Origin of the sequence: Brevibacillus choshinensis, assembly GCF_016811915.1 — a bacterium.
Taxonomy (GTDB): Bacteria; Bacillota; Bacilli; order Brevibacillales; family Brevibacillaceae; genus Brevibacillus; species Brevibacillus choshinensis_A.
Genome location: NZ_CP069127.1, coordinates 4,902,624 through 4,960,294 on the forward strand (window position 1 = coordinate 4,902,624; position 57,671 = coordinate 4,960,294).

54 protein-coding genes, 2 pseudogenes and 1 riboswitch (2 of these 57 cut by a window edge) are annotated in these 57,671 nt (G+C 48.0%); of the genes and pseudogenes, 21 read left to right on the top strand and 35 right to left on the bottom strand.

Features of this window, described 5'->3' with window-relative positions:
- From ehuC to JNE38_RS24560, 3 genes are all read right to left on the bottom strand, one after another.
- Nucleotides 1–377: the 5' portion of an ectoine/hydroxyectoine ABC transporter permease subunit EhuC gene (gene ehuC, locus JNE38_RS24550; RefSeq protein ID WP_203353714.1), read on the bottom strand. Its footprint begins 280 nt before the window's first position; only the first 377 of its 657 coding nucleotides appear in the window; it begins with the start codon at nucleotides 375–377; the stop codon falls past the left edge of the window.
- Nucleotides 378–404: 27 nt separating this feature from the next.
- The gene (gene ehuB, locus JNE38_RS24555; protein ID WP_238933450.1) at nucleotides 405–1,316 is read right to left on the bottom strand and encodes an ectoine/hydroxyectoine ABC transporter substrate-binding protein EhuB; all 912 of its coding nucleotides are present in this window, start codon (nucleotides 1,314–1,316) and stop codon (nucleotides 405–407) included.
- Between the two features lie 214 nt (nucleotides 1,317–1,530).
- A riboswitch (cyclic di-AMP (ydaO/yuaA leader) is annotated at nucleotides 1,531–1,664 on the bottom strand.
- Nucleotides 1,665–1,975: 311 nt separating this feature from the next.
- Nucleotides 1,976–3,031 (bottom strand): CapA family protein, encoded by a 1,056-nt coding sequence (locus JNE38_RS24560; protein ID WP_203353715.1) that lies wholly within the window; start codon nucleotides 3,029–3,031, stop codon nucleotides 1,976–1,978.
- A 204-nt stretch (nucleotides 3,032–3,235) separates the two neighbouring features.
- Between JNE38_RS24560 and JNE38_RS24565 the strand changes: the two genes are divergently transcribed.
- Nucleotides 3,236–5,845, top strand: a complete 2,610-nt coding sequence (locus tag JNE38_RS24565; protein WP_203353716.1) for a winged helix-turn-helix domain-containing protein — start codon at nucleotides 3,236–3,238, stop codon at nucleotides 5,843–5,845.
- Here the strand turns inward: JNE38_RS24565 and JNE38_RS24570 are convergent.
- Nucleotides 5,842–6,798, bottom strand: a complete 957-nt coding sequence (locus JNE38_RS24570) for a threonine ammonia-lyase (protein ID WP_203353717.1) — start codon at nucleotides 6,796–6,798, stop codon at nucleotides 5,842–5,844. The two genes, JNE38_RS24565 and JNE38_RS24570, sit on opposite strands and share 4 nt — an antisense overlap.
- Before the next feature lie 16 nt (nucleotides 6,799–6,814).
- The gene (locus JNE38_RS24575) at nucleotides 6,815–7,273 is read right to left on the bottom strand and encodes a RidA family protein (protein WP_203353718.1); all 459 of its coding nucleotides are present in this window, start codon (nucleotides 7,271–7,273) and stop codon (nucleotides 6,815–6,817) included.
- A gap of 135 nt (nucleotides 7,274–7,408) precedes the next feature.
- On the opposite strand from JNE38_RS24575, the gene JNE38_RS24580 reads away from it, so the two are divergent.
- Nucleotides 7,409–8,218, top strand: a complete 810-nt coding sequence (locus JNE38_RS24580; protein WP_203353719.1) for a DUF2935 domain-containing protein — start codon at nucleotides 7,409–7,411, stop codon at nucleotides 8,216–8,218.
- Between the two features lie 406 nt (nucleotides 8,219–8,624).
- Here the strand turns inward: JNE38_RS24580 and JNE38_RS24585 are convergent, their stop codons facing one another.
- From JNE38_RS24585 to JNE38_RS24595, 3 genes are all read right to left on the bottom strand, one after another.
- A complete protein-coding gene (locus JNE38_RS24585) occupies nucleotides 8,625–8,981 on the bottom strand; it encodes a hypothetical protein (RefSeq protein WP_203353720.1) in 357 nt (118 codons plus the stop codon).
- 495 nt (nucleotides 8,982–9,476) lie between these two features.
- Nucleotides 9,477–9,932 carry a GNAT family N-acetyltransferase gene (locus JNE38_RS24590; protein ID WP_203353721.1) on the bottom strand — a complete coding sequence of 152 codons (456 nt, stop codon included), beginning with the start codon at nucleotides 9,930–9,932 and terminating at the stop codon, nucleotides 9,477–9,479.
- Nucleotides 9,933–10,501: 569 nt separating this feature from the next.
- Nucleotides 10,502–11,380: a helix-turn-helix transcriptional regulator gene (locus JNE38_RS24595; protein ID WP_203353722.1), complete on the bottom strand. Its 879-nt coding sequence runs from the start codon at nucleotides 11,378–11,380 to the stop codon at nucleotides 10,502–10,504.
- Between the two features lie 195 nt (nucleotides 11,381–11,575).
- Between JNE38_RS24595 and JNE38_RS24600 the strand changes: the two genes are divergently transcribed.
- The 3 genes and pseudogenes from JNE38_RS24600 to JNE38_RS31105 all read left to right on the top strand — a co-directional run.
- Complete coding sequence (locus JNE38_RS24600) at nucleotides 11,576–12,145, top strand: NADPH-dependent FMN reductase (protein WP_203353723.1); 570 nt, start codon at nucleotides 11,576–11,578, stop codon at nucleotides 12,143–12,145.
- Between the two features lie 23 nt (nucleotides 12,146–12,168).
- Nucleotides 12,169–12,471, top strand: coding sequence for a Dabb family protein (locus tag JNE38_RS24605; RefSeq protein WP_203353724.1), 303 nt, complete (start codon nucleotides 12,169–12,171; stop codon nucleotides 12,469–12,471).
- Between the two features lie 135 nt (nucleotides 12,472–12,606).
- A pseudogene (locus JNE38_RS31105) lies at nucleotides 12,607–12,882 on the top strand (SDR family oxidoreductase); the annotation flags it as partial.
- Between the two features lie 223 nt (nucleotides 12,883–13,105).
- Here JNE38_RS31105 and JNE38_RS24615 read toward each other — a convergent pair.
- From JNE38_RS24615 to JNE38_RS24635, 5 genes are all read right to left on the bottom strand, one after another.
- Nucleotides 13,106–14,293, bottom strand: a complete 1,188-nt coding sequence (locus tag JNE38_RS24615; RefSeq protein ID WP_203353725.1) for an MFS transporter — start codon at nucleotides 14,291–14,293, stop codon at nucleotides 13,106–13,108.
- A gap of 67 nt (nucleotides 14,294–14,360) precedes the next feature.
- A complete protein-coding gene (locus JNE38_RS24620) occupies nucleotides 14,361–15,410 on the bottom strand; it encodes an LLM class flavin-dependent oxidoreductase (RefSeq protein WP_203357731.1) in 1,050 nt (349 codons plus the stop codon).
- A 61-nt stretch (nucleotides 15,411–15,471) separates the two neighbouring features.
- Nucleotides 15,472–15,753, bottom strand: a complete 282-nt coding sequence (locus JNE38_RS24625; RefSeq protein ID WP_203353726.1) for an ArsR/SmtB family transcription factor — start codon at nucleotides 15,751–15,753, stop codon at nucleotides 15,472–15,474.
- Between the two features lie 721 nt (nucleotides 15,754–16,474).
- Nucleotides 16,475–16,963, bottom strand: a complete 489-nt coding sequence (locus tag JNE38_RS24630) for a hypothetical protein (RefSeq protein WP_203353727.1) — start codon at nucleotides 16,961–16,963, stop codon at nucleotides 16,475–16,477.
- Between the two features lie 252 nt (nucleotides 16,964–17,215).
- A complete protein-coding gene (locus tag JNE38_RS24635; protein WP_203353728.1) occupies nucleotides 17,216–18,337 on the bottom strand; it encodes an NAD(P)/FAD-dependent oxidoreductase in 1,122 nt (373 codons plus the stop codon).
- Nucleotides 18,338–18,642: 305 nt separating this feature from the next.
- Between JNE38_RS24635 and JNE38_RS24640 the strand changes: the two genes are divergently transcribed.
- Complete coding sequence (locus JNE38_RS24640; RefSeq protein ID WP_203353729.1) at nucleotides 18,643–19,884, top strand: DUF4073 domain-containing protein; 1,242 nt, start codon at nucleotides 18,643–18,645, stop codon at nucleotides 19,882–19,884.
- A 255-nt stretch (nucleotides 19,885–20,139) separates the two neighbouring features.
- On the opposite strand, the gene JNE38_RS24645 is transcribed toward JNE38_RS24640, so the two are convergent.
- Nucleotides 20,140–21,714, bottom strand: a complete 1,575-nt coding sequence (locus tag JNE38_RS24645; RefSeq protein WP_203353730.1) for a glutathione ABC transporter substrate-binding protein — start codon at nucleotides 21,712–21,714, stop codon at nucleotides 20,140–20,142.
- 82 nt (nucleotides 21,715–21,796) lie between these two features.
- Nucleotides 21,797–23,371: a glutathione ABC transporter substrate-binding protein gene (locus JNE38_RS24650; RefSeq protein WP_203353731.1), complete on the bottom strand. Its 1,575-nt coding sequence runs from the start codon at nucleotides 23,369–23,371 to the stop codon at nucleotides 21,797–21,799.
- Nucleotides 23,372–24,174: 803 nt separating this feature from the next.
- Between JNE38_RS24650 and JNE38_RS24655 the strand changes: the two genes are divergently transcribed.
- Nucleotides 24,175–24,459: a hypothetical protein gene (locus JNE38_RS24655; protein ID WP_203353732.1), complete on the top strand. Its 285-nt coding sequence runs from the start codon at nucleotides 24,175–24,177 to the stop codon at nucleotides 24,457–24,459.
- Nucleotides 24,460–24,494: 35 nt separating this feature from the next.
- On the top strand, nucleotides 24,495–25,349 hold the full coding sequence (locus JNE38_RS24660; RefSeq protein ID WP_203353733.1) for a carboxypeptidase-like regulatory domain-containing protein: 855 nt from the start codon (nucleotides 24,495–24,497) through the stop codon (nucleotides 25,347–25,349).
- Between the two features lie 202 nt (nucleotides 25,350–25,551).
- Here JNE38_RS24660 and JNE38_RS24665 read toward each other — a convergent pair whose 3' ends face one another.
- Nucleotides 25,552–26,421 (bottom strand): LysR family transcriptional regulator, encoded by an 870-nt coding sequence (locus JNE38_RS24665; RefSeq protein WP_203357732.1) that lies wholly within the window; start codon nucleotides 26,419–26,421, stop codon nucleotides 25,552–25,554.
- Nucleotides 26,422–26,587: 166 nt separating this feature from the next.
- On the opposite strand from JNE38_RS24665, the gene JNE38_RS24670 reads away from it, so the two are divergent.
- Nucleotides 26,588–27,565, top strand: a complete 978-nt coding sequence (locus JNE38_RS24670; RefSeq protein ID WP_203353734.1) for a DMT family transporter — start codon at nucleotides 26,588–26,590, stop codon at nucleotides 27,563–27,565.
- Nucleotides 27,566–27,825: 260 nt separating this feature from the next.
- Here the strand turns inward: JNE38_RS24670 and JNE38_RS24675 are convergent, their stop codons facing one another.
- Entirely contained in the window at nucleotides 27,826–28,233 is a 408-nt protein-coding gene (locus tag JNE38_RS24675) for a hypothetical protein (protein ID WP_203353735.1), read from the bottom strand.
- A gap of 248 nt (nucleotides 28,234–28,481) precedes the next feature.
- Between JNE38_RS24675 and JNE38_RS24680 the strand changes: the two genes are divergently transcribed.
- Entirely contained in the window at nucleotides 28,482–29,063 is a 582-nt protein-coding gene (locus JNE38_RS24680; protein ID WP_203353736.1) for a hypothetical protein, read from the top strand.
- A 143-nt stretch (nucleotides 29,064–29,206) separates the two neighbouring features.
- On the opposite strand, the gene JNE38_RS24685 is transcribed toward JNE38_RS24680, so the two are convergent.
- From JNE38_RS24685 to JNE38_RS24695, 3 genes and pseudogenes are all read right to left on the bottom strand, one after another.
- Nucleotides 29,207–29,938, bottom strand: coding sequence for an NADPH-dependent F420 reductase (locus JNE38_RS24685; RefSeq protein ID WP_428993738.1), 732 nt, complete (start codon nucleotides 29,936–29,938; stop codon nucleotides 29,207–29,209).
- Nucleotides 29,883–30,278 carry a MerR family transcriptional regulator gene (locus JNE38_RS24690; protein WP_203353738.1) on the bottom strand — a complete coding sequence of 132 codons (396 nt, stop codon included), beginning with the start codon at nucleotides 30,276–30,278 and terminating at the stop codon, nucleotides 29,883–29,885. Before JNE38_RS24690 ends, JNE38_RS24685 begins: the two co-directional genes overlap by 56 nt.
- Before the next feature lie 369 nt (nucleotides 30,279–30,647).
- Nucleotides 30,648–30,857, bottom strand: a pseudogene (locus tag JNE38_RS24695) (stalk domain-containing protein); the annotation flags it as partial.
- A gap of 347 nt (nucleotides 30,858–31,204) precedes the next feature.
- Between JNE38_RS24695 and JNE38_RS24700 the strand changes: the two are divergent.
- Nucleotides 31,205–32,542, top strand: a complete 1,338-nt coding sequence (locus JNE38_RS24700) for an amidohydrolase (RefSeq protein WP_203353739.1) — start codon at nucleotides 31,205–31,207, stop codon at nucleotides 32,540–32,542.
- 522 nt (nucleotides 32,543–33,064) lie between these two features.
- Here JNE38_RS24700 and JNE38_RS24705 read toward each other — a convergent pair.
- Complete coding sequence (locus JNE38_RS24705) at nucleotides 33,065–33,529, bottom strand: hypothetical protein (protein WP_203353740.1); 465 nt, start codon at nucleotides 33,527–33,529, stop codon at nucleotides 33,065–33,067.
- Nucleotides 33,530–33,875: 346 nt separating this feature from the next.
- Between JNE38_RS24705 and JNE38_RS24710 the strand changes: the two genes are divergently transcribed.
- Nucleotides 33,876–34,301 (top strand): hypothetical protein, encoded by a 426-nt coding sequence (locus tag JNE38_RS24710; RefSeq protein ID WP_203353741.1) that lies wholly within the window; start codon nucleotides 33,876–33,878, stop codon nucleotides 34,299–34,301.
- A 108-nt stretch (nucleotides 34,302–34,409) separates the two neighbouring features.
- On the opposite strand, the gene JNE38_RS24715 is transcribed toward JNE38_RS24710, so the two are convergent.
- From JNE38_RS24715 to JNE38_RS24730, 4 genes are all read right to left on the bottom strand, one after another.
- On the bottom strand, nucleotides 34,410–34,706 hold the full coding sequence (locus JNE38_RS24715) for a hypothetical protein (RefSeq protein ID WP_203353742.1): 297 nt from the start codon (nucleotides 34,704–34,706) through the stop codon (nucleotides 34,410–34,412).
- A 275-nt stretch (nucleotides 34,707–34,981) separates the two neighbouring features.
- A complete protein-coding gene (locus JNE38_RS24720) occupies nucleotides 34,982–35,605 on the bottom strand; it encodes a hypothetical protein (protein ID WP_203353743.1) in 624 nt (207 codons plus the stop codon).
- Between the two features lie 207 nt (nucleotides 35,606–35,812).
- Nucleotides 35,813–36,673 (bottom strand): IS3 family transposase, encoded by an 861-nt coding sequence (locus JNE38_RS24725; RefSeq protein ID WP_238933452.1) that lies wholly within the window; start codon nucleotides 36,671–36,673, stop codon nucleotides 35,813–35,815.
- A gap of 14 nt (nucleotides 36,674–36,687) precedes the next feature.
- Nucleotides 36,688–37,365 carry a helix-turn-helix domain-containing protein gene (locus JNE38_RS24730; protein WP_203353744.1) on the bottom strand — a complete coding sequence of 226 codons (678 nt, stop codon included), beginning with the start codon at nucleotides 37,363–37,365 and terminating at the stop codon, nucleotides 36,688–36,690.
- A 609-nt stretch (nucleotides 37,366–37,974) separates the two neighbouring features.
- Here JNE38_RS24730 and JNE38_RS24735 point away from each other — a divergent pair.
- A complete protein-coding gene (locus JNE38_RS24735) occupies nucleotides 37,975–39,765 on the top strand; it encodes an LTA synthase family protein (RefSeq protein ID WP_203353745.1) in 1,791 nt (596 codons plus the stop codon).
- Nucleotides 39,766–40,342: 577 nt separating this feature from the next.
- On the opposite strand, the gene JNE38_RS24740 is transcribed toward JNE38_RS24735, so the two are convergent.
- Entirely contained in the window at nucleotides 40,343–40,759 is a 417-nt protein-coding gene (locus JNE38_RS24740) for a VOC family protein (protein WP_007729208.1), read from the bottom strand.
- A gap of 473 nt (nucleotides 40,760–41,232) precedes the next feature.
- Here JNE38_RS24740 and JNE38_RS24745 point away from each other — a divergent pair, with 473 nt between their 5' ends.
- The 5 genes from JNE38_RS24745 (at nucleotide 41,233) to JNE38_RS24765 (ending at nucleotide 44,879) form a co-directional block, all read left to right on the top strand.
- Complete coding sequence (locus JNE38_RS24745; RefSeq protein WP_203353746.1) at nucleotides 41,233–41,877, top strand: hypothetical protein; 645 nt, start codon at nucleotides 41,233–41,235, stop codon at nucleotides 41,875–41,877.
- Nucleotides 41,878–41,982: 105 nt separating this feature from the next.
- A complete protein-coding gene (locus tag JNE38_RS24750; protein ID WP_203353747.1) occupies nucleotides 41,983–42,336 on the top strand; it encodes an ASCH domain-containing protein in 354 nt (117 codons plus the stop codon).
- Between the two features lie 2 nt (nucleotides 42,337–42,338).
- Nucleotides 42,339–42,782, top strand: a complete 444-nt coding sequence (locus JNE38_RS24755; RefSeq protein ID WP_203353748.1) for a DUF2269 family protein — start codon at nucleotides 42,339–42,341, stop codon at nucleotides 42,780–42,782.
- A 371-nt stretch (nucleotides 42,783–43,153) separates the two neighbouring features.
- Nucleotides 43,154–44,086, top strand: a complete 933-nt coding sequence (locus JNE38_RS24760) for an aldo/keto reductase (RefSeq protein WP_203353749.1) — start codon at nucleotides 43,154–43,156, stop codon at nucleotides 44,084–44,086.
- 241 nt (nucleotides 44,087–44,327) lie between these two features.
- Nucleotides 44,328–44,879, top strand: coding sequence for a DUF3231 family protein (locus tag JNE38_RS24765; protein ID WP_203353750.1), 552 nt, complete (start codon nucleotides 44,328–44,330; stop codon nucleotides 44,877–44,879).
- A 120-nt stretch (nucleotides 44,880–44,999) separates the two neighbouring features.
- On the opposite strand, the gene JNE38_RS24770 is transcribed toward JNE38_RS24765, so the two are convergent.
- A complete protein-coding gene (locus JNE38_RS24770; protein WP_203353751.1) occupies nucleotides 45,000–45,770 on the bottom strand; it encodes a 3-hydroxyacyl-CoA dehydrogenase in 771 nt (256 codons plus the stop codon).
- A 231-nt stretch (nucleotides 45,771–46,001) separates the two neighbouring features.
- On the bottom strand, nucleotides 46,002–46,751 hold the full coding sequence (locus JNE38_RS24775) for an SAM-dependent methyltransferase (RefSeq protein ID WP_203353752.1): 750 nt from the start codon (nucleotides 46,749–46,751) through the stop codon (nucleotides 46,002–46,004).
- Nucleotides 46,752–47,036: 285 nt separating this feature from the next.
- Between JNE38_RS24775 and JNE38_RS24780 the strand changes: the two genes are divergently transcribed.
- Nucleotides 47,037–47,519, top strand: a complete 483-nt coding sequence (locus JNE38_RS24780) for a hypothetical protein (protein ID WP_203353753.1) — start codon at nucleotides 47,037–47,039, stop codon at nucleotides 47,517–47,519.
- 88 nt (nucleotides 47,520–47,607) lie between these two features.
- On the opposite strand, the gene JNE38_RS24785 is transcribed toward JNE38_RS24780, so the two are convergent.
- The 7 genes from JNE38_RS24785 to JNE38_RS24815 form a co-directional block, all read right to left on the bottom strand.
- Nucleotides 47,608–48,582, bottom strand: coding sequence for an ABC transporter ATP-binding protein (locus JNE38_RS24785; protein ID WP_203353754.1), 975 nt, complete (start codon nucleotides 48,580–48,582; stop codon nucleotides 47,608–47,610).
- The gene (locus JNE38_RS24790; RefSeq protein WP_203353755.1) at nucleotides 48,579–49,562 is read right to left on the bottom strand and encodes an ABC transporter ATP-binding protein; all 984 of its coding nucleotides are present in this window, start codon (nucleotides 49,560–49,562) and stop codon (nucleotides 48,579–48,581) included. Before JNE38_RS24790 ends, JNE38_RS24785 begins: the two co-directional genes overlap by 4 nt.
- A gap of 17 nt (nucleotides 49,563–49,579) precedes the next feature.
- Nucleotides 49,580–50,446 (bottom strand): ABC transporter permease, encoded by an 867-nt coding sequence (locus JNE38_RS24795; RefSeq protein ID WP_203353756.1) that lies wholly within the window; start codon nucleotides 50,444–50,446, stop codon nucleotides 49,580–49,582.
- A 9-nt stretch (nucleotides 50,447–50,455) separates the two neighbouring features.
- On the bottom strand, nucleotides 50,456–51,400 hold the full coding sequence (locus tag JNE38_RS24800; protein WP_203353757.1) for an ABC transporter permease: 945 nt from the start codon (nucleotides 51,398–51,400) through the stop codon (nucleotides 50,456–50,458).
- Between the two features lie 12 nt (nucleotides 51,401–51,412).
- Nucleotides 51,413–53,050 (bottom strand): ABC transporter substrate-binding protein, encoded by a 1,638-nt coding sequence (locus tag JNE38_RS24805; RefSeq protein WP_203353758.1) that lies wholly within the window; start codon nucleotides 53,048–53,050, stop codon nucleotides 51,413–51,415.
- Between the two features lie 191 nt (nucleotides 53,051–53,241).
- Nucleotides 53,242–53,967, bottom strand: a complete 726-nt coding sequence (locus JNE38_RS24810) for an exonuclease/endonuclease/phosphatase family protein (RefSeq protein WP_203353759.1) — start codon at nucleotides 53,965–53,967, stop codon at nucleotides 53,242–53,244.
- A gap of 17 nt (nucleotides 53,968–53,984) precedes the next feature.
- Complete coding sequence (locus JNE38_RS24815; protein WP_238933453.1) at nucleotides 53,985–55,697, bottom strand: sigma 54-interacting transcriptional regulator; 1,713 nt, start codon at nucleotides 55,695–55,697, stop codon at nucleotides 53,985–53,987.
- 199 nt (nucleotides 55,698–55,896) lie between these two features.
- On the opposite strand from JNE38_RS24815, the gene JNE38_RS24820 reads away from it, so the two are divergent.
- Nucleotides 55,897–57,414 (top strand): alpha/beta hydrolase domain-containing protein, encoded by a 1,518-nt coding sequence (locus JNE38_RS24820; RefSeq protein WP_203353761.1) that lies wholly within the window; start codon nucleotides 55,897–55,899, stop codon nucleotides 57,412–57,414.
- Between the two features lie 147 nt (nucleotides 57,415–57,561).
- Nucleotides 57,562–57,671: the 5' portion of a hypothetical protein gene (locus JNE38_RS24825; protein WP_203353762.1), read on the top strand. It continues 481 nt past the right edge of the window; 110 of the gene's 591 nt are visible here — the first part of the coding sequence; the start codon lies at nucleotides 57,562–57,564; its stop codon lies beyond the right edge, outside the window.

Genomic DNA, 57,671 nt, shown 5'->3' on the forward strand with positions numbered 1-57,671 from the left:
GACATGTTCAAGGCAATCGATGCTTCCATCTGTCCCTTTGGAACGGCAAGAATGGCGCTTCTGACCACTTCCGAACCGTAGGCTCCATAGTTGAGACCTAGTGCAATCACTCCCGCAAGGATCGGGGAAAGCTCTATGCCCAGCAGGGGCAGCGCGAAAAACAGCCAAAACATCTGTACCAAGAGAGACGTCCCCCGGAAGATTTCCACATAAGCGCTGATGATCCCGCGAACCCAAAACCATTTGGAAAGCCTGCAAAAGCCGGCTGCAAATGAGACGGTGAAGGCGACCAGCACCGAGAGTGCCGTCACTTGCAAGGTCGTCGCCGCTCCTTTGAGCAAAAAAGGAATCAGCTGCATAGTCTCACTCATGTTCATCCCTTCCTTTCGTCGAAGCAGCGCCCATCATTGCTTTGACAGCCCTTCAGCCGTCATCTCGGCAGGCAGCTCCTGCTCGGTAAAGCCAAACGGCTCCAGGACCTTCAGCAGCTCTCCCGATTCTTTGAGCTTTTGCAGCTCCTCATTGAACGCTTTGACAAACGCTTCATCTTCTTTGCGGAAGGCTGCCGCTCCGTAGCCGCGAATGCTTTTCCCGTCAATCTCGGGCTGGGTGAAATCCATGACCCTCTCCACATTGCTGTCATTGGCACTCTCCAGAACTGCTTGCAGGGACGGGCCCGTCATCGTGATGGCATCTGCACGTCCCGCTTGCAGCGCTGCTATCGCCGATGGCTGATCTGGCACCAGGACCAGCTGCTCTTGCTTCACTCCCGATTTCTCCAGGTACTCCATCTCGATCGCGCCGCTCATGACCGCGATTCTAGCATTTGGGTTCAAGGCGATGTCCTTGTAGCTGCGCAATTGGAGCGGGTTTCCTTTCTTCACCGCGAGCGCTTCCCCGATGCTGTATTCCGGATTGGCAAACGCCACTTCCTTGGCGCGGGCCGGTGTGATGTACATGCCTGCCGTAATGATGTCAAAGCGCTTTGCTTTCAGCCCTGGGATCAGGGACCCGAACTCAGTCAGTACGCCGTTCATTTCGTTTATCCCCATTTTGGAGAGGACGACGCGTGCGACCTCTACCGCTTCTCCGGTCAATTTTCCGTCCGGAGTGGCATAGGCGTACGGTTTTTCGTTGGCGAAGCCCACCGTGACAAAGCCTTGTTTCTTCACTTTTTCCAATGTGCTCTCCGCTGATTGGGTCTGCTCATTGCCCGCGACGGACCGGGCTTGCTGTCCAAAGCCGCATCCTGCGACAAGCAAAAGGCACGACAGTACGGCTGTCCATCCCCATCTCATGAAGCTTTTCTTGTTCATGCTTCCTTCCCCTTTCACATCCCATGTATAGAAAAAGCCAGCGCAACACCTTCCATGATACGGGAGGGCCATCCCCACATGGAAAAGCAAATGCGCCGGCTGTTTTCTCGCTGGAAGGCATGTCAAACAAGCTGTGCACAAGGGATTTTTCCCAATAGGAACTACGCGCTCCCAGTGTGTACAAGACATGCGCTCTCTAGCAATTGAGGTTTTGGAATAATCTGCTTTAGCCGACGAGGTTAGCTGACGGGTAGGATGGCAGTGTGCATCCCTTCTGTGCATCACAGAATTAACCCCTAACGTGGTTCCCCCGCTTCCGTAAAAGACGGAACTAGGCCCCTATTTGATTGGGAGGTGTTCGTTGATCTCCTCTCATGATTCCGTTATGGTTAACACGCGTTTCATGTTATCATGCCTCTCCTTTTGACACATCCTTGATAATTCCGTATATTCGCTCTTCTGGTCCACTCAGGCTCTGTTAACCGTAATTACCAGACATCTCCAAAAAATTCCGTCCATATCCTACCATGTCCACTCTGACTAAAAAGGTTCACGCTATGTCGGTTCACCAGAAAATTTGGCGACGCAAAGCCTTTTGCAGTACAAAAAAAGATCATCTGGCCGCGGTGTCGACCGGATGATCCTGCTCGCTATGTTTTCTATTTGGTTGGGGAAGCGACCGTTTTGACTGCATTTCCTTCTTCATCAAACTTCATTTGATAGGATAACTGGTTCAATTTGCCGATCATCCGTTTCCGGTTCGCCGCATCCATCGGGACCGGCTGTCCGTTCACGATTTTGACCGGGATCACTTTGGAGGTGGTTTCCTTTTCCCCAAAGGTCAGCTCCACCATCATTGCTTCTCTTCCTTTGGGATTGTAAGAGGTGGTAAAGACGAAGTTGCCTACGCTGTAGTAGATCGGCACCCCTTTGTAGAGCTCCATTCCCATCACCGAATGGCTATGGGAGCCGACCACCGCATCTACCCCGCTGTCAATGAGCTTCCGAGCCATTTCCCGCGCATACGGCTCCGGATTATCCTTGTATTCGAGATTCCAGTGCATCACGGCGATGGTAATATCAGACTGTGCCACTGCTTTTTTGACGTAGGTGAGCATCGGCTCATACGAATAAGCATGGGCGAGTCCTGGCTTGTTTTTTCCAGCAAACCATTGCCGATTGGGCAGTACATGGCTCAACCCTATGACGGCAACACGCTTTCCGTTGATGGTTCGGATGTCCGGGGCGAATGCCTCCTCCTCGTTTTTCCCTGCACCTACATAGCCAAGCTGAACCTTTTTCAAATGGTCCATGGTATCGAATAACGCGTCCATGCCGTAGTCCAAGGAATGGTTATTGGCCAGATTGACGACATCAAAGCCGGCGTTCACCAATCCTTGCAGAGTTTGGGGCTTGGATCGGTATGTATATTCCTTTTTCGCTGCCTGGCCGCGGGTGCTGACAGACGTCTCCAGATTGCCGATGGTCAGATCCGCCTGCTTCAGAAAGTCTACCGTCTTTTGAAACGGGTAATCCACGCCATGGAGCCCGATTTGGTTTCCGACGCTCTTGTCCAGCATGATATCTCCCACAAAAGCGATACGAATCCTGCTTTCCTCTGCCGCAGATACGCCATGCGATCCCGCCGCACTGCCTGCGATCAATAGCATCGCAGCGGCTATTGCCGTCCCAATCTTCCACCGTCCGATTTTCATGCACCTCTCTCCTCACGCTTCTACGCCCATTCTAGTTGCTGCTGGGTGTGAAGCCTGTTGAAGCCTGTCCGGAGCAGAGGAACATTTCCCGTGAAAAATCGACGTTTTGTGATTTCCCGGTTTTCAAATGTCGAATTAGACGTGAAACAAGTATAATGGTGAAAATGTGATTTCAATTTCGTAGGCGTCGTGAAAGGAGGAACCATGGTACATCAGCCGCGTTCCGTCATACTCAAAACCAAAACCACCTTGCCTGGTGCGAGGCCTGGAAGTGTACGGAGAAATCACTTGCTGAACAGACTGGACGAAGGCCTCTTTTGCAAGCTGACCATTCTTTGCGCACCTGCCGGCTACGGCAAGACGACCTTGCTCACGCAGTGGGCCCATCAGCAGTCCGCCAAGCCGGCTTGGCTCTCGCTCGACGAAATGGACAATGATCTCATCCGCTTCTGGAAATACGTCGTACATACGATCGCGGACTCCCGTCTGCCTGAACTCGCAGAAAGACTCGAGCCATTGATGGGAGCCGTTTCCCATACATCGATTTTCACCTTTATTGACTCGCTTCTGTATGAACTGGATAGCATCGAACAGCCCGTCATTCTTCTCTTGGACGACTACCATGCCATCTTCGAGGAGCAGATTCATCTCAGCCTGTCGTACTTCATCGACTACTTGCCTGGCCATGTTCATCTGTTCATCGCCAGTCGTAACGCACTGCCTTTTTCCACCGCCAAATGGACCTTGCGTGGACAGGCTTGCCACATTTCGTTGGAGCAGCTGCGCTTTACCCACCAGGAGACGGCCAGCTTTTACCATGATTCACACGGCATCTCGCTTCACCCACAGCAAATCGAACGCATCCTGGAAAGGACTGAAGGATGGGTGGCTGGGCTTCAGCTGGCTGCGATCTCCCTCACGAATCCAGTCCACCATGACCGCTTTTTTGACGGGTTCAACGGTTCCCATCACAATATCACCGAGTATTTGCTGCACGAGGTATGGCTCCGCCTTCCCGCTGATCTCCAGGATTTTTTGCTTGCCACCTGCATCTTGAAGCGTATGGACGCCCCCCTCTGCAATCGCTTGACGAATCAGACGCAGAGCCACCAGATTCTTACTTTTCTGCACAGGCAAAATATTTTTCTCATTCCCTTGGATGATTATCACAGCTGGTATCGGTATCATCACCTGTTTGGCGACTTCCTCGAAGGGCAGCTGCAGAGGCGGGATCCCCAAAAAGCAGTCGACCTGCATCGCATCGCTAGTGCAGCCTTTGCCGAACGGGGGCTGTACGATGAGGCGATTGATCATGCTTTTGCCGCTTTTGACTTTTCTGTCGCTGCCCAGCTCCTGGAAAAGCACTTTCCCCAAATGATTGCGCGAGGAGAGCTATCTACGCTGCTGCATTGGCTGACCCGATTTCCACAACCTGCGGAGATGCTGCCCCCTTCCATGCGCCTGCTCTCTGCCTTCATCCAAATTCTATGCGGTCAAGCCGAGCAAGCCCAAAAGGAACTACCTTCCCTGGAAGCGACATGTGCCGCCATCGAAGATCCTGTGGAGCAGGAGCAGTTTGTAAGCGGGTTATTTTTTGTTCGGGCCAATCTCATCTTTGCTCTCGGCCAGTTCGAGACGTTGATCTCTGGCGCAGATACCTTTTACAAAGCATTGCCCGAGAATCCATTATTTTTTTCTTTCAATTACAATGCGACAGAGCCGTTTATCAGACGGACCACCCTGGGCCTCAAGGGAATGCTTTCTCCGCAGACGGAATTCGTCGGAAACATGTTCTCCGGCATTCTCGCCGCACATGGCTGGCAGGACTCCCTGTTCAATATGTACGTCATGATGGCGCTCGCCGAAGGGTATTACGAATGGAACCGCTTAGAAGAAAGTGCTGCGCTGCTGGAGCAGATCGAACCGATTGCACGCCGCCGAAAAATTCCTGGGCTGCTCGTTCCTTGCTTGTTAACAAAGGCAAAAATTGCACTCGCAACAGGCGCATCCATTCAGGCGAGAGGGATTGTTGAGGAAGCGCTGGAGACGATCCACATGTGGTCCGAGGATTATTGGGCCAATCCGTTGCGTGCTTTTCTCGCCCGTGTGCATTTGGCAGATGGACATATCTCCCTGGCAATGGAACAGCTGGACAAGCTTCCCTCCTTTATTCGCGAAAAACCCATGCTTCAACGAGAGCTGGAGCTTTTGACCCTGGTTCGCTCCTTACTCGCCAAGCAGGAGGGAGAAGACGTATTTTGGATCTTGGACACCTTGAAGATGGCGAGTAAGAGAGAAGGCTTGCTCACCAGCCAAGTAGACATCGCCATTCTGCAGGCATTGGCCAAGCAGCAGCTCGGTCAAATCGAGGAAGCGAAGGCATATTTGCAGGAGGCTCTCGTCATTGGCGAAGCGAACGGGTATGTGCGCAGCTTCCTCGACGATGGCCCGGCCCTGTACCCGCTGCTTGCGGCCTGCAGGGCAAACAAAGGGAAGCAGCCGCATCACAAGGCGGCCTCCCCTTCCTATGTCATGCAGCTGCTAGATCTCCTTTCGAAAACGGACACGAAAAGAAAAACAGACCATTCCTCTCCCCTGCTTGAACCACTGACGGGAAAAGAAATGATCCTGTTATCCATGCTGAGCCAGGGTGCTTCCAACAAAGAAATCGCGGAGCAGCTCGGAAACACGGTCGGGACAGTCAAAGTGTATCTTCATCGCATTTACGGCAAGCTTGGTGTGACCAATCGCACACAAGCATTGCTGAAGGCACAGGAATTATCTCTTCAAGAAACGGATCCTGCCCCTCATTAATCGCTTTTTGAAACCAGCCCTGCCAGCTGATCGAGATCGACATTCCCACCCGAAACGAGGGTGACGATCCGTTTGTTGCGCAGGGCTGTTTTTTCGAACATAGCCGCCGCGATCACGGTGGCGCTGGAAGGCTCGATCACCTGCTTCATCCGTTCGAGCACAAAGCAAAACGCTTGGCGAATCTCCTCTTCCGTGACCAGCACGACGTCATCTATATATTTGCGTAAAACGGGAAAGGTGAGCTCTCCTGGCTCGCTGGTCCGCAAGCCGTCCGCAATGGTGGTCGAGCCTGCTATAGAGATGCGCTGATTTTGCTTGAGCGATAAATACGTGTCATTCGCGAGCTGCGGTTCTACGCCGATGACTTGAACAGAAGGCTTTGTCTCCTTGATGGCTGTCAGAACACCCGAAATCAATCCTCCCCCGCCGATGGGCACGAAAACCGCATCGACATCGTCCAGTTGTTCCAAAATTTCCAGCCCGACCGTACCTTGCCCCGCCATAATATAGGGATCATCATACGGAGGTATGTAGACACCGTTTTGCTGTTTGGCGAGCTCCATGGCTCTCGGGAGACGTTCCGCTGAGGTCAGCCCGCACTTCTCCACTTCGCCTTGGTATGCCTGGATCGCTTCGAGCTTGCATGCAGCCACATCCTCTGGAACGACGATCGTCGCTCCGATGCCGAGCTTGCTTGCAATGTAGGCGACCGCCTGCCCGTGATTGCCGGAGGAGGCGGCTGTGACTGACACGGCCCCTTCGCGCACTGCCTGTTTCACTTTATGGGTCGCTCCCCTGATTTTAAAGGAGCCTGTCTTTTGAAGATGTTCGGCTTTCAGATACATTTCATTTCCACAAAGCAAAGAAAGCTGTTTTGAAGTGAGCAAGGGTGTCTGGTGAATCGTATCCGCGATCTGTTCCCGCGCATGGGCGATATCCGCGATCCCTATCATGGCTATTCCATCCTCCCTATCGCTTTACTGCAATAATAAAATCTATTTCTACCGGCGTATTCCCTGGCAGCTCGGCTGCGCCGACTGCTGTCCGCGCGTGACGCCCTCGCTCTCCAAAAATCCGTTCCAACAGCTCCGAAGCAGCATCAATGACATTTGGCTGCTGTGAAAATCCGTCGTCTGACTGGACATACCCAGTCACTTTCAGGATACGCTCTACCTGATCCAGACTCCCGATCTCCGCTTCCAGGCTGGCGAGTCCTTTCAGAACGCAGATTTCCGCCAGCTCTCTCGCCTGTTCGATGGTCACATCTTTTCCCACTTTCCCGACAAAAGGAAGCTTGCCGTCTACACGCGGTACTTGTCCACTGATGTAAGCTACTCCCTCATGGACGACGACTGGCACGTATTGATAAAGCGACGGTGCAGGCTTTGGCAATTCCAGCCCCAGTTGTTGCAAACGATCTCGAATCATAGCAGCCTCCTTGGATGGCACAAATGTCAGAATGTTCGCGAATCCTCTCTTATTATAACAGATGTCTCCTCTTTGCTCTCGTTCACTCATCTGGGCGAATGTGCATAGGATGAATCGTTGTGAGGAGGGAAAAAGATGAGTCGCTATGATGATCAGGATCTCATCCTGTTCGAGCATCGTTTTTGGCTGCAAATCTTGGGAGATCATTCCCGTTTTATTACGGATTCACTTGCTCCCAAAGAACAAGAAGAAATACAGAGAGCCCAATATTTCATCGAGTCCTATGACACCTTGCTGGAGTACGCCCGGCACGATTTGGAGCCAAAGGAAATCACGGCCTTAAATGAGCAGGCCAGCATTTTGACCGCGCATTTGCGGGAATTCAAGCTGCACCTATTGGAGAGACATCTGATCGGGAAAATTTCCATCAGTCTCAGCCCGACCTTTCTCAATCATATGGTCAATGAGCTGGAAGAATATCAACGGCTTCTGGATGCGTTCGTTGCGGGAAAACAGCCGGCCGCCACAACCCCTGTTGATTTGCATCTGCTTTGGCTCTCCGATGCCGTCGGTCATGCCGCCACCATTACTTGCCTTCTGGATATGGTCGAGCATGACTTCAAACAAAAGAGCCAGACCTTCACCAAGCAATTTGAACATTACTATCAAAAGGCAATCGAGCTGGCAGGATATTTACGCACGAATCTAGAGAGCTTCCCTGCCTTAAAACGCTTCAATCATCAGGCCGAGATGGAAATGAAGCTCTTCCAAATCTTTTTGCACGAGCTGGAAGAATTGCGGATGAGTAACGAGCTATTGGGAGTCCTGTCTCCGCTCATGGCAGACCACATGTCTCGGGAAGAGTGCTATTATTTGATGAAGCTCTCACAGGTTTCCGACGTCAAGGCACCGGACTGTTTTCCAACCAAACCGCGGGTTGAATAGACATGACCCAAGTCCGTTTTAACGCTAATGCGCGCATAATTGCGCGTATTTTTTTCAACCTGGGTTCCACTTGCCAAGCCACGCATGTCGCGCATGGATAGAGCTACCTCGTCTTCCCTCGCCTGGCCCCCCACAGAGTGCGTTCGTTTTGTCTACAAGTAACAAGCACGAGACACGGTAGTGCGGTTCGGCTTCCTGTATCTATCAACGAAAAAGCAGGGCGATTAACCCTGCTGTAGATTGTTAAGAAATCGTCTTTGTAGAATTCTTCTTTGTAAATTCCGTCTTTTTCTATTTTGATTTTGTAGATTTCTTCTCTTTAGATTTCGTCTTTGTAGATTTCGTTTTTTCAGTTTGCGTCTTCTCTTTGTGGCTGCTCGATTATTCGCGCAGTTACACCGCCCATTTAGACGCGCAGCCATTCCTTGTGGTCCATATGCTCCATATGGTCCATATGCTCCTTGTGGCCCATATGCTCCATGTGGCCCATATGCTCCTTGTGGCCCATATGCTCCTTGTGGCCCATGTGCTCCTTGTTGTCCATATGGTCCTTGTCCTCCATATGGTCTTTGCCCTCCATATGCTCCTTGTGGTCCACCATATGCCCCTTGTTGTCCATATGCTCCCTGTTGTCCATATGCTCCTTGTGGCCCATGTGCTCCTTGAGCTCCATATTGTCTTTGTCCTCCACATGGGCCTTGTCCTCCATATGCTCCTTGTCCTCCGTGTGGTCCTTGTCCTCCATATGACCCTTGTTGTCCATATTGCCCCGCATATCCACCTACACTCTTATTGGCATATTGTGACGAGCCACTATATCCTTGGTTGTATCCCTGATTTTTCTTATTCAAGAAATACTCCCCCTTTTCTTTTATGTAGACAGGTTATGAGAAGAAGTTTCCCACCGCTTGGACGTGTATAGGGAAGCGAGAAAAATGTGCGACACAATGGAGACAGCAATTATTTACCGGGCAATAATCGGGCGAGCGTTACAAATAAGCTTCTGGAAATGCTATCGGCCCTTTTTCTTTTGTCTGTATAGCAAAACCTTACAACGTGTTGTTCTCCCGTTAGTAGTAGCGAAAAGAGAGTCCCCTCTTTAGGATGATGAGCAGTGAAAATAAAGCATTAGACCGGAACCCTTTATGGTACGAGGAGTTCCGGTCTTCTTAATCACTAGAATTTGAGTGTTCGTTTTAAACTCAACGTCAGAATGAAGCAACTGTTTCATTGAACTCTCGATCCCATAGTCCAACAACTAATCACTGAGTAAAAGTTTCATTCCATCATGACTTGCAACAAATCCAAGTCTTTCATAGAACCGATGTGCTTCTTTTCGTTGTTTATCCGTTGTCAATTGAATCATCCCACAACCATTTGCTTTCGCTACGTCCATTGCATAACGAAATAATGCTTCTCCCACACCTTTACTGCGATAACTACGGACAACACGAACACCCTCAATTTGAGCGCGTGTCATTCCTAATCGTGCGATACCTGGAATTAACGTAAGCTGAAGACAACCAATTACCTCTTCGTTATCCAAAGCAACAATGATTGAATTTCCGACCTGCTGCATGATTTTTTCAAAAGCCTCAATATACTGTAGAGGAAGTGGCTCTTCAAAACGCTCTCGCGTAGCCCCCAATTCATCGTCGGCTAATAAACGGACAATTGCGGGAAGATGGTCGATAGTAGCTGTTTTAAACTCCATTGTGCACCTCCAGTATTTCAGTCGTTATTTCCATAACAAATTCTTCATGTCCACGAAACAACCTTCTTCCTTTTCACTCCATAACAAAAAGGAGCAGCGAAACACTGCTCCTCAACAATCGGACTACTTTCTCCTCCCAAATTTCAATCCATCTACCTTCTGGATCAGAATGCCTATTACGAAGGATTCCTTTTTTCCACCTGCTCTTTTCAAATGAAATCATTTGTTAACCTACTGAACCTGTGAAATGATGATGTTGATGATGCATCATCCAATCTGCCATCGTACAATTTTCGCTTCACTTATGGTACGGCTCACCGTGGTTGACTTGAACAATTCTACCCTTTCGTTTTAGCAAAAGCTGCCGAATTATCACCTGCAGCCCTTTTTTGCGTTTGTTCAGCTATCGATCCCCGTTAGCGGAATGAGCTGTCTGTAAACTATGGTACATTTCAGCTTAATGGGTCTCTCGGCGAAAGGTTGGCCGTGTCCTCTATTGAAATCGTAAAGGCCCCTTTTGGTTGCCCTTTTACTCTATTCCAACAAGAACATACGGTAACTTCTCCACTCTAGACTCTTTGGAAAGATTCAAAAAGTCCCGAATGCTGGCTCTGATAGTCACTTAACAGCCGCTGCATTTTTTCCACCGTGCAGTCTTGATGGGGAACATGGATGGACACGATTAAGTTTGCATCGTTCAAATACAGAAACGAGACAAGATCGAAATTCAACATTCCGAGTTTCGGGCAATGCAACGTCTTGGGGGCATCAATGGCATCGAGAACCTCATGGGAGTCCCAAAATTCACGAAACTCACTGCTAGCATGGGACAGGGCTTCGAACTGCTCAGACCACCAAGGGTCGTCGCCGTGACGCGCATACCCGGCATGGAAATTAGCGACGATCCGTCGCGCATGCAGTTCCCATTGGTCTCCCTTGACATAGCGGAAACGGGGAGAAGTGAACGTCATCCAGACAAAATTGCGCTCTCTATCCGACATGGCCGCGGGATCCCCATTCAATGCGCAGTAAGCTTCATTCCAGGCCAGGATGTTCATGCGCGAATCCATGACATTCGACGGGGACAGGTTTTGGCTATCCAAAAAACGTTGAAGTTCGGGTGTTACCTTCGAGGGCTGCTTCGTATCGATCAAGGGATATTGCTTACGCGCAAGATGGTACAGGTGCCTTCGTTCCGATTCGTCTAACCGAAGCACTTCAGCTATTCGATCAAGGACCTCGGCGGATACGTTGATATGACGTCCTTGTTCCAAGTAGGTATACCAATCCACTCCCACGCCTGCCAGCAGAGCGACCTCGCTGCGGCGAAGCCCGGGTGTTCGTCTGCGTCCGGACTCCGGCAATCCTGCTTGCTTTGGGGTCATTCGTTCACGGCGTGTGCGCAGAAAACGAGACAATTCCTCATAACGGTCCAATCTGTACACCATGATCTCCATGCCTCCTATCTATTCACTAACGTAGGATTCTTAATCCTACGATAACCAGATCTCTCCCTAGCCTCGTCAGGTCCATATACACTAGTCTATGTTCTCCTTAGGAAGAATAGCAAGAATGGATGAGACAGCGATCATCGGTCGAACCTGTCCAACTCCATTCGGATCAATATCATTGAGGTGATGAGAATGAAAGTAGCTGCGGTCGTCGGGAGCATTCGCAAAGAATCGTATAACTTGAAGCTAGCACGCTATATCCAAAACCGTTATCAGCATCTTTTTCAGTTGGATGTGCTGAACATTCGGGATCTCCCTTTTTACGATCAGGATATCGAGTCTGCTCCACCACAGCCGGTTATTGATTTTAAGGCGAGGGTCGCTGCAGCCGACGCGGTGTTATGGGTCACTCCGGAGTATAATTCGACCATTCCCGGCGCCATGGCGAACGCGATTGACTGGTTATCCCGTGTGGATCGAGTCATGATCGGGAAGCCCTCCTGGATCGTAGGGTCATCCATGGGATTGTTGGGATCGGTCAAATCGCAGGGCCATCTGCGAGACATTCTGTTCTCTTCCGGCATTTCCTCGCCGCTTTTGCCTGGAAATGAAGTGTACATCGGCCTGGTCCATGAAAAAATCAATGAGAAGGGGGAACTGACGGACAAACCTACGATAAAGCAGCTTGATCTCGTAGCCGAAAACTTTGTGAAATGGATGAAGGAACTTTCCCAATTGAAGCAGTTGCAAAGTAAAACCTAAACAGAAGCCTGGGAGGGAGTAAGATGTTTGAGCATGTGGTGCTATTGAAATTTAAGCCCAATGTTGTCATTGCAGAGCAAGAAGATACGGTAAAGCGCGTGTATGACTTTAAAGGGAAAATTCCGGGTATCGTCGATCTTAGCGCCGGAATTAACATCACGGAGGAAGTAGAACATACGCAGGGCTATACGTTGGGCATTCGAGTCACTTTTGAGAATCAACAGGCTTGCCGGGATTATATTCAGCATCCCCTGCATCAAAATTTATTGCAATCCATCGGCTCATTTGTCGAAGGGATCGTCGTAATGGATTACCCGTTTGCTTAACGCCCCAGATATGGAGATAGCAGATATGGATAAGAAGCTTGCAGGTAAAATGGCCTTAATCACCGGAGCGTCCCGAGGAATCGGCAGGATGATAGCCGGAGCGTTCGGAGCAGACGGCAGAGGTCGTACAGGATGACCTACTTTTCATGCCAGCTTGCGGCTAAGCATCAAATCCCAATGGCCGCATCATCAACTTCTCCACTTCGGTAACGAGTCAGATGTTCCCGTCCTACAGCCTGTGCGCTGGCTCTAAAGGAGCCGTCGAACAATTCACGCGTCAATTAGCCAAAGAGCTTGAACATGAACGCTTTCGGGCGTCTCGGGGAAACCAAAGACCTCGCAGCTGTCGTCCTCTTTCTTGCGAGCGAAGAATCACAGTGGGTGACGGGGCAAGCTCTCCGCGCCAATGGTAAGGTTCTCCGCGCTGTCAGTAACGAAGTTTTAGAGCCATCCTTACGGGATGGCTCTTTCTTTGTCTATCTTTGTTCAACTATCAAAACTGTTTGGTTAACACTTTTCAATTTACACTAACTTAATCACGTCTATCGATGAATTGGGAAAATACACTTCCCCCCTTAACTAAGATATAAATCACAAGATAATTGCTTATAACAGTAATCTCATCACCAGTGTATCAAACTTTTGTCTCAGACAGTTCTTGTGCTCTACTATCAGATTGGCTCCGCATGGATAAAGATACCACTGCTGGGAGGAGTGCAATCGCTACACCGATTGCGCCAATCCAACCGACGGCTTGAAGCGATATGTTTTCTACAACCATGCCCCCAATTACGGCTCCAACGGCCATGCCCAATTGTACGATGGAAGTGTTCAAGCTCAGAATGATTCCCGAGGCTTTGGGTGCCATGCCAATCAGATAAACTTGTTGGACCGGACCAGTCGACCAGGCAAAAAAAGACCACAACATCAGTAAAGGCAGCACGAATACGAAAGAATGGGAGAATGCTGTAATTAGTAACAAGATCCCGGAGTGGAGAAGCAAGCCCCCAATCATAGTACGGGGAATCCCCCATTTATCTGCGCCATAGCCGCCAACCTGAGAACCAAGAAGACTGGCTATACCGAATGCAAATAGCCCGATACTGACCATCTGGTCACTCATTCCAGTAATGGTCAGGAGGAACGGAGAAATATAAGTATAAATGATCGTATAACCCAGAATCCAGAAAAAGCTAATGGACAAGGCAATAGAGATTCGAGGCGTTTTGAGCAAGGAAAGCTGCTCCCGTATGGGAACTGGAATCTCGCCCTTAGACTTGGGAATGGTCAGCAGAAGGACAAACATAGCAATCAGGCTGAGCACTCCGATACCCGTAAAGATGATCTTCCAATCATAGGAGCTAGCAATAACTCTCCCCAGAGGAACACCTAGAATAAGCGCGAGATTAAAGCCTAAGAGAACCGTAGCAATCGCACCGCCTTGCTTGCCCGGCTGAGCAATCTTAGAGGCAACGGTTAGGGCGACCACCATAAAAACACCGGTTCCAATCGCCAAAATAATTCTAGCTCCAAACAACATGGCGAAGCCAGTCGTTGTAATCGTGACTAGATTTCCTAAAAGAAATAGCGCCAAAGCAGCCAACATGAGTTTTCTTCGGTCCATTTTTGCGGTGATTGCAATCAGAATTGGAGTGCCGATCGCGTATGCAAGCGAGTAGACAGTGATGAGCTGCCCGGCTGCTGCTAGCGTCACGCCGACATCACTTGCGACCCTATCCAATATTCCAGCGATAACAAATTCAGAAGTCCCTACCAAAAAACTGACGATGGCCAGTATGTAAATTTTCCATGAGTTTAGCATGTCGATCCCTCTCATTCTATTTTCGCAATTTTAGAAACGTGCGAATCATACCTAAATAAAAATCCTCTTATTGCTTGGCAAGCTCCTTACGGACAATAGGTGCAACCTTAGTACCGAGAAGCTCGATCGTCCGTAGCAATTCGCGATGCGGAAGTGAGCTGAAATCGACGTACATAAGGAAACGGGTCAAGCTTAAATTCTGCTGTGCAAGCAGAATCTTCTCCGCCACATATTCTGGATCTCCAACATATAAGGCACCACGAAGGTCGCAAGCCTTTTCGAACGAGTCACGAGTGTAATGTGGCCACCCTCGTTCCCGTCCAATCTGGTTCATCTGCTCTGCCATCACGGGAAAGTACCGTTCCGCGGCAGCTTCAAACGAATCCGCAATGAAACCATGGGAATGCGTTGCAATCTGCAAATTGCCGGAATCGTGCCCTGCCTTCTCGGCGGCTTCCTTATATAGTTTCACCAAAGGGGCAAACCGTTCCGGCATCCCACCGATAATCGAGAAGATCACAGGAAGTCCAAGCGTGCCGGCTCGAACCGCTGATTCCGGACTGCCACCTGTGCCAATCCATACGGGCAGCGGATCCTGCTGTGCACGGGGATATACGCCCATATTGTTAATTGCCGGGCGATGCCCTCCACCCCAGGTCACCTTCTCCGCAGTTCGTATTTTCAATAAAAGTTCAAGCTTCTCTTCGAACAACTCTTCGTAATCGTTCAGGTTATACCCGAACAACGGAAACGACTCAACGAAAGAGCCGCGTCCGGCCATGATCTCGGCCCGCCCTTTTGATAGGCAGTCCAGCGTTGCGAAGTCCTGATATACACGGACCGGATCATCCGAAGAGAGCACCGTTACGGCGCTAGATAGCCGAATCCGCTTGGTTGTGGATGCTGCAGCTGCAAGAATGATAGCCGGAGACGAGCTTGTATAGTCGCTCCGGTGATGCTCGCCAATAGCATACACATCGAGCCCAACTTGATCAGCCAATTGAATCTCCTCGATCGCTTGACGCAGCCTCTCTGCCGGCCAGACACGTCCAAGATCAGGCCTTGTGTGGAGAAAAGTGGTAATTCCCAACTCCATGATCTTTGACTTTTCTTCCATCATAGTTTCCTCCCTAAACAATTCGTCACTTCTAGAAATGTAGAAATGCGTTTCAAAAAAATTACGCCAGCAAATAAGGCGCAAATTTCTCTGCAACTTCTTGATTAACACTATAGTGAATATACGATCCATTCTTACGCGAATTGATTAAGCCAGAGTCGGTTAATTGCTTCAGATGATGCGACAACGTTGAGCCAGCCACCGTTTCGAGTCTTTCGCCAATAGCAGTAAAGCATTGATTACTCTCCTTTGCTAGCAGCAAAGCGATTTTTAAACGCGTGGGTTCACCTAAAGCTTTGTATACTTTGACCGCCTGCCCCATTTCTTCTTCGTTTTCAGCCATGATGATCTCCTTCCAAAGTGTTACTCTACATTTCTATAAGTGTCGAACTGATCTTAGCACCTCATTGTTGAAATGTAAAGGGCTACATTATTGCTTGCCTGCTTAGGAAAGCCTAGATAGTAGCAACCGCCATGCTAAACTGCCCGTAGCGTAAAGCCCCATCATTAGTCTAATACACTATATGTTCTCAGTCTAAAACATTATTTTCACAGTCTCATACTTTATTTTCTTTGGACAGCTCAAGGTATAAGCAAGTAATCCTACATATCTGATATTCCTGGTTTCCATCCTACTTCTTGCGACCAAGTACGAGCTTTCCGTAAAATATTCCAAACAATCGGTCCTTTTCCTTCAACATATTTAACACGTTCGTTCCTGTAAAGTTCCATTAATCGATGTTTTTCTTGAGCGTACCATTAAACAATCTGTAGGATTGTTCAGAAAAACTACCGCGGTACAATACGAATAGCCAAATGTCCCAAAGAAGTTCTTAATTTTGAAGCGATATCATTGAACAGACTTTTCCTTTCAGGGTCATGTTTAGATATCCTCCATTGATCATCCATAGTAATCTCCTTTGATTGTAGTGGTTTTTAGAAACGCATATCAATATTACCATAATTTAGTTGGCGTTATTAAGCATAACTGCCCGTTAGCATAATGAAGTGGCGGCAGTCCAATACTTTTGGCCAGCCCAAAACCAATAAATAGAGGTGCGATCTTATACTTGTGCTTGATTAATCTTATACAAGCTGATGGCAAGTTCTAAGGATCGGTTTATCTCAGATACAACCTGCAGGGCAGGAGCCAGAGAGTCTTCAATGCCATCCACGAAGAGATCTAGGTGGAACTTCAACGTATGACCCAGCTGTCTGCCATACGGCGTCACAGGCGGCAGCGCAAACGGCCGCAGCTGCATCTTGTGGCCGCCTCTTGCACAATCGCGGACAAACCAGCCGAGAAACTCAAGTGCATGCCAACCTTCCTGTGACGGCTGCAGCACAAGCTCAAATTGAATCAGAACCTCATTGTCCAGCCCTCCCCCGGTACGCAGCAGAGCGGCATGTGGCAGATGAGCATACTCGGTTACGAAAAGCAGCTCCGCATCCACAGATGACAAATCATCCACACCGCTAATGGCAGAATCGACACCGGCTAGGCTGCACAAGGTTTGGTGAAATTGTTCAATTTCAGGGGGATACCCGCTCATTGTTCTTCCTCTTTTCTTTTGGTATGTTCTTCATCTGTGATTAATCCGCCAAGCAGAACTGGCTCCGATGATCCCGGTAGCCTGTAAAATTGCTTACTATATTCTGGAGATAACCACCTCACTAATAATAATACCACTTATTGGAACTATATTACCGTTAGCTTAAAGCAACTCCCAGACTACAACTTTATTCCAGAAATTCGACCTCTTTGTAATTCGTGTATTTCAGCTTGTACTACCGGGGATGAGGCTTTAATCCCCGATTGCACCAGCCACATCGTAATTTTCCAAATGAATATCGATTTCCAGTCCAAGAGCAAGTTTTGCCAGTTGTAGTCCGATATAAGGCCCCATCGTTAGCCCCGATGCACCCAATCCATTTGCAACGAAGATTCTTTCCCAGCCGGGTAAAGCTCCTATGACAGGGAGAAAACCTGGAGTGAACGGGCGAAAACCTACTCTTGCTTCTAGAAACGTGCTATTAGCTAAGGCGGGAGCTATTTCTAATGCTTTATTGAAAACTTCCTGCAAGCCACCAGCCGTTATACGAGTATCGAAACCCTTCATATTGTTTTCATGCGTGGCGCCAATGACAATTCTTTTATCATCAAATGCCAACAAGTACTGATCATTCGGCGGAATGACGACGGGCCAGTTGTCCGTGTCCGCTTCTGGCAATTCTAAATGAACGATTTGAGCTTTTTGGAAGGATACTTTGAAATCTACGCCTAGTGGCTTTAGTAATTCATTTGCCCACGCGCCAGCACAAACTATCACTTTATCAGAATATATAGGTGTATCTTCAACAATTACTCCTGTTACACATGTTCCACTATATTGGAGGGTGGCTTCCCCGTTTAAAAGAGTAGCGCCATTTTTTATTGCGGCGCTCAAAAGGGCATCACGGAGGGCACGTCCATCGACACGGGCGGCTCCGTTAATATGTACTGCGGCGTAGTTTTCGGCAAGTGGAGAAAACAAAGCATTTGCTTCGCTTGGTGTGAGCTGAGTGATTTCCCCAACTTCAGGAGCATCCTCTCTGCGTTTTAATGCACGTTTTTCCAGTTCAATAAGCTTTTCTATGTCCCTGTGTATACTGAGGGCACCAACACGAGCATAACCGGTGTGCATTTCTCCATCCCTTTGGAGATCTTCTATCAAGGATGGATAAAAACGTGCACCTTCCTTTGCAAGTTTATACCAAGCTTGATTGCGTCTCTGTGATAACCACGGACAAATAATCCCCGCAGCTGCATCAGTTGCTTGTCCTTTATCTTTCCGGTCAACGATGATCACGTCTGCGCCTCTTTTTGCCAATTGATAGGCAGTAGAAGCTCCTAGAATCCCCGCACCAACTACAATAAACCTTTGCATTTTTCAGCATCCTTTTCGTTTCTAAGCGAATTTTACTTTGCATTTCCCAGTACTATTAAACAACTGGGGTAAGTTCCAGTCAAATTGTTGCGAAGAAGCGTTGAAGCGTGTTGTGGACTGAGAATAGGGCTTCTTTCGGGTAGCTCCTTTTTATATGGATCAAGAATAGTGCGGAAGGACCATTTTTGTGGGATTTAGCAAACCTTAGTATTGGATTTACGTTTTATTAATTTTGTTTCTTTACCATGTAATCGAAACACACAACTGAATTCCACAAAAAAACAAAGGTGAGGAGAGAATTCAAAATGAAAAAGGTCGTATCCGGCTTGACAGCTTCTGCTATCCTTTTTGGTGGTTTGCTCCCAGTTGTCGATTCTGTTCAGGCTGAGGACAAGTTTTCTGAAAAAAAGGCTACGATGACGTTCGATGTAATTAGTGACATTCAAGGAGACCTGAAAGACTTTGCTCACGTTCTGCAAGACATCAGCAAGGACAATCCAAAGTCCGAAGCGCTGATCGTCAACGGTGACATTACACCCCGCGGTTACGATTTTGAATATCAGGCCGTACAAGATGTACTGGATCAAAATCCGCATCCCAAACAGGTCTGGTACAGCATCGGAAACCATGAGTTTTATGTGCCGAAGTGGAAAAATCCCCAAACGCTCGCCCAAAGCACGTGGCCCAATGGCACAACGGAAGAGGAGCTGTTTGATAACTTCTACCAATTCAGCGGCGAAGAGAAAGTCTATCATAAAAAAGAAATCAAAGGATATCCTTTTCTATTCCTTGGCACGGAGAAATACATGAAATACCACGATCCAAAATTGTGGGATGAAGTATTTATGAGCGATGAACAGCTGGACTGGTTAAAAGAAAACCTGGAACACTACCAGAAACAGGACAAGGACAAACCGATCTTTATCTTCTCCCATCACGTGCTCCCGGATAGCGTCTCCGGTTCCAGACAAAATCCTTATCTGAACGATTACCTGAATGTGGACAAGCTCCTCGATATCCTCAAAGACTATCCACAAGTGGTTTTCTTCACCAGTCACACTCACTGGGACCTGAACTTGCCAGACTGGGCAGGCAAAAAGAAAGTAGACGGCGGAGACAAGCGCGGATTTACCGTGGTGAACACGGGTGGCATTGAAACAGGGTGGATGTCGGCCGGTCCAAACGGCGGCGAAAAGGTGACCCCGGATGGCGGGACTTTCAAACAAGGTCTGCGCTTGGGCGTGTACGGTGACGATGTCGTCATCCAGGCGTATGACTACAAGCATGACAAAGTAATCAAGGAGCTTGGCATCCACAAGGGGAAAATTGAGCAGTTGCCGCCGAATGTCTTGGCTGACGATGAGAAAAACGAACTTGTCGGGGCGACTCGATACATGGAGTACAGCGTAGCAGGGCAGGACAACTGGCAGGATTTCGATCCGGAAAATCCGCCTATTTTTACAGGAAACCAGGTCGTGTTTGTCCGGCATAAAGGGGAAATGAACCTGGAAGACGGATTACCAAAAAAAGTCACATTCAAAGAGTAACGAAAGACAAATCCAAAAGCGGACATATCCAGCGGATCACAAGTGCCACATGGAATTGACGGGACATGTCCATGCGTTCCTCCTCAGCCGACAGACTTGAGCTCTCTTTTGTAATGCGGTTGCCATTCCAGCCACGATGATCGGCTTACCGGAGCCATGGGTAGCCGGGATTGCGATGGCTTTTAGCTAGCTGTCGGTTGTTCTGAACTCGCTGCGGCTGAGGGGGAGCAAATGGAGAATCATTTTCCGTTGCGTTTAATGAATCTTGACCTCGTTTATCATCAGATATCCAGAGGGGCTGATCCAAAAATCTTGAACATTTTTGCTTATGGCCGTAACATGTTCTAAATTGCGAATAGGAATCAGCAACGCGTCTCTTACTTCAATCTCTTGAGCTTTGGCGTAAATTTCTTTGCGCTTGGCGGGGTCTTGTTCCCTTCGGCCCGCTTCGATCAGGGTATCCAATTCCGGGTTGGTGTAATTGAAGCTGTTTCCTCGTCCGGCTGAGTTCGTGTGAAACAGATTGTACTGATTATAGTCGGCATCTCCCGTTGCGTTCCCCCAACCGCTGATAAACATGTCGTGCTCTTTTTTGACTTCGATCGCATCGACAAAGGCTCCGTATTCCATCACTTTTACTTCAACGTCAATTCCGATTCCCTTCAATTGAGATTGCACGACTTCCGCTACATTTACTCGGTCTTTCCGGTCATAGGTCCAGATTGTTGTTCGAAATCCATTGGGATAGCCGGCTTCTGAGAGCAATTCTCGTGCTTTGTTCAGATCGTATGGGTACGTTTTCACCTCAGGGCTGTACCCAAACACCTTGGGGCTCAGAGGAGAGTTTGCTTTCGTACCCACATTATTGTAGACGCCTTTAATAATGGCATCGGTTTCGATCGCGTGACTGATGGCCCGACGGACGCGAACATCATCAAACGGCTTCTTCTTCACGTTAAACCCGATATATTCTGTACCAAGCGCCTCGCTTCGATAGACGCTCATCTTGTCCGATGATTCGATTTGCTCAATCGCGGTTACGGGAAGCGGCTCAGCGATGTGCGCCTCTCCCGTTTCAACCATCGCAATCCGCGTGGTATCCTCAGGCACAACTCTAAAGACTACTTGATCGATTTTGGGCTTATCACCCCAGTAGTTCTTATTTTTCACAAGCGTAATTTCCTGGCCGGGCTTCCATGACTGAAACGAAAATGGTCCTGTCCCGACAGGATGCTTCGATAAATCCTTGCCATACTGGTCAATCGCTTTCGGGCTGAAAATGCTCCCTTCATGGCTGGCCAGGATGGAAAGAAGGGGAGCAAACGGCTCGGTGAGGATCATTTGGACCGTATAGTCATCCACGGTTTTTACTTCTTTTACCTTTCCGAATACGGTAGCCCGGGGCGAGGCTGTTTTCGGATCCAAAATGCGATCAAAGGTCTTTTTGACTGCTGCTGAGGTGAAGGGTGTCCCGTCATGAAATGTAATCCCTTGACGAAGCTTGAACTCCCAGACAACATCGTTGATCTGTTTCCACTCCGTGGCGAGCAACGGTCGAAACTCCATGTTTTTGTCGCGTGTCACAAGTCCTTCATAAACCTTTTGGTGAACCACGCTTGCGGCATTGAGTGTAGAACTGAATTGGGGGTCCAGATTGTCTGCGTCTGACAAGCGAGCGATAATCAATGTCCCGCCATCCTTGGGGGCTTCTGAGATATTTTTGTGTTCGGCTCTCTCTTTCGGGCTGGGAGAGCAACCGATGAGAGCTGTTGTCCATGCGACAGATATAGCGAGTAACATCCGAAGCAACTGCTGTTTGGTTTGCGCCATGCCAAGTCTCCTGTCTATTCTTCCATCTATCTTCCTGTTTTTGGAGCGGGGCGATTCTCTTCTCCTTGATCGTGTGCATCAGCTATTCAATGCTGACGTCATGCAGCATATGCATACTGACCGGGTTAATCCAAAAACCTTTCACGTTTTTGCTGACAGCGGCCAGAATCTCTGGATTGCGGTAAGGAATCAAGACTGCATCTTTTATTTCAATTTCTTGCGCCATTGCATAGATTTGCTTGCGCTTTTCAATGTCTGTTTCTCGGCGCCCCTGTTCAATTAGTTTGTCAACCTCAGGATTCGAGTAGAACCAACGGTTACTAAAGCCTTGAGAACTGCTATGGAACAAGTTGAATTGGTTGTAATCGCCGTCGCCCGTAACGTTTCCCCAGCCTCCGAGGAACATGTCCTGCTTTCCGGCCATGACTGCATCAAAATAGGCGCCGCTTTCCATTGTGACAATCTCGACATCAATCCCTATGCCTTTTAATTGTGATTGTATGACCTCTGCTACATTAATACGGTCTTTAAGATCGATAGTCAATATGGTCGTTTTGAATCCGTTGGCGTACCCTGCTTCATCCAGCAGCGTCTTGGCCTTGTTTAAGTCATACGGATATCCTTTAATATCTGGGGTGAATCCCAGCACCTTTGAGGACATAGGCGTGTGCACGAGTTTACCGACATCGTTGTACACCCCCTTGATCAGTGATTCTTTATCGATGGCGTAACTGATCGCCTGTCGTACACGCACATCATCGAGCGGCTTCTTTTTCAAGTTAAACCCGATGTATGCGACCTCAAGCAAATCGCTTCTGTAGAGGTTCATGGATGGGGAGGACTTGACGCGTTCCAGCTCTGTAACCTGCAACGGTTCTGCAATATGCGCTTCTCCCGTCTCCACCATTGCGATGCGCGTCGCATCCTCAGGTACAACCTTAAATACGACTTTCCCCACTTTCGCCTTTTTGCCCCAGTAATTGTCATTCCTCAACAAGACGACCTCTTGTCCAGGTGTCCAGGACTGGAAGACAAATGGACCTGTTCCTACGGGATGCTTCGCAAGATCTTTGCCGTATTGTTCAATCGCTTTTGGGCTAAGGATACTGGCTTCGTTGCTCGCTAGAATGGAGAAAAGCGGAGAAAACGGATATTTCAGAATAAATTGGAAGGTATATTCGTCAATCACTTTCACTTCTTTTATCATCTCAAAGTCAGATGCTTGCGGAGCCCCAACCTGGGGGTCCAACACTCGCTGAAAGGTCCTTTGAACTGCCTGTGCGTTAAACGGGGTGCCGTCGTGGAAATGGATGCCTTGCTGCAGCTTGAATTCCCAGGTCGTATCATTGAGCTGTTTCCACTCGGTAGCGAGGAGTGGTTGAATATTCATGTCTTTGTCCTGTTGTACGAGAGTTTCATAGACTTTCTGGAAAATGACATTTTGAGATTCAAAATCGGTGAGAAAATGAGGGTCAAGTTTTTTTGCGTCAGCTTGCCGAGCAATGACCAGTGTACCTTGTTCATTGGGTGTCGCAGTAGTTGTTTGTTTGTTCGTATTCGATATATTTGCTTCTTGCCCGGTTGAACATCCGGACAATGAGGCTGCCACAACGATACTGAGCGCAAATAGCGTACTGAGGAACGTTTTTTTCTTCACGCTTTTTCCCCCTTAGTCATGTTTGACCCGTGTTTCAGAGCTGCATCATGCATCTGTGTCAATTCGGAACGCGCTCATCCCCCTTTGCAGCTGGAATTTGCGAAGAACCTCTTGTTGAACACACTTTCCTACATAATAGGGGGAAAATAATGTTTGTATTTTCAAAATCTTTACAATATTTTAAGGTATATTTACTTAATCCTTTTTACTTATCAAAACGTTTTTATGGAACTCGCTGTCCAGTGAAAATAAAGTCTTAGACTGCCGCTGTTGCTATTGAACTATCTGAACCCGTTCGTTCAACGTTTTCTATTACGATTGGGGCACTGGTCCATTACTTCCCAGTTCTTAAACTGATGAAGTCGAAAAGTCGCCTACGAACAAGCTGCTTCCGAACAATTCCTGGACGCTACCCGCATGCGCCTGAATCGTAGCGTGTTGAGTCTGACCCTTGTCGTCAGCCGCGCCGCAGGCGACGAGGGGCGATCGTATCGCCGCTGACAGAAAAATGCTTACCCATCGTTGTACTCTTTTCGTACGCAAAAGCTCCTTCTTGCAAGATACCCCTATCCTAGAGGAGAGATATCGATATCTGGTGCAGACGAGATCAATATCGGGTGAAAATGTAACAACCGAAGCGGGCAATGGGCAGGAGGCCATTTTCGGAAAAATTCCCAGCCCTGTTCCCAGCATTATCCTGTATTTCTCCCACTGTATTTCCTGACCGTTACTCATGAAAAGGTGAACACTGACGAGATAAGATAAGGGACATAAACCAATTCATTTTTATGGAGGTTATGACAATGAGCAAAGGATTCAAGATGATTGTAGTGGCTGGGTTACTCACAGCAATTGCCTTTCCAGCAGCGGTGAGCGCCAAGCCGGAAGCTAAGCCAGAGATGGCTCCCGCAATAAAAACGACAAGGATAATCGCTGCCAAACCAGAAGCGAAACCTGAGGTGGCTTTCGGGGTAAACGCGACTCGGTTGATTGCTGCCAAACCAGAGGCGAAGCCTGAGGTGGCTTTCGAAACAAACGCGACTCGGTTGATTGCTGCCAAACCAGAGGCGAAGCCTGAGGCGGGTTAACCGTACGAAGATTTTCTGAATAGGAGTACGATGAGATGATCAAATTTAGGAAACAATTGACGAGCTTATCCCTTTTGGTGGCAAGTTGTCTTGCGTTCATCGGAGTCGCGGATGCCTTTAGCGAAACGCAGTCTGCCGTCGTTTCAAAGCCTACTCATGCTGCGCAACCGAAAAAACCAGCACCTGCACCTGCTCCGAAGCCCCTCCCCTCTGCCGGGAAAGTAGAGCCCTACGTTGTGAAAGGCTATTTACGTAACGCGCAGGGAAAGCCAATTCCAGGAGTTACGATCCATGCAGATAACCAATTGTTCTCAGACAGCAACTTAGGAGCGGTGACCGATCAGAATGGATTTTATCGGATCCAATTGCCTCACCTTCCAACGACCTGGATTATGTCTACAAGTTTCACTCTCCCCTATAACGGCAAGGAGCAACGGTTTTATTTAAGGTCTGACGTCGATCAACCATTCGCCGGAAGTTCAGGGGCTATTCGCGATTTCACCTTGAAGGGTGTCGTAGGACATATCGAAATCCACCCCGATTTTTGGTCGTTTGACGATGGCTTGCCGCAATTTGAGATGAACGACTTAGAAATTACACTCACACCTGTCGGGCCATTGTTTGACGGAAGCTCCGGCAAAACGATCACAACACGTGCAACGGCACTCCCAACAGGTGGCCACGGAGTAGATAAAATCCCGCTCGGCCGGTACAAAATATCCGCTCTCTGGAAGCCGGAGGGCCACTCTCCCATGCCTATGCTGATTAAAATTACAGGCAATGGCAATTTTGCACAGTCGGTCGAATTCGATTTCTATAATCCATTGGGTTCACCGTCAATCTTTGTAAACCAGTTTGATACCAAGTTAGACAGTCAAAACGGAAAATAGCACATAGAATGCGCGGGGGCCTAAATTAGTATAGAAGCCGGGGGAAACCGATTCGTTTTGGTTTTTCCCAGCTTCTTTTTTATTCCTCTTGGTTCGAGGTTCGACATGCACGCTGGACACGAAAATAAAGTCCTAGACTGCCTCTGTTTCATTGACCTAACGAACCCGTTAGCGAAGGGGACAGGCTTTTCCCTTCAGTAAATTAGTTCTCGCAGGTAATGATCTTTTGCTGGCTGATCTCGTCCAGGAACGACTGCATCGTGCTCGTGATGACGGCGTCCTTTCTGCGTATGAAAACCGTAGACACTTCCTGATAAGGTTCCGGTACCCGATGAAGATGAATCGTCCCGCTTTCAGCCAGGCTGCTCACGGATGATTTCGGCAAAATGCTGATCCCGATTCCTGCAGCGACTCCGCCGATGATCGTGTCAAACGTTCCGAACTCCATCACCTTACTCGGAACCAATCCCTCCAGCTTCATCCAACTCTCCAGCCTCTCGCGATACCCACAGCCTTTTTTATACAAGAGCAACGATTTTCCCGTCATGTCATTGACTGTGAAGGAGCTGCTTTTGGTGACGAGCACAAGCTCTTCGTGGAAAACGTGCACCTGTTCAATCAGCGGATGGTTGATCGGGCCTGTGACGAACGCTCCGTCCAGATCCACATCCAGAACCTCCTGAAGCAAATGCTCTGTTACTCCTGCCTTAAGAGATAAATCCACATGCGGATACTGACCGCAGTAAGAGGATAAGAGGGCGGGAAGCGCATTGATCGTTTCCACCATCCCGATTGCAAGGACCCCAGAAGGCACGGACGATTGATGGAAATAACGATACATGTCATCCATTTTCAACAGGATTTCCCGTGAGAATTCCAGCAGTCTCCTCCCTTCTGTATTCAGTGTCATTCCTCGCTTATTTCGATAAAACAAGGGAGTCCCCAGCTCTTTTTCCAGCAGCTTGATCCTGGCCGTAACATTGGATTGAACGTAGCTCAGCTCGGATGCTGCCTTGCTCACGCTGCCTAATGTGGCCACCATTTGGAAAATCTTCAAATCGTTCAGCTCCACCTGTTCCCTCTCCTCGTGCTTCCTCCCCATGGGAGGTCTCTTGTCTTTATCCATCACCAAAAGTGATACATAAAGTTATTATCAATCATTATACTATCTTATTTCCATCCCTTATGATTTGGAAGGAATCAATAATCAGCTTTAGATTGAAAGGGAGAGCTTTTACATGAAAAACAAACAAATCATCATAGGATCAATCTTATGCATGATCGCAAGCATGTCGTGGGGAGCGATGTTTCCAGTTGCCCACATCGCTCTGCAGCAGATTGATCCTTTCTACTTCTCGTTTCTTCGCTATTTCTTCGTTACGGTCATTTTGTGTGGCCTGCTTTGGGTAAAGGAGGGCTTTTCTGCCTTTCGCTTGGAGGGACGCGGGAGGGCTTTGGTGTTCTTTGGAACGATGGCATTTACAGTCTACAACATGGGGGTCTTCCTGGGACAGCATCTCATGGGCGAGGCAGGCACCATCGCCGCATCCATCATGGAAGTACTCATGCCGATGATCTCCATCCTCCTGTTGTCCGTCACCACGAAAAAAATGCCCCCCTCCTATGCGCTAACCAGCATCGCCATCGCCTTGGCTGGCGCATTGCTTGTGATTACGAATGGGAGCCTGGCCTTCTTCGCCAAGGCGAGCGAGCAGCTTTTCCCGTTGCTGCTGATTTTTGCCGGTGTGATAGGGTGGGTCATATACTCCATCGGCGGAGGGCGTTTTAGTAGTTGGTCAACTCTGCGTTATTCGACGTTGACATGTTTATTGGGAACTGCAGTTTCTTTCGTGGTGGTTGCGATCGCGTCCCTTTTTCAGTGGATTCCCGTCCCTACGTGGGAAAGCGTGGTTTCCATCAAGTATGAAATGGCTTTCATGGTCCTATTGCCTGGACTCGCCGCCCTTTTGAGCTGGAATGCTGGCATCAAAGCGCTGACTCCGTTAAACGGCATTTTATATATCAACCTGGTCCCGATCACTACCTTTATCCTGATGTCTTTTCAGGGCTACGAGATCAGCATGTTTGAGTTTTACGGTACCTTGCTCGTCATTTTTGCTCTGATCCGAAACAATCATTTTCAGAGAAAACAGCTTGGCTACGCGAGAAACAGGAAGAAGGAACATTCCATCCCTGTGACGCGCCTCCTTGAGTAGAAGAGTAGCGACAGTGTTAGTTAAAAATCATGTAGTAGACCGGGAACTTTTATAGGTCACCACTCTTCAAGTTTTGATTACTTAGTTTTAGGCTGATCGAAAATAAATAGGCAGCGGCAGCTACAGACTCAAAAATAAAGTCTTAGGCTGCAACTGCCTTTATTCAACTATCGAACCCGTTAGTTGAACTACATGTGGATACATTATGATCGAAGGATGGAGTGTACACACATCTGTAAATAATGAACGAGCACGATCACCTATAATTTTCCACTCGGCTTATCTCCTAATAAGCCCAATAAAAACATTTGCGAAAAAGCGAAACCCTTGGACGTTTTGGAGACAATTGAAGGAATTGTCAAGTTCAGGTCCAAGTAGGTTGATATGATTTGATCTGTGAATTCCTTTTGATTCGTTAAGGAGTATTCTTGCAAACGCTGTGCAAACTCCTTATTCACCTTTTCTCTCCCACCAAACGCTTGCTGAAGCTGGTAGCCTGCCAGATACAAATCAGATGCTAAGGCTTCATCAGATTTCTGATGTTCAGCCACATAGCTGGAAATCCAGTCTCTCACTAAAGATGAGGTATCTTTATTGTTTTCCTTGGCGATCTGTTGAAAAAGCTCTTTTAGTTCTTTTGACAAGCGTATATGCAAATTAGCATCCATCTAACTAATACCTCCTTCTATTACGCATAAGTTAATCATACATGGCCGTGAACACAACGTCAACACACTGTGTTTACAACGTTCGCACGCGAATTAATTGTAGAGCTACACTGTATCAAACTGACCGTTAGATAAGCAAAGGCTGCCGGTATTAACACCAGCAGTTTCTATTTGTGTTTGTTCCACTATCGAACCCATTAGTTTAATAAATATCACAAATTTGGGGAGTTTAACTAATAGGTGATTAAATGAAAAAAATACTTCTTTCCGTACTTGTGGCTTTAATATCAACGTTTCATTCTTATACTATCTTTGCACAGTCACAACCACAAACTGATACTGAGCTGACATTAAAAGAAGCATACCAATTAGGCTTATCAATAGCGAAAAAATGGGATTCAAGGGTCACTTTGGGTCAAATGGGAAGTATAGATGACAACAAAATAGGAAGTAAAGGTGCAGACGGTAAAAGAAGAAAATGGGGCTTAATGTTTTTTGTACCTGGTGAACGGAAATCTGTTGCCATGTATATTCATGACAAAAAAAATACCGTATTTGTAACCTCAAAAAGCACAATTAAATCCGATTTTTTAATATCATCTCGAGATGTTGTTTTAGATAGTCCAGCCATACTCCAAATGGTAAAATCAAAATTCAATCTTAAACCGGGTAAGAATTGGGCTGTAGGATATCACTTCTTGCTTTATAGGTGGAATGGTAAGACAGTTATGGGCGTACTAGGGTTAGATAATGAGGGGAAAATGACAAATATATTTGTTGATGCAAAAACAGGTGAGTTTTTGCAATTCCTCCCAGAATCACGAGGATAATTCTTTGTTAAACTGCCCTTTAGCTTAACGCGGCTGCCGGATAAACTCCAGCAGCCTCTGATGTATTTGCTAAGCTATCGAACCCGTTAGTTTAATCCCCCACACCTCTTTTAGTGATTCGGCGCAATAAAAACGAACCCGGTTTAAGACGGCTGCGCTTCTTCCCTTCGCAGCACCCGGATCGCGTAGTCGCGGCCGAACCGCGGCGAGAGCACAGTCCAGAACGAAAAGAGCGCCTTCTCGATCTCGGCCATCGCTTCCGCCCCACCCGTATCCACCATGTCGAATCCGGCTTCTGCGCCCAGCAGGAGAACGGTTTGCTTGGCTTCTTCGTTGTCGCTGCTCATGAAGAGCGTGGCGTTCGCCACGCCGAACCGCGGGTTCGCGAGCGCCTCCCACGTCGACGTATGGAACGCCCGCACGACGCGTGCGCCGTTTGCGAGCCTCCGCACTTCCTCGTCCGCCGACCGCCCATCGAACAAAATCGTCGCATTGACGACGATTTTCCGCCGCAGGTCTCCCGCCTCCTCCAGCACTCGCTCGATTTCCGTGCCGGGAACGGCCAATACGACGACTTCGCTGATTGCGACCGCTTCCTTGACGGACGCCGTCGCGGCGTTCGGGCCGATCGACTCGAGCAGCTCACGCATCCGTTCGCTTTGCGGATCCCGCGAACCGAACGTCACCGGGTGACCTTTCGCCGCCCATGCTTTCCCCAACGTACCGCCGATGTGTCCCGAACCGATTATTGCAATGTTCATGCGGGCATCTCCTCTGCAAGAGTTCTTGGAGGCGCGAACGCCGGAACTATCGAAACGTTTACGGCGTCCCGTCCAACAGTTCGTTGTACAGGCGAATGTTGTTTTTCGTCCGATCGATCAGCTCGTCGAGTTCGCGGCGCTGCGTCTCCATCCGGACCAAGTTGTCCGTCAGCAGGACGATTCGATCCCGGAGAACGGCTTCGTCTCCATCTTGCATCGACGAGAGTTCGGTCACGCAGCGTTTCGTGCTCGTGAACATCTTGATTTCTTCCAAAGACAATCCCAGCCGTTTCAAACATTTCAGTCCGGACAGCAATCGGAGATCGTCGTCGCTAAACACGCGCGCGCCGCCTGGCCATTTGCGCTGCGGCTTGAGCAGTCCGATTTTCTCGTAATACCTGAGCGTATCATGTCCGAACCCCGTCATCTCTACGACTTGACCGATCGTGTACAACGAGCGCACCTCCTTTCATACCGCATTCTACATGCTGGAGTCGACTCCAGGTCAACCCCGATTTTGCAGTTAGGTTTGCCTTGCGTCATCTCCCACCGTGCCTGTCTTAGGTTGTTGACTATCCCATAATCCATATAAATCACCGAGTATCGGGATGACAATACATGCAATACAAGCAATTAGATAGACTACAAACTTGTTTATACTTTGATCTCCTTTGTAGTCAATGCGATTTATACATTAATACGTTTCCTATTTAAAAATGTTGCCTTTGATTGAGTCATGGATATGTGGAATAAGACCTTATTTCTATCCCGCTAATCTGCCCGTAGCTTAATTCCGTTCCCAGTCTTATACTATATTTTCTCAGTCTACATCCGCACCGAGTCCTTCGGCGATGACACGGACCGGAACAAGGGTCCGACCATTTTTGATCTCAGGTGGGACCTCTGGAGTAACAGCTTGTCCACCGATCATGAGGTTGACGGGTTCCTCCTTGGCACTGCTTGCCGCCGCCCAACCGGGGATGAACAGCAGGACCAGCAGTGATAGCAGCAGAGGGTACAATCGTCTTTTCATCCTGACCTCCTCCGTGATGTCTGTTATCTGTGGAAAACGTCTTGACGTTTTTCATAAACGAGGATGCGACCGCTTGCGGTCAAACAAAACGGTCATGACCGTTTTGTTTCGCTGGCTTCAGCAAACGTGCAACGTTCACCATTCTATTAGACGCTAATTGATCTGTAAGGTTATAATCTATAGGAACCAAAAATAGAATGGTGTCGTTTCACGGCGCTTTTTCGGCGGCTTTGCCTAACATTCACGATAAATTCTCCTTCTTCCACTTTAGTAGATTATTTAATTTTCTGAATTTTTAGTATATAATAATGAACATGTTCATTAGTCTCAGCTAAAGGAGGATTTCCATGATCTTAAAAAAGAGAACCAAGCTACTGCTTTCACTTTGTGCCACTGCTTGCCTGCTCGTACCAAACGGTGGAGCGGTCTTGGCCAACTCGGCCGATTCAGCCTACACAATGATTGACCAGCGAGCAAAAGCGATCGAGCAGAAGCTGATCAACTGGCGGCACGATATTCACCAGAATCCCGAATTGGGCAATCGGGAATTTCGCACGTCCAAGCTAGTAGCCGACCATCTAAAAAGTCTAGGGCTGGAAGTGCGAACAAACGTAGCAAAAACCGGTGTGGTCGGTGTTCTTCGCGGGAAGCAGCCAGGACCTGTCGTCGCCCTTCGTGCCGACATGGATGCATTGCCGGTCGTTGAACAGACTGACTTCCCCTTCAAGTCAACGGTCAAGTCTGAATACAACGGAATGGAAGTTGGTGTAGCTCATTCCTGCGGCCATGACACGCACACCGCCATTTTAATGGCCGTGGCCGAAGTTCTGACGGGCATGAAGGATCAACTGCCCGGAACAGTCGTTTTCGTATTTCAACCAGCGGAAGAAGGTGCCCCTGCGGGTGAAGAAGGCGGTGCGAAGCTGATGATGAAGGAAGGCGCTCTGGACAATCCCAAACCAGAAGCCATCTTCATGCTTCACACTTCATCCGGCATGAATGTCGGACAGGTCTCTTATGTATCCGGGCCTTCTACTGCTAGCGCCAACGCCTTCAAATTAAATGTCAAAGGAAGCCAGACCCATGGCGCCATGCCCTGGCTAGGTGTTGATCCCATAGTCGTCTCTTCGCAGATCATTACGGCGTTTCAAACGATCGAGAGCCGCCAAGTAAACGTGATCAAGGAGCCTTCCGTCCTGTCTGTCGGCAGCATTCACGGCGGCAATCGAAACAACATCATTCCAGATGAGGTAGACATGGAAGGGACGCTTCGTACTTATGACGAAGGGATGCGGCAAGACATTCTCAAACGTATGGAGCGAACAGCCACTATGATTGCTGAGAGCGCTGGTGCCAAAGCAAAGCTGACAGTGGAAGAAGGCATCCCCACCGTAGTCAATAACCCCGATCTCGTGGCACAAATGGCTCCGACCTTGAAGCGGGTCGTAGGCGAGAAAAATGCGAACGTAGGCAAAAAGGGCACGGCTGCGGAGGACTTTTCTTTTTTCTCCAATGAAATCCCTGGAATGTCCGTCAGTTTTGGAGTTACAGCCGCGAACGAAGATCCTGCCAAGGCGGCCCCCAACCACTCGCCCCTTTTCAAGGCGGACGATGCCAGCCTGATCGTCGGCACCCGGGTTCTGGCTAATCTGGCAATCGATTATCTGAACTCCCACAAAAAATAAGCGTTATCTCATTTTGCTGGAAGCTGGTGAATAGGCTGATCATATTGATCAGCCTATTTCCTTTGTTTGATCACGGCAGGATTGGAGAGAACCTTTGTCCTGCACTCGATCGTGAATTCATCCACCGTGTCGTTTATTGTCTTTTGGAACCAAAAAATATCAAAATAAAAAAGTGCCGGTTCTCGGCACTTTTTATATGGTCAAGATATTCCTATTCCAATTCTCTTTCCTCGAAATCATAATCAACTGGTCCCGGAGCGACTGGGCGTTCTCCAAGGCAGGAGTGTCTGGGCGAGCGATTTGGTAAACTGCGCCACCTGTTCAGAAAAAATACAGTATTAGACTGATGTTATTGATTTGATGCTATTTGTGTCTAAGAAAGCTCTTTACCTTTGAAAAATAGGTATTAGACTATTCAATCCTTCTATACATAAAGGCCAGTCAAAACACAAAAATAAAGTGTTAGACTGGCCTGGTTTATTGAGCTATCGAACCCGTTAGCGTAATGAAGTTCCAGTTTATTTATTCTAGCCCTGGTATTCTTATTTTCTGTTTTTGCTTTATTCCCAAATATGAATAAGTTATTATTGCACTCTCGGGGTTCTTTATGGTTTCCTTCATAATTTCAGCGAGATAGTCAACATTAACGCCTTGGCTGCTGGTTGTCCAATTTCTCGTACTTGTATAGACTCTATGACTTGGTATTAATAGTGGAGTCATTGGTTTTCCATCAACTGTTAGGCCATTTATCTTAATGCCTTCAAAGTCCAGTAATTCAATTTCTAATAACTTAATCTTCTTATCGCTTGCGTTGACTAACCTAAAACCATACTTTTGTTCGGTATTTAGCGAACTAGGTGCAGCCGACTCAATCATTTCGTGTGAGGAATCAATGATGAATGCACCTCTGGATTGAGTGAAGATGTAGTAGTACGATACCCCAAAAATGGCTACAACTATTAAAAATATTGAAATTAATCTTCTCAAATACAACCCTCCTACTTATCGCATCATCCCCTCCAATAATACCATATATTGGAATTGACGTAGCACCTTTTATTAGAGCGTTCCTGATTTAACAAAACGTATGTTTTGTAAATCCATAAGGGACCTATCATGTAACCTTTACTTAATGGCCACCGTCCTCCTCAATACTGAATAGTCCAGGGCTCTTGTGCTTGGAGATAAGATCCATCACCCACCGCCACGAATTGTTAGCTTTGTTCTACTCGAAAAACAGCCAAGAGCATCGTTTGCATGCTTTTTCACCCCCTGTTTAATTTTTTGGAACTAGCACTAATACTGGACGTATACGTATTTTGAGGTGATTCAGTTGGCTATATTTTTCTTTGTTTTATGCGCAATTGCTTTATTCGCAACTATTATCCTCGGTCTAATCCTTCGAAAAAATAAAGCTGCACTCATTGGAATCATCATAGGAGGCCTAGTGATTTGTACTCCATTATTGTTACTTGCCGACTGGGGTCTAATAAACCTGCACAAGGACGAAATAAATCGAGTAATAACAAAAAACCATGGAGCAGTCCTTGGGATTGAGGCAGTGGAAGCTCGTGACACACCTTTTTATCCGGAAGAAAGCAACAGTAATCGTTATTACAAAGTAACTTTCGAACTAAATAAAAACCATTACATTGGCTGGTACAGGGCTACAAATTCCATTAATGACTTACACTCGAAACCTTCAAAAGGATATCCTGAAAAGTGGATATTGCCAGTTTCTCTTGAAACCAGCTATTAGACCATTTTCCAAGGAATGATCTTGAATCTGCCAATGAGTAACTCGTGGAATACCTTAAACACTTGAACATACATCTTTGTTACTTTCCTCTAACATGAAACACACCAATTACGTTTTCACCATCAACGTCATATAACGGAATATCACGACCACCTGGTGGCCTCTGTTCTGTATCTCAATGGCTTCCTCGGGTGATTTTGATTGCTCACCGTCTAAGTCTTTTTTCAGCACATATACTGCAACTCCATTCATTCTTCCTACATGGATTAAGTCAGGTAGCATTTCAAGGGAAGTGGCTTCTTCAGAAGAACCGTATGTCTGTCTATTTTCATCTTCAGGATAGTAAGGAGGATTTGTGGGGCTTTGATTAATCGTGCTTTTAACAAATGTGCTTTGGAACACCATTGCACCTCCCACTACACAAACGATAAAAAGCAAACTAATCCATATTCTGGTACCTTTAAAATACATCCTCGCATTTGTTCACTCCCTAAAAATTTCTCACCCTTCACTCTATAGCCGTTGGTCCTATCCTTGTCACTTCTTATTCGACACCAAATAATGGGAAATTCCGCAAATCAGTCCATTAGCATAAAAAGGCAGCCAGTTGTTAACGGCTGCCATTATTATTAGATTGATGAACTTTCGAACCCGTTAGCGTAATACAATGCGATACTCTACTATTCTTTAATTTGATATATTCCGAAAGTTACTGAGTCTTTTTCATGAACGCCTAAATGATGCCACAAATAGACTGAGTCCCCAACTTTCAACATAGTTCCAAACTTCGAATTTTGTCCTACCCAACCCTCTGTTCCATTTGTCTCCTTGTCGCCTGTCGAATAAAGCAATGCATCATCCTTATTACTCCAAAATGTAATTTTCGCGCCTTTAACTGCAGCCAGTTCGTTAGTTAATCTTATCAAATATAATTTCTGTAAATCGGTATTCTCTGGTACTTCTCTAATATAATTTGGTGAAAAAACAATGGTTTCTTCCGAAGTATCCGAGATTATTTCAAAAGGAAAAACTTCTCCTTGAACTACAGTGGATACTACCTTAGCGTAGCTATTTAGATCTTTCTTAATTTGGTCTAATGACTCCTTTTGTGTTTTATGTTCGTCTTCCTTTTTTTCAATAATTTGAGTCAGATCCTTCAGTTTGTTCTCCAGTTGATTATGCTGGTTACTTGGAAGTACTATTTCTTTCCCCTTGATTAAGGAAATGCCCATAAAATTTGAAATCCATGCGAAACATGCCATTAGAAATATACCTGTAACAACACCAATAATAAACTTTTTCATTCCATGGTCCTCCCTAAATAATTCATCTGACAGTTATAAGACGCCATCATCATTCCTGTAGTTTCTATAAATTTACAATACTCACAAAACGACATGAATATTATATTCACAAGGGGGTTAAAGAAACTATCCAGCCAAAGAGTTAACGAGGCTGCCGGATCTTGAACTGCACCCCGTCAAGTAGACATTACAAATAATAAAAACCGGTTAAGCGGCCTTGGTCCTGAATTCCATGGGACTGAGGCCGTCTAATTTTGCCTGTAATCGTTCGTTATTGTAGAAATAAATGTAGTCCTTAATGTCTTTTTCAAGTTCCTCAAAGGTACTGTATGTATTCAAATAATACTTCTCGCATTTCAGTGTTCCCCAGAAAGCTTCCATGGGACCATTATCGATACACCTGCCAACTCGGGACATGCTCTGGACCACTTCGTGCCCAAACAATCTTTTGAACCTCGAAGAGGTATACTGGAAACCCCGATCACTGTGGAGCATAGGCTTGTTTACCCGTACCGTTTGCAGGGCCGATTTCACCGTTCGAATTACCAGGGCATTGTTGTTGGAATGACCGAAAGCGTACGAGACAACCGTGTTGTCATGTAAATCCAGAATTGCGCTTAAATAGGCCTTCTTTCCACTGCCGTATTTGAATTCCGTAACATCCGTTACCCACTTTTCGTTTGGTGCTGCTGCATGAAACTCACGGTTTAACAAATTCTCGGCAATATGTTGAGGAGTTGATCGTGCATATTTCTTTCTCTTCCTACGAATAACCGATTGGACACCGGCCATCTTCATTAGGCGTTTCATCCGCTTGTGGTTAATTCGCAGTTTGGTTTGTCGGCGTAAATGAAGTGTCAATCGTCTATACCCGTAGATTCCCCCAACCTGCTCATGGAGTAAAAGCATAGCCTGAATCAGTTGTCGGTTTTCCAGTTCACGCAAACTAGGCTTGTGGTTACGCCATTTGTAATAACTTGACCGTGGAACCCCTGCAATTTCGCATAGTAGCTGTAGACTAAACTCTCCTTCCTGCTGAATGGACTGGATTGCTAAATAAACATGCACCTGTCGGTGCTGCCTTAAACTCGCCTCCTTTGGAATTCCTGTAACTTTTTTAAGAAAGCAATCTCCGCTCGAAGCCGCTCATTTTCATACTCCAACTTCTTCATCGCCATCTTTTCCTGCTCTGTTTCAGTTAGCTCTTCAACAGGCTTCTTCCGACCACGACGATCCTGTAGGGCATCTAGCCCGCCATCCTCATATTTCTTGACCCATTGGTATACTTGTTGATAAGACACTTGATACTGGCTCGCCGTCTCCTGATAGTCATGTTTATGTGCAAGACAGTAGTGAACGATGTCAATTCGCTCCTGCCATGTTGTAGCCCGACCTTTCGTCATAGCTTTTGCTCCTTCGTTATACGATTTTAAGCTGCTATGACCATTATACTTGTCTACCCAATTCTTGAGTTGGGTGCGGCTGGCGATTTTATATTTATCGATGATTTCATATTGGGAGTAATGACCGGTTAGATAATCTTGAACGGCTTGAAGCTTAAGCTCCACCGAGTAAGTTCTATTGTAAGATTGAATCTCTAACCCTTTGTATCCGTACACCTCATATCGCCGTCGCCATTTCACTACGGTTGTTTTGCTAATACCGTATGTTTTAGCAGCAGCCATAACACCAATCTGACCGCTATCGATCTCCAGAAGGATGGCCAGTTTTTCTGACGCAGTAAATTGTACTTTAGACATGAAAATGCTCCCCTTTATTAGCAGGTTTCATTATTTCACCTGTCTACTTAAAGGGGAGCATATCATCTTATCCAGCAGCCTCTGATGTATTGTTAAGCTATCGAACCCGTTAGCTTAATCAATAAACCTACATTAAGACCGCTTCCAGTAATCAGAACGTCAGTCAAGATTAACCGTCCATTTGAGCGTAGTCTGCGACTGACTACTGAAAAAATGGAATTTGTGAAATAGTGTAGTATGCCAAACTCCATCAAAACGAAATCAAATTTGCCCAACGTTTCTTCGCTCGGTATATTTAACACATCTGAACAAATATAATCGATTTCCACACCCGCAGCAGCTGCAACTTCAGTGGCGTATAACCGATTTCTGTAGATACATCTACTACAGTAACTTCAGCACCAAGCAACGCTAGGGATATTGCTTTCCGACCATGCGAACCAAGTAAGTTAATAACTCGTTTGCCTGCTGGATTACGGCGGATGCCCAAATTTCGCAGACGAGTACGTACGGCATTTGGGGAGATCTTAACAATTAGTTGTTGCGCGTCTATATGGGCATCCGTATGCTAAGAAGATGAGAAAAGTGAGAGAAGGTAGATACGAGAGGATGAACGGAAAGCGTAGTGCCTTCGCCCTGTTTTTTGTGCTAGCTTGGATGAAATGTGTCCTATTTAACGTGTTTCTCCTGGATGCAAGCCATGACACGTCCCGATTTTTCTTGAATTTTGTCATGATCCTTAGGCGATTTCCCTTTTACATCGGATTTTTGGGCTTGTTTTTCTGTCTGCTTTTCCTGTTTCGCGGGCGCGCGAAAGCGTGGATGGGCTGGGGACTTCTTGCGGTATTATCGGCCATCGTCGTCGGTGATTTGTGGTATTTTCGCGGGTTTGAAACCTTGCCATCTTTGCATGTGTTGCAGCAATCAGGGAACTTGCAAGACCTCGGCGGTTCCATTCGTTCCATGGCGCGCCCTGGGGACTTATTGCTGATCTTCGATGTGATGATCATCCCGATCCTCTTGTGGATGAGACCGACTTGGTTTCAAGAGGAGGCGCGTTCATGGAGGGCGTTTTCCTGCTGGCTGATTGTTTGCCTTTTCTGCACAAGTGCGATCCCTGCGCTGAAGACCTACACCCCGCTTCGCGATTCTTCGGCGCTGTATTCGACGATCGACTCAGGGGGTACCGCCTACAATCTCAGTCCGATCGGCTATCACATGCTCGATGCGATCGAAACAGCGAAAGAAGGAGAAACGCTTACCCTTAATGCAAGCGAGAAAGAGGAAATCAAGGACTGGTACGCACAAAAAGAAACGAACTTGGAAGAAACTTCGCGGGCGCCGTTCGGGCAGTTTCGCGGGTACAATTTGCTTCTTCTACAAGTCGAATCCTTGGAAGCGTTTGTGTGGGGACAGTCAGTAGAAGGACAAGCCATCACCCCCACCTTAAACGAAATGAAACAACATAGCTATTGGTTCCCTCTCTTCTACGAACAAGTGGGAGAAGGAACCACTTCAGATGCGGAATTTACGGCGAATACGGGCGTGTATCCACTGCAAAAAAGCAGTGTATTTGTCCGCTTTCCGATGCACAACTACCCATCGCTACCAAAGTGGTTTGAAGAGAGCGGCTATTCGAGCCTTTCCCTCCATCCTGACAAAGGAACGTATTGGAACTGGAAAATAGCCCATCAGTCTCTTGGCTATCACACCCGTATCGATTCGCTTGATATTGGCGAGGCAGAACGAATCGGCATGGGGATTAGTGACCAAGCTTTTTTGCAAGAAGTATCCCAAACACTTGCCAAGCAGCCACAGCCCTTTGCTTCTTTTGCGGTGACCTTGACCTCACATGCTCCCTTTGATTTGGATGTGAAGTATCGATCGATGCGCTTGCCCGCACAGCTTGATCAGCATCGGATGGGCGGGTATTTCCAAAGTATACATTACGTCGATGCCCAAATCGGTAAACTGCTTGCCTCGCTTCGCGACAACAACCTGCTCGATCGCACGGTCGTTGTCGTTTATGGGGATCACGAAGGCATTCACAAATACTACGATGACGAAGTCGCAACAACTCCGCTTTCAGGGAATTGGTGGAAGGAAAATCACAAACGCGTCCCGTTTCTGATTTATCATCCTTCCCTATCCGGTAAAGAAATTTCGATTCATGGCGGACAAGTCGATATTTTGCCGACTCTCGCTCATTTGTTCGGGCTTCCTGCCTCCCCCCTCTCGCAAGCAACCTTTGGGCGAAATTTATTTACGACCTCTGACGACTTTGCTGTTCTTCGAAACGGCGATGTCGTTGGAAATCTGCCCAATGAGCGGGAAAGGTGGGCGAAACAAGGACCGCTCTATGCCGACTGGCTGATTCGCAGCAATACGCTTCTTCCATAAACAAAAAAGCTCTCTTCTTCGATCAATAACAGCCCAAGTCGGCTGTTTTTTGCTTTCATGAAAAAACAGAAAACGAAAGGGGTGAATTGGGATAATAAAGTTTTAGCCAAGAACCCATTATGGTACAAAGAGACCCGATCTTCTAAATCACCAGGTATTCGAAAATTAGTTTTAGACTATACACCAGAGTGAAGCAGTCTATGGATCTAAAAAACTGAATGATAAAGTCTTAGACTGCCTCATTGAACTATCGAACCCGTAAGCGTAATGATGACGACTCAGTTCTACTTGTATCGGTTTTTTTCAAGGAATCAGGGCGTTCCCAGAACAGAAAAGCACCCCACGGCCGAAAAGTCGCGATCAGCTGGCCAGAAACGCATGCGAGAGACGAAGGTCATTGAAACGTTCGACGCGGAAAGCTCCAATCCCGTCGAGTTCCAGCAAGCAGGCTGGCAAGCCATCATGGACGATTTCAAAGCCTCTACCGAACAAAACTAATCATCGCGAAGAAGACGCCGGGGAAGATGCCCGGCGTCTTTCTTTTTGAACCCTAGTACGAGCGTGCTCCCCGTTTGCCTTAACCTTGTGCCGCATCCATGTTCATGTAGTTAATGGCCCACAGATGGCCGTCCAAGTCCACGAAGCCCCAATGATACATGAACCCATGATCTTCAGGTTCAGCGTGTAATTTCCCGCCCAAGGAGACCGCGGTATTCACGATTTCATCGACCTTTTCCCGGCTCTCGAAGGCCAATGCGATCGTCATCTGCGCATACTTGCTCGTATCGACGGATTCCTTCTCCGTGAGCGTATTAAAGAATGCTTGATTGATCAACATGACCTGCAGGTTGTCGCCGATCACGATGGCTACCGAATTCTCGTTCTCGGGGAATTGCGGGTTGAGCTCGAATCCGAGTCCGGTGAAGAACGCTTTCGATTGTTCTACGTTTTTTACAGGCAGGTTGAAGCTCGTGAATGCGGACGTTAATGCCATTTTCAAAACACCTCTTCGTCAAATTAGTTTGTGAGGTCGGCTACTGTCCAGCAGCCTCTGATGTATATTTGCTAAGCTATAGAACCCGTTAGCTTAGCAAAAGTCAGTGACGGACCAATAATCACCTGCTTCACGTAGATGCTCCGGGATCTGTGAACTGCTGTCCTAAATATATCCTATAAAGCGACCTATCGTTTCTTTTCGATTGCTCTTTTCCTTGTCGTTAAAGGAGGTTCTAATACAATAAATTCATATTGTGATCAATATCTTCTTGATACTTTTTTGCGAGTCTCAACTAGTCTTCACTCTCAAAAGTATTGTGATCACTGCACAATGAATTGGATGAACCGATAAAGTCTTTGACATGAAGGACATAATTTGTTCCTTTGCGATAAAATATATTAGGCGTATTAATGTTCCAGAAAATAAAACGAAAAGTCATATGATTAAAACAAGTTTATGGGAGGGAAAAAATGATAGACTTTTTAAACGAGATTCGTAGACCAATAAGAATATCGCTATCAAGAAAGTTTTTATATTCGGGTTTACTATTTGTCGCAGGGGTTATTTTGGGCTTAATTTCCAAGGTGCTTGATACAACCTCAAGTAATTATTTACCCTATTTTCTTGAAATATTTGATTTAAGGAACTTCCTTTCTCGCATGGGAGTTTGGATTTTCCTTGCGGTAGTTATATCTGTGTATAGCAAATCAGCTATTGGGTCTGCCATACATGTTTTTTTATTTTTTGTAGGCATGGTTGGTAGCTATTATCTATATACAGTTCTGGTAGCAGGCTTTTTTCCTAAATCTTATATGATGATTTGGATTGTCATGACTGTTATTTCGCCATTTCTGGCTTTTGTTTGTTGGTATGCAAAAGGAAAAGGTATTATTGCCATTTCTATTTCATCTATTATTTTGTTGGTTATTACAAGGCAGTCTTTTGCATTTGGATTTTGGTATTTTGATATAAGATATTACTTAGAGTTATTACTTTGGATAGCCACGATTTTTGTTTTATATCAGTCTCCAAAACAAATAATCAAGGTGGTTACAATAGGATCGATTCTCTACTTCCTTACAGCTCAAATCTCTTTCATTTGGGGAATGTTATAGCTTCTAAAGACTGACCCACCCGTCCAACCATACAGTCGTGTGCTCGTGCATTCATGGCTCGACTTATGATAAAGTGGTTTAGAAGAAAAAAGGAGGATGGCATATATGCAAAATCAAATGGGCTCTGACGCTTTGCCGCCAAAAACCTGTACAATCGATCGTTTAATTACGGTGAAGCCGGATATCGAGAAAGTATTGTCAGGACAAAAAACAGCGACTCGGCGCAATGGACGCTACGCAGATGTTGGTGAAATCATGACGCTCGATGGCCACGAATTTGCAATAGACAAGGTTTATTCACAGTCGCTCGGGGAATTAACGGATGATCATGCCAAGCAAGAGGGTTATTCAAATGTAGAGGAATATAAGCAATCCATTCTATCATATCATCCAGGGATGCCTTGGCTGCCGCAAATGCGAGTGTGGGTCCATGAATTTAGCCCGCACAAGAAAAAATAACGGTGAGCATTTTATTATATAAGACGATTCTTTATCTACATATTCTCAGTGCTATGATGTCCATTGGCCCGTTTTTTGTTCTGCTACCCATGATGAAAAGATTGCGAGAGGCTGACCTCACCAAACAACAAGCCTATCTGGATACATTCAGGTCTACCACACGTTTGGCAAAGCATGCCGGTCATGTTTTGGTCATAACCGGGGTATTGCTTGTCATGGGTGGGTATTGGTCATGGAAGTCGTCCTGGATCGTGATGACCGTATTGATCTTGGTAAGCTCCTTGTATTTCCTGGCGCGCGCATTTTCGCCGAAGATACGGAAGTTTAATGAACCTGACCAGGACAAGGATAAATTGGTGCAGTCGCTTACTCGTTCGATCTGGATCTATTTGTTTCTTTTGCTGGCCATGTTATGGTTCATGGTGGTGAAGCCTGAGGTATGGTAGAGATGATCGTCCTTCACTTGGCCGAGATGGCCTCCTAACTGTATTCTCGTTCACTGATGGAAAAAGGCGCCTCAGGTGTCTTTTTCTTTTTGTTAACTAGCAGGTTAAGGTTAACTTTCATGGAAATTTACTCTAAGTTGATTTAAATCGTAGAAGGCATTCACGGACACTAATGCTGCTAAAGGCAACATATTTTCACATGTTAGGCTCCAGGTGCCTAAAGGTAAACACCATTTTTCATGGAAATATTTTAAAAATTCACTTTACAACACTTGAAGCTTACGTAACGTAATGAACTATGCTGTAGATACCGGTAAAAACCTCACGCGGAAAATGTACCTAAGCTTAAAAATAAGAGGGAGTTGAAGAGAATGATGAAACAAACACGTATTGGTAAAACCGATTTAGTCGTCAATCCAATCGGACTTGGAACAAGCGCTGTAGGTGGGCATAATATTTTTCCTAATGTAAATGAAGAAGTAGGAAAAGATTTGGTGCGGGCTGCGATCAACAGTGGAGTGAATTTTTTAGATACAGCGTTTTTTTATGGAACAGGACGTTCAGAGGAGCTAATAGGTGAAGTGATAAAAGAAGCAGGAAAGCGTCATGAACTCATCCTTGCAACAAAAGGCGGCCTTACGCTTGTCGATAATGATGTTGCCATGGATAATTCGCCAGCTTTTTTAAAACAAGCCGTTGAAGATAGCTTGAAAAGACTACAAACAGATTACATAGATTTATTTTATATTCATGTTCCAGATCAGGATACGCCAAAAGATGAGGCGGTTGGAGTCTTAAAACAGCTAAAGGACGAAGGTAAAATTAGAGCAATTGGCGTTTCTAACTTCTCTCTTGAACAATTGAAAGAAGCAAATAAGGATGGTTATGTCGACGTATTACAGGGAAACTACCATTTGCTGCAGCGTGAAGCGGAACAAGAATTCTTCCCCTATACGACAGAGAATAATATCTCGTTTATTCCATACTTTCCACTAGCATCAGGCTTGCTGGCCGGTAAATACAATAAGGATATGACATTCAATGATCTACGCAAAGATATGCCTCACTTCCAGGGGGATAAATTTAAAAGAAATCTAGAAAAGGTAGAGCAGCTCCGTAAAATTGCAAATGAAAAAAATACCGGAGTTGCTCATGTAGTCCTTGCTTGGTATTTAGCACATGATTCAATTGATGTCGTCATTCCTGGAGCAAAAAGAGCAGAGCAAATGCTGGATAATTTAAAAGCAGCAGACGTCCACCTGACAGAAGAAGAAATCAATGAAATTGATCGTATTTTTAAATAGGTTCTCTGTGGCGTACCTTCGTACTACCGCCCTTTCGTATTTTGAGGTTAGCCGGAAATAACTGATTGACCCTCTTCGTTAAATTTGTCCTCACTGATGTATTTGCTAAACTACCGAACCCGCTCGTTCCATCATGTAAATTGTTTTACGCTTGATTCGAATACAGATGGTTGAATAAGTAATTTCTTTCCTTCAAACAATATAGGTGTTGTCATTTTCAAAGAAGGAGACAGAACACACGATGAATATTTTGGAATCCGCAATAGATACCTTTAAAACAATGACAGATCAAGATGAAGACCAACCTCTTCACGTTGGGGAAGTGATGGGATGCTGGATATACTTGACTGGCCTTGAATTAGCTAAAGCAACCGTTCAAGCAGCAATTAACACTACAACCGACCACGAGTTAAAAGAATTGCTTGAAGAAGACTTAGCGCTCGGAACCAGCCAACGAAAAAGACTTTATGAATTTATGATTAAGGAAGGGATTTCCTTACCGCCGGCTTCTGAAGACGTCCCTTCCTCAGACCCTAAAGCTATCCCGCTCGGAGCCAAATTATCGGATGATGTACTGGCGAATGAATTATCGTTGAAAATATATAGTTTAATAATTCGAGCAGCTGGGATTGCCGCCGAATCGATCCGAGTAGACGTCGGTATGCTATTCACTCAGTTCCAAGCCGAAAAAATAGCCTTTGCTGTTAAATTGAAACACTCGATGCGAAAACGTGGCTGGATTAGAATACCTCCTTTCTACATTCCACCTGGCTCTACACAACCGGTTAGTTAACACCGTATCCCAAGGGTGGCATTTACCCCCAAAAAAGCGCTCCAAAAGCGAGCAAGTAAAAAAGGGCCTCTCTGACCTTCCATTCAGGATGGTACAGAGCAGCCCTTTCATATTTGGCATTTATTTCGGCTGCATCCGAATGGCGCCGTCCAGGCGGATCGTCTCGCCATTGAGCATGATATTTTGCATGATGCTTTGCACGAGCATGGCAAACTCCGTTGGTTGGCCCAGACGCGGCGGGAACGGGATGGTGGCGCCGAGTGCTTCCTTTGCCGTGCGAGGGAGTCTGTCAAACATCGGGGTGTCAAACAAACCCGGTGCGATGGTCATGACGCGGATGCCGTACGGAGCCAGATCGCGTGCAAGGGGCAGCGTCATCCCGACGATTCCTCCCTTGGAAGCACTGTAGGCTACCTGCCCGACCTGTCCGTCGAAAGCAGCGATGGACGATGCATTAATGATCACTCCCCGCTCTCCGTGTTTGTTCGGCTCATTTCCTGCCATCTGCTCGACTGCCAGACGAATCACGTTGAACGTGCCGATCAGATTGACCTGGATAACCTTGGAGAATGATTCCAAAGGATGGGGGCCGCCACGTGACAGCGTTTTTTGCGCTGTCCCGATCCCGGCACAGTTTATGGCGGCATGAATCGTGCCGAAATTGCCGGTTGCTTGATCGATGGCTTCCCGGACGCTCCCTTCATTGGTTACGTCTGTTTGAATGAACATGGCGCTTTCTGCTCCCAGCTCCTCTGCCAAAGCATGCCCCTTTTCCTGCGCCATGTCCAGAATGGCGACTTTCCCCCCGTGCAGGGCCAGATTCCTCGCAGTTGCTTCTCCCAGACCGGAGGCCCCTCCCGTAACAATGGCTACCGCATCTCGAATCTCCACGCCATTCTCTCCCTTCTGGTTATCCGCATTTCAAAAAAAGACATGCAAGTTGAGTACCAGCTATCTATTCCGTGCTTTTTCTGGCTTCCCAGCATGCCCCCCTGTCTGGAATTCCAATCGTACCAGACAGTTGTAAGACACCTATGTCTGGAGGAAGGACACCTCCATATAAAAAAGCTATCTTCACGGATTTTTACCCGTTAAAGATAGCTTATTATCCATCCCAGTTACTTATCTCCTAAAAAGATACAATCCAAAGCCAAGAGTATCTCTTCCCCATTTCAGATACGTGTGACGCCATGCGCGAATCCTTTGCAAATAGGCTTCGCAGTCGGGATCTTGGGGGTTTTCCTGGCAGTAGTTTTCGACCGACATCGAGTAAAGCCACTCGTACTGATCCCAGTCTTCCTCGCTTGCGACGCTCGACCACAGTGTGACCAGCCCTAACTCCTCCGCAATCCGGACATTATCGTAATGGCTTTGCAGCTCGGACTCCTCTGCGCCTCCCAGTGCTTGGAGATAGTCTTCGCTCGGTTTTTGCTTCCAGTAGCCTTCGCCGATCAGGATGTAGCCGTCCTTTTTCACGCATTTCTGCAAAGCCTTCAGCGTAGGGACGAATCCTCCCAGTGCATGCGTCGAGCCCACGCAAATCCCCAGCGAAAACGGTTGTTGCTCGCATGCGCCAAGAGCGACTTGCGCATCTGCCGCAAGAAATTCGATCTGACCTTCCGTGATACGGCCCCCTGCACGCCGCCTTGCTGCTTCGATGGCTTCCTCGTACAGCTCAATCGCGGTTCCACTGATCCCTCTGGATTCAGCCAAGCGAATCAACAGCTCGCATGTTCCTGCTCCAATATCCACGACGGGATCATTTGGCTGCAAAGGTATATGCTCCAATACCTGGTTCATTTTCGCTTCGGATATCGGGTTATAAAAAACGTGATCGCGGTGGGCGATGGCTGAAAATTTGTTTCTGTCCATGCTTACTGACAGCTCCTGTCTTCCTCATATTTTTGCGAATCCTTGGCCGTGCATGGGAATCCGAAATCATAATACCGCCCACCCTTCGTTTGATTCTCTCATTATAGCAAAGATCGTTCCCGCACGTGCATTTGGTAGGCATATAGACTCGCGTTTTTTCCGAATACTCAAGCGGATACGATGGCGCATGGCCTGAATCTTTTTGAGGGAGATTTTTTGCCAGTCAGGCGTCTAGGACGATCCGTTCCTCTCATATCCTTTTCAGAAGGGGAGGAGGATGTATCTGTGTTTACCGTACAATATGTCCCTCTGAGCAAGATCAAACCCGATGTTCCCGCCAAAATGACTTCGCATATCCGGAAGCTTCGCAGTATGATGTGGGACTGCATGCATCTCTTGGTGGTGCGCAAAAACCAAAACGACGGCAGTTACGCAATTCTGCTTGGAAATGAGCGATACGAGTATCTGTCCAAACATACCAAAAAGCTGGTTGCGCCTTGTCTAGTAGATGACAGCACGCCAAAAATTCAGGAACCAAATTGGCTGTATCGGTTTCGGAGGAAAAGACTGCAAGTGCTCGTTCCTGGCATCAAGATCGACAGCATTACTCCAGCAGCCTGGTCGATCATCCGCACCTTCCTGAAAGAAGAACCTCGTTTCAAGCAGCTGAAGCGCAGGCAACAAATCCATGTGCTGGTGCAAGCGGTTCGCTACAGGAAAATAGTCGTAGCTTCCATGAAAATGAAGGTGGACCAATTGTCGTCGTAACCACGCAGCAAAACAGGCTTCCGAATGAATCGGGAGCCTGTTACTCATGACGTCATCCGGCTAGCATCACTCGGGCAAAGATTAATGCTCAGGCTAAATGGCACCGTATTTGATGCGTCTCCCCTGCCTGGGCAAACGGTGGTATTTCCCTTTCACAATGCGGCATGCGCTGTGGGCAACGCGATACGAACGGACAGCCTTTGTGCCGTTCATACGGACTCGGGGGATCACCCTCCAAATCTATCTTTTCCCGCTTGCAAAGGTCTAGCCTTGGTACGGCCGACAGCAACGCCCTTGTATATGGATGAACAGGGTTATGAAAGATCTCCTGCGTCGTTCCCATTTCCACGATCCTGCCCAAATACATGACAGCCACCCGATCCGAAATGTACTTCACCACAGAGAGATCATGCGAGATGAAGATCAAAGAAAGCTGAAATTCCTTTTTTAAGTCTTCCAGCAGATTTAAAATGTGAGCCTGAACCGAGACATCGAGAGCGCTGACTGGCTCATCAGCGATCAACAGCTTTGGGCGAACGGCAATGGCACGGGCAATACAGATGCGCTGTCTCTGTCCACCGCTGAATGCTTTGGGATATTTGTCGGCATCCTTGACGTGCAGCCCGACCCGATCAAGCAAGTAGGCAATATAATCGTCTAGCTCCTGCTCAGTCCCGCAGATCTGATGGAACCGGATTGTCTCCGCCAGCATCTCTCTAACCGTCATTCGCGGATTGAGAGAAGAATACGGATCTTGAAACACCATCTGCATATTCTTCCGTATCCTGCGAAGAGACTTGCCGTCGCTCGCTGTGACGTCTTCTCCCAGAAACGTGATTTTCCCGTCCGTTGGTTCGTAGAGCCGCATAATGGTCCGGCTCAATGTACTTTTCCCACATCCACTCTCACCGACCAGCCCCAGCGTCTCCCCCGCTCGCAGCGAAAACGACACATCCTCTACCGCATAGAGTGACGTGCTGCTCTGCCCCAGCAGCCTCCCTACCAAGCCCACCGATTTGCGGTATTCTTTGCGTAATCCATCGATCTGTAAAATGGTCGTCATGCCTGCGCACACACCCTTTCATGATGAAAGCAGGCCGTCAAATGACCTGCGGCAGCTTCCCTCAATTGCGTATGTTCACGACGGGAACACTCTTCCGTAGCAAAGGAACACCGCTCCCGGAAAGGGCAGCCTTCCACCACTTGCGACATATCAGGGAGCGTCCCGGGTATCCCTTCCAGTTTTTCAGTAGATTCAATGCGCGGCACCGAGCGAATCAGACCGAGCGTATAGGCATGCCGGGGCGATTGAAACAAGTCAGCAGTCGTCGCGGTTTCCATGACTTTTCCGGCATAAAGGACAACGACGCGGTCACACATTTCAGCCACTACGCCAAGATTGTGCGTGACGATCAATATTCCCATGCCAAGGCGTGACTGGATGTTTTTCATCAGCCCGAGCACTTGATCCTGAACGGTTACATCGAGGGCAGTGGTCGGCTCATCGGCAAGCAAGAGCTGTGGATCACAGCATATGGCCAGCGCAATCATCACCCGCTGCCGCATCCCCCCGCTCATTTGATGGGGATAATCGTAAACACGCTTTTCCGGCGAAGGAATGCCTACCAGGCGAAGCAGCTCCACCGCTTTGTTCCACGCGTCTTTTTTGCTGAACTTTTGATGGGTCCTCAGCGTCTCCACCAGCTGATCCCCTACCCGATAGACCGGGTCGAGCGAGCTCATCGGATCCTGCAGCACCATCCCGATCTCTTTACCTCTGACTTGCTGCATCTGCTTTTGGGAATAGCTCAGCAAATCCGTTCCTGCAAAGCGGATGGATCCTTTTACCACCTTCCCCTGCGGAGAAGGCAGCAGCTGCAGGATCGAACGGCAGGTGATGCTTTTCCCACTTCCGCTTTCTCCCACTAATCCCACTGTTTCCCCCTGATTGACGTGAAAGGTGACATCATTGACAGCATGGATGGTCCGCTGCTTTGTTTGGAGGATGACCTCCAAAGAATCCACTTCGAGTATTGGCTTCATGGCGAACCTCTCCCTCGTTATTGATTCTCGATTTTTTCCGCCAGGCCATCTCCTAGCAGGCTAAAGCCCAGACCAGTCACGATGATCCCCAAACCGGGCAGCGTCGAGATCCACCAAGCGTTGATGATATAACTGCGTCCCTCCGCAATCATCGAGCCCCATTCTGCCTCAGGCGGCTGTACGCCCAGACCTAAAAAGCTGAGGGAAGCCCCGAGTAAAATGCATAGCACGACGTCAGACATGGCAAAAACAATCGCCGGCGAGATGACATTCGGCAGGATGTGCCGGAAAATGATCCTGCCGTGCCCATAGCCGATACTGCGTGCGGCGAGAATATACTCCTGCTGCTTCACTACCAATACCTCACCGCGGACAATACGCGCGTACGCACTCCACCCGACGATAAAGATCGCGATGTACATATTCGTCAGACCCGGCCCGAGAATTGAAATGATGGCAATGATCAGCACCATAAACGGAAAGCTGATGACGACATCCACGAGCCGCATGGTCAGCATATTGAACCATCCGCCGAAATACCCTGCGAGCAGGCCGATTACCGTACCGACAATCAAAGGAACAATCGCGGCTATCACACCGATTTGCAAATCAATCCGCCCCGCGTAGAGCATGCGGGTAAAGATATCACGCCCGAAGTTATCTGTGCCAAACCAATGCTGGGCGCTCGGCTTCTGCAGGACATTCGTCAGGTCATTGCTATTGGGGTCGTACGGTGTCAGCCACGGCGCGCATATTGAGAGGAGGATGACGATGAGCACCAGTGCCAGCCCTATGCCGATTTTCGTATTCACAGCAAGCCAAGAAAATCTGAGTCGATAGGCCCTCACCGGCTTTTTCACCGCTGTTTGCTGTATTTGTGCCATGTTCGCCCCCTATTCCAGATCAACGCGCGGATCGAGTATCGCATAGCACAAATCCGTCAGCAGATTGACCACGATGACAAGAATCGCAAAAACGAGCACCAAGCCCTGAATGATCGGATAATCCCTCGACAAGATCGAATTGATCAGCAACTGCCCGAGACCTGGCACCGAGAAGACCGTCTCGATCACGATCGAGCCTCCCAGCAGCCAGCCAATATTGACGCCGAGGATGGTCACCGTACCGCTGATTGCATTGCGAAGGACGTGGTTGATGATGATTTTATTCTCGCCAAGCCCTCTCGCTCTAGCCGCCTCGATATACTCCGAGGAAAACACGTTGATGATTTTGCTTCGCAAGGGTCGGATGAGCACGGGTGCCAAAGAACAGGCAATCGTCAGCGCGGGCAAAAACAAGTAGTAGATGTGGGCAAAAAAGTTCTTTCCGTATCCGGAAACAGGGAAAAGCTTTACTTTGATGCTGAGCAGCAGCATCAGCAAAATGCCGATCCAAAAGGATGGCATGGCCAACCCGATGATGGAGAGCGTTCGAAATCCGTTGTCTAGGACTGAATCCTTTCGCATCGCGGACCATAGGGCGATCGGGATGCTCGCCAAGAGACTGAGGACGGAAGCGTAAATCACGAGGAAAAACGTCGTTCCCAAGCGTTCTCCGATCAGCGTGTTGACGGATTTCTTCAGCAGGATGGACGTCCCCAAGTCACCTTGCACCATATTTTTCACAAAGATCAAATATTGATCGTACAAAGGCTTGTCCAGCCCCATCTGTGCCGTGATCTGCCGGACATTTTCAGGAGTGGCCCGAGAACCCAGCATGATCGTAGCCGGGTCCCCAGGGATGAGATGGATGATCAGAAATGAGACGACCGAGATCCCGAATACAACCGGAATCAGCTGGATCAAGCGTTGGAGGACAAAGTGTACGCGTAAGATCACTCATCACCTCTCTTACTTATTGAGCCAAACTTCCTCAAGCCGATAGTTCCCCGTGGACAAAACGTTGAAGCCTTTGACGTAATTTTGAACCGCATAGGAAGCTGGTTTGTAATAGAGGAACAGGAATGTCGCATCTTCGCTGACCAGTTTTTGAATCTCCATGTACATTTCTTTACGCTTTTCTTCGTCCAGTTCGGCCCGTGCCTTGTCTGCCAGTTCGTCTACTTTTGGATTTTTGTAGCCCGTGTGGTACGCGTCTGTACCGCCAGTGGAGACGACTTCAAAGCTGGTCAGTTCATCCGGGTCGATAATATCCGTGGAGAAGTAAGTAGTCGCCAGATCGTAATTCATCGTGTTGACAGCCTCGTATGCTGCACCCGGCTCCATCATTTGAATTTCTACTTCAATGCCCAGAGCAGCCAATTGGTCTTTGACAATGACCGCAATCTGACGGTCAGTCTCATCACCCGAGCTGATCAGAAGCTTCGTCTTAAAGCCTTGTGGTTTCGATGATTCCGCCATCAATTGTTTTGCCTTTTCCAGATTGTACTTGTATCCTTCGAGCTGATCGTTGAAGAACTTCATTTTTGGCAGGTAGGAGGTAGCGGGTTCGCCATTCCCCATCAGTACGGTTTTGATCATCATCTCTTTGTCTACCGCGTAGTTAATGGCTTGGCGTATTTTCACGTCGTTGAACGGCTCATGGGTGTGATTGATATTGATGACATCCACGCGGGATACCTGCGGGGTCATGACGGTCAAAGCCGGATCTGCTTTTAATTCTTCCATGGTGTTAAAGGGAACGTTGGAAGCGATATCGATATCTCCCGCGCGCAGCTGGAACAAGCGAGTCGTATCTTCTGGCACTTGCACCAGCTCGACGCCATCCAAGTACGGCTTGCCCGCTTGCCAGTAGTCCGGATTTTTCTCCAGCTCTACTCTCTGGCCGCGCTGCCAGTTTGCCAAGCGGAACGGTCCAGTCCCGTTTTCCTTGTCGCTCAAGAATTCCTTTCCTTTCTCCTTGACTGCCTTCTCCGACACAATCGAGCTGCTGAACAGGGCCAGGGAGGAAAGCAGCGGAGCGTACGGTGTTTTCGTTTTGATGGTCACTTGGTTTTCGCCGGACACCTCTACCGATTCAATGCCGGTATAAATCCAGCTCCAGTTGGAGCCCTCGCCTCTCGCGCGATCAAGCGAGAATTTGACGTCTGCCGGTGTCATGATGGAGCCATCGTGGAACTTCACGTCTTTTCGCAGATTGAAGGTGTACGTTTTCTTGTCATCTGAGATTTTCCAGTCGGTTGCCAGGGCAGGCTCGATCCCGTTTCCATCTGCAGAGACGCGAACCAATTGGTCGTACATCAACAAAAGTGTCCAAATCGTCATGTTGTCACCCGGAACGATCGGGTCCAGATTGGAAAGGTCTTGGGCGCGAGCGAGCTTGAGGATGCCGCCCGGCTTTGGTGTATTGTCGTCGCTTGCATTACTCGGTGCTGGTGTTGCTGCAGGCTGGGCTGTCGTGCCGGTCGGATTGCTTGCATTTCCTTGACTGGTTTCCTGTGTAGAGGAACAAGCGACGGTTCCCAAAACCAACAGGAATGCGATGACACTGAGAAAACCCTTTTTCACGTAATGTGGTGTGCGTACCATAAGAACCCCCCTCGTTAGAAAACCTCTGTGCGAAGTCGTTAGCAGTAGTAGAAGTGAATATCAGTTCGTTCGTTTTGAATATTTTTATTAATCTGAAAAATTATATTGTAATGATAGAATGTGGAAAATATTTTCTCAAATTCAATTATTTAATATCTCATATCAAGTATTTTTATGTTACAAGACACGAATTAGTCTAACCGAATCGCTTCGTTACCAACCTTCACGACCACTGGCACATGATCACTCCACTCTCGCCATTCCTCAAACGTCCCTACATGGACAGACTCCACCCTCTGCATCCACTCCGCTGGCAAGAAGCTGTAATCAATATGGTACCCCTTCTCCCTGTGATGTTGGAAATAGTACGTAGGGACGGATTCCGCACCATGCTCTTCGCGGTGAAGCCAGTGATAAGCACTTTCCAGCCCATGCTCCCTCAACATCCGTACCACTGCTGTATGATTTCCCACTCTCGGGAGATGGTCCCATATCGCATTGCTGTTCAGATCCCCTACGACGAGGCAGGTCTCCTCGAGTAGCAGCGTCCGGTAATGCTGGAGAGCCAAAAACAGCTGCCCGACGTAGCTCTGCTTTCGATCCTTATGGCCCTTGGTCCAAACGGCAAGCAAGGTAAATGGCTTCTGGGCGGTAACCCGAACTGGCAAGATCCAGTGAAAGCGGTCGTCATAGGCAGGATGCACCGTTAACGGATACGCGGATGCGCCGAACACCCCGAGCCCTTTATGGGGATTGTCCCCTGCCCATACGGCGTGCGTAAAGAGAGTTTCATGGCAGCCCGCCAGCTTTTCCAGCGACTCGCACTCGGAAATGACCGCGAGCTGCGGGCAAAAGGAGGCCAGCCTCCCCACTTTTTTGCGAAAGGCTTGCCTGCAGTTCCACGCGACGATATTCATGAGAGATCTCTCCTCCTCTAAGTAACATCCATCCCGTACTTCTCCAGCTTCCGGTAGAGGCTCGCGCGGTGAATACCAAGCAGGCTTGCGGCCTTCACCTTGTTTCCCTCCGCCTTCTGCAACGCCATCGTGAGCACTTTCTTTTCCGTCTTGGCGAGCTCGGCTTCCAGATCAAGGGTCACACTCTCTCCATTCACGACGACCTTTCTCTCCTGCAAATACGTCGGCAAATGCACCAGCTCCAGGCTCCCGTAGTCTGCCAGCTGAATGGCTCTCTCCAGCACATTGTGCATTTCCCTGACATTCCCCGGCCAGCTGTGGGAGAGAAACACATCCTCGACTCGTGGACTCAGCCCCGTCACCGATGTAAACAGCTCACGGTTCAGCTTTTGGATCAGGTGCTGGGCCATGGCCATGATCGATCCGGTCTGGACCCGCAGCGGCGGGATATTGATGGTAAAAACATTGAGCCGGTAATACAGATCTTCACGGAACTTCCCCTCCTCCATCAGCTTTTCCAATGGACGGTGGGTCGCAGCAATCACCCGGATATCGACTTGGATAGGACGTGTGGCGCCGATCCGCTCCACTTCTTTTTCCTGCAGGACGCGCAGCAGCTTTACCTGCATATCCAGCGGCATATCGCCGATTTCATCCAAAAACAAGGTGCCCCCATGCGCCAGCTCCACTTTTCCCGGCTTCCCGCCTTTTCGCGCCCCCGTAAATGCACCGTCCTCATAACCGAATAGTTCGGCCTCCATGAGGTCTTTGGGAATGGCGGCGCAGTTGACGCGGACGAACGGCCCCTCCGCCCGCGGACTTTCTCCATGAATCGCTTGGGCGAACAGCTCTTTGCCCGTCCCGCTCTCACCCAGGATGAGAATGGAGGATCGTGAGGATGCCACTTTTTTCGCCAGCTGAATCGTTTCTTTGAGCAATGGGTGATCCGCGAAAATGGAATCAAAGGAATAGCGGGTACCAGCTACCCGTTTCAGCTCCTGCCGATAGAAGTCCAGCTTTCGCTCCATAATATTGTAGCGCTCCACCATGCTCCGCAGCTCGCGCAGATCGTTGTAGATGACCTTGCCCATCGCTCCGATGATCTTGTCGTCCTCCCGCATCGGCATACGGCTCACAATGATATCGCGGTTCCCCACCCTCATCAGGTGGCCAAGCTCGGCCTTCCCTGTCTCCATGACCTGAGGCATCCTCGTATTTTCGATGACCTCCGTGATAGGTTTGCCGATCGCCTCTTCCATCGTCGTCTCCAGAAAATCGCAGTAAGCTTGGTTGATCATCGTCACGATCCCGTTCCGATCGCACATCACGATGCCATCGTACAGCTGTTCGACCAGCTCCCGAAACTGATGCAGCTCCCGCTCTTGCGACGAAATCTTCTGCGCCGCTGCCTCGTAGGCCGTCATGTCCTGAAATACGGAGATCGCCCCGATGATTTCGCCATCCTCCATGTACGGAATCCGATCTACCAGCAAGGTCTTGTCCCCGAAGCGGATCTCTACTCGCAGGCTCGCTTTGCCCTCCCGAATGACCTGCATCATCTCGGCCCCCGGTGTGATCCGCGAGACGTGATGCTGCTTGACTTCCGCCAGCCGCAATCCCAGCAGCTGACACCCGACCTGATTCACATGGAGTATGATTCCTTCGCGATCGATCATCATCACTCCCATTTGCAGCGTATCGAGAAAATGAACGATTTGAGGTGTTAGCATCATCTGCCTCCTCTGCTGACTCTTTCGCCTCGAGTTGTAGCACAAACGCATCATGTCGCACAAACGAGACACTGAAGATGTCGTATATACGCAACATATTCGCTGTTTTTTCGCACAATTCCTACTCTTTTTCGTTCGGAATGATACTTGCTATACCTAACAAACAGATGAAATCGCTTTCAAATACGAGGAGGAACGTATGAAAAGAAACGTTACATCACTCACGATGGCTGCACTCCTGCTCTCCACGTGCGCTGCCTATCCTGTCTCCCAAGTTCAAGCTGCTTACTCTCCTGTCATTCCCGGCGCTCACAGCGTGACCGTGACCAAATTTGACGGCTCAAGCGGTGGCCTCACGACGAAGAACCCTGCACAATACGCAGCAGCGACACAGTTTGGCAACCTCGGACTGGCTCCGAGCGGTTGGGGCTCCAAAGACGAAAAGACGGGCTGGTATCGCATGTACCAGCCTGCCGAGGTAGAGGGAACCCAGGTCAATGGCATGTTTGAAGATGCCAAGTTCGTGATCCGCGTGCCTGCCGACTGGAACGGCAAGCTGGTCGTGGCCGGTATTCCTGCGACGCGAAATGAAACCTCCACCGACCTGCTGTTCAGCGACTACGTCTTGGAGAAAGGCTTTGCTTTCGCTGCCATCGATAAAGGCACGCAGGGTGAAATCGATCCGAACGATCCTTTTGCCAAATCCAAAAATGCACTCGTCTCCGAGGATGATTCCCTCCGCGAGTGGCACCTTCGCTACCGCCAGGTGACCAAAGCCGCGCAAGCCTATCTGGCAGCCAATTATGCCGATCAGCTGATCTCCAGCCGTGACAAAAAGAATCCGGCGAGCAAGCTCGTCTCCAAAAACCACCCGGTCCCTACCTACGCGATGGGCATTTCCAACGGGGGATACGTCGTCCGCTATGCCCTGGAAAACGATGACCCGAAAAAGACGAAGGAACCGAAGCTCTATGATGGCGGTGTCGATTGGGAAGGCGTCATGTGGCGTGCGAAAGACGCCAATCTGATTTCGTCCTTGACCCCCGTCGTGAACCATGCGGAAGCCGCCGTCTTTGGCTCCCGGGAGGAAAAGGAACGGGCAACGGAAGCGCTGTACGAGGCTGGCGTACCGAAAGGCTCCGAGAAGCTGTGGGCGTACCATGATCAAGTGTACTGGTTTATCACCCTCAATATTTACCGTGACGAATTCGATCCCAAAGCCCCTGATCGACTCGACTGGCAGGATTACCTGAAGTTCGATAAAAACGGACTCCGCGATCGCAGTCATGACGATGTTTTTGAAGACTACGATTATTTCAAGCGACCAGGAAGCGTGAAAAACAGCGTCGCAGCGATCCAAAATACCGGCAACATCAACGTTCCCCTGATCACGGTCGCCGGCTCATGGGACACCCTCATCTTCCCGGATATCCACGCGAAAGGGTATGAGGAGCTCGTGAAGGAAGCCGGAAAGGGAGATCTGCACCGGCTGTACATGGTAGAGAAGGGCAACCACGTCGATAGCCTCGTCTGGAGCAAATCGGACCCCGATCAGGAGCTGCAGCCCCTGCTGCCGTACGTACATCAAAGCTTTGACATGCTCATCAAATGGGTCGAGGAAAACGAAGAGGCGCCCGAGAGCAAGACCATCCCCACTCCAGAGGACAATACCCGTGTGATCGATCTGGAGACGGGAGAAGAGATTCAGCCTTATTAAAAGGTCGAGCCGTCGTGAAAGAAAAGAGACCGAGCTTTGCTGCATGCAGCGCTCGGTCTTGATTTTTCAGTAAAGGATCCATTAATTTCCATCCATTTCGTAGTATAGTAGGTGAAAAGAATTTGGGGAGGTGTACCTAACAGCCTCGTGAAGAAAACAGTCTTGCTTCTTCTCGTTTTATTCATTTTCGGAACTGTAGGCTATCTATACGTGACGGATGATTCGGCAGACACGCCGCTGCTCGCTATTGAACAGAT

Bases quoted from the DNA above. Each gene is read 5' to 3' on its own strand.
- JNE38_RS24785 (WP_203353754.1), bottom strand. From the start codon at position 48,582: ATGACGACCATTTTACAGATCGATGGATTACGCAAAGAATACCGCAAA.
- JNE38_RS24810 (WP_203353759.1), bottom strand. From the start codon at position 53,967: ATGAATATCGTCGCGTGGAACTGCAGGCAAGCCTTTCGCAAAAAAGTG.
- JNE38_RS24645 (WP_203353730.1), bottom strand. From the start codon at position 21,714: ATGGCGCAAACCAAACAGCAGTTGCTTCGGATGTTACTCGCTATATCT.
- JNE38_RS24765 (WP_203353750.1), top strand. From the start codon at position 44,328: ATGAATATTTTGGAATCCGCAATAGATACCTTTAAAACAATGACAGAT.
- JNE38_RS24625 (WP_203353726.1), bottom strand. From the start codon at position 15,753: ATGGCTGAAAACGAAGAAGAAATGGGGCAGGCGGTCAAAGTATACAAA.
- JNE38_RS24655 (WP_203353732.1), top strand. From the start codon at position 24,175: ATGAGCAAAGGATTCAAGATGATTGTAGTGGCTGGGTTACTCACAGCA.
- JNE38_RS24620 (WP_203357731.1), bottom strand. From the start codon at position 15,410: ATGGAAGAAAAGTCAAAGATCATGGAGTTGGGAATTACCACTTTTCTC.
- JNE38_RS24815 (WP_238933453.1), bottom strand. From the start codon at position 55,697: ATGCTAACACCTCAAATCGTTCATTTTCTCGATACGCTGCAAATGGGA.
- JNE38_RS24575 (WP_203353718.1), bottom strand. From the start codon at position 7,273: ATGATTCGAGATCGTTTGCAACAACTGGGGCTGGAATTGCCAAAGCCT.
- JNE38_RS24735 (WP_203353745.1), top strand. From the start codon at position 37,975: ATGAACGGAAAGCGTAGTGCCTTCGCCCTGTTTTTTGTGCTAGCTTGG.
- JNE38_RS24640 (WP_203353729.1), top strand. From the start codon at position 18,643: ATGAAAAAGGTCGTATCCGGCTTGACAGCTTCTGCTATCCTTTTTGGT.
- JNE38_RS24560 (WP_203353715.1), bottom strand. From the start codon at position 3,031: ATGAAAATCGGACGGTGGAAGATTGGGACGGCAATAGCCGCTGCGATG.
- JNE38_RS24580 (WP_203353719.1), top strand. From the start codon at position 7,409: ATGAGTCGCTATGATGATCAGGATCTCATCCTGTTCGAGCATCGTTTT.
- JNE38_RS24750 (WP_203353747.1), top strand. From the start codon at position 41,983: ATGCAAAATCAAATGGGCTCTGACGCTTTGCCGCCAAAAACCTGTACA.
- JNE38_RS24600 (WP_203353723.1), top strand. From the start codon at position 11,576: ATGAAAGTAGCTGCGGTCGTCGGGAGCATTCGCAAAGAATCGTATAAC.
- JNE38_RS24790 (WP_203353755.1), bottom strand. From the start codon at position 49,562: ATGAAGCCAATACTCGAAGTGGATTCTTTGGAGGTCATCCTCCAAACA.
- JNE38_RS24615 (WP_203353725.1), bottom strand. From the start codon at position 14,293: ATGCTAAACTCATGGAAAATTTACATACTGGCCATCGTCAGTTTTTTG.
- JNE38_RS24565 (WP_203353716.1), top strand. From the start codon at position 3,236: ATGGTACATCAGCCGCGTTCCGTCATACTCAAAACCAAAACCACCTTG.
- JNE38_RS24745 (WP_203353746.1), top strand. From the start codon at position 41,233: ATGATAGACTTTTTAAACGAGATTCGTAGACCAATAAGAATATCGCTA.
- JNE38_RS24585 (WP_203353720.1), bottom strand. From the start codon at position 8,981: ATGGACAACAAGGGTCATATGGAGGACAAGGACCACACGGAGGACAAG.
- JNE38_RS24675 (WP_203353735.1), bottom strand. From the start codon at position 28,233: ATGGATGCTAATTTGCATATACGCTTGTCAAAAGAACTAAAAGAGCTT.
- JNE38_RS24700 (WP_203353739.1), top strand. From the start codon at position 31,205: ATGATCTTAAAAAAGAGAACCAAGCTACTGCTTTCACTTTGTGCCACT.
- JNE38_RS24805 (WP_203353758.1), bottom strand. From the start codon at position 53,050: ATGGTACGCACACCACATTACGTGAAAAAGGGTTTTCTCAGTGTCATC.
- JNE38_RS24590 (WP_203353721.1), bottom strand. From the start codon at position 9,932: ATGGAGTTTAAAACAGCTACTATCGACCATCTTCCCGCAATTGTCCGT.
- JNE38_RS24635 (WP_203353728.1), bottom strand. From the start codon at position 18,337: ATGCAAAGGTTTATTGTAGTTGGTGCGGGGATTCTAGGAGCTTCTACT.
- JNE38_RS24795 (WP_203353756.1), bottom strand. From the start codon at position 50,446: ATGGCACAAATACAGCAAACAGCGGTGAAAAAGCCGGTGAGGGCCTAT.
- JNE38_RS24570 (WP_203353717.1), bottom strand. From the start codon at position 6,798: ATGATAGGGATCGCGGATATCGCCCATGCGCGGGAACAGATCGCGGAT.
- JNE38_RS24820 (WP_203353761.1), top strand. From the start codon at position 55,897: ATGAAAAGAAACGTTACATCACTCACGATGGCTGCACTCCTGCTCTCC.
- JNE38_RS24680 (WP_203353736.1), top strand. From the start codon at position 28,482: ATGAAAAAAATACTTCTTTCCGTACTTGTGGCTTTAATATCAACGTTT.
- JNE38_RS24595 (WP_203353722.1), bottom strand. From the start codon at position 11,380: ATGGTGTACAGATTGGACCGTTATGAGGAATTGTCTCGTTTTCTGCGC.
- JNE38_RS24605 (WP_203353724.1), top strand. From the start codon at position 12,169: ATGTTTGAGCATGTGGTGCTATTGAAATTTAAGCCCAATGTTGTCATT.
- ehuB (WP_238933450.1), bottom strand. From the start codon at position 1,316: ATGAACAAGAAAAGCTTCATGAGATGGGGATGGACAGCCGTACTGTCG.
- JNE38_RS24720 (WP_203353743.1), bottom strand. From the start codon at position 35,605: ATGAAAAAGTTTATTATTGGTGTTGTTACAGGTATATTTCTAATGGCA.
- JNE38_RS24740 (WP_007729208.1), bottom strand. From the start codon at position 40,759: ATGGCATTAACGTCCGCATTCACGAGCTTCAACCTGCCTGTAAAAAAC.
- JNE38_RS24715 (WP_203353742.1), bottom strand. From the start codon at position 34,706: ATGGTGTTCCAAAGCACATTTGTTAAAAGCACGATTAATCAAAGCCCC.
- JNE38_RS24670 (WP_203353734.1), top strand. From the start codon at position 26,588: ATGAAAAACAAACAAATCATCATAGGATCAATCTTATGCATGATCGCA.
- JNE38_RS24760 (WP_203353749.1), top strand. From the start codon at position 43,154: ATGATGAAACAAACACGTATTGGTAAAACCGATTTAGTCGTCAATCCA.
- JNE38_RS24775 (WP_203353752.1), bottom strand. From the start codon at position 46,751: ATGGACAGAAACAAATTTTCAGCCATCGCCCACCGCGATCACGTTTTT.
- JNE38_RS24660 (WP_203353733.1), top strand. From the start codon at position 24,495: ATGATCAAATTTAGGAAACAATTGACGAGCTTATCCCTTTTGGTGGCA.
- JNE38_RS24730 (WP_203353744.1), bottom strand. From the start codon at position 37,365: ATGTCTAAAGTACAATTTACTGCGTCAGAAAAACTGGCCATCCTTCTG.
- JNE38_RS24630 (WP_203353727.1), bottom strand. From the start codon at position 16,963: ATGAGCGGGTATCCCCCTGAAATTGAACAATTTCACCAAACCTTGTGC.